Source organism: Brevibacillus sp. YAE8 (genome assembly GCF_057543335.1).
The window spans coordinates 1-57,671 of the sequence record NZ_BAAIYG010000026.1 but is presented as its reverse complement, the minus strand read 5'-3'; the positions used below and the strand labels follow the sequence as shown (position 1 = coordinate 57,671).

The window sequence follows — 57,671 nt, the reverse complement described above, 5'->3', positions numbered from 1 at the left end:
ATAGCTGGCCGAGCTGATATGTCCCGGCAAAACCATGAAGTTGACGTTCGTTTCAGGAATCTGGAATCCGTGAATGACGTCCGGACTGGTGACGTGGAAGTTGATCGTCGAGCCTGCCGCGACCTCCATCTTCGTCGGCGAGAAGCCGAAGGCAAACGCCGTCATGTAAGCGTCGTACTCCTTGTCCCCTACCTGCTTCAGCCCCGGTTTGTCAAAAGGAGGGGTTTCCATCACCTGTTCGGGGTCGATCATTTCCATACTGCTTGGCGGGGCCATCCCCATCGCAAACGCATTGACGCACAGCAACAGGACAAACAGCGCCAGTCCGCCCGCACCAAGCATCAGCCATATTTTTTCATAACGGTGCAAATGCATAAGTATCCTCCTTCTCTTCCTCTATTACGCCCGGTCCAGGAAAAGCCCGAATACACCCAGCCAACCGACGAGAATGATGCCTCCCACAATTAACACAGCGGCAAACGTTCCCTTCAGTTCCTCTTGCTCTGGCTGTGTCTTTTTTTCTTTTGATTTTTTGCCTTGTTTCAATTTGTCGATTTGCGTCTCCATCGCACTGTTCTCCTTTCTGTGTGCCGCGCAGGCGCATCATATCTTTCACGCCTTCATTCTACCCCTGGGACCAGTTGGAAGTAATTCGGGGAAATCCCCTAAAATGGTCAGGGAAACTCCTGATTCTGCCCGGTTTGTGTCACAGGTTCGACAAAAAAAGCCGATTTCTGCAAGAGCAGATCGGCTTTAACGGTTTTGGAGAGGCTTACCGGTATTTGATTTCGATCAATTTTCCAGTAGTGGCGTCGACGAAGCGGTAGCTGTCCTCCCGTTTTCGCTGATAGACCAGTTTCGGCTCAGGTGCGCGCTGATCTTCGTACTGTTCCCAGTAATACACCAGCTCCAGCTCGACTTCCTTTTGATACGTTTCTTTGGCTTCCTGGGCGCTGACCAGCTTCGTGGCAGCAGGCAAGGCGATGTCAGGGTGGATCGGGTGGAAACTCAGCCCTGTAACCGCGCCTGTCACCTGATCGATGCCAACCCGGTAAAATTCATCCGACACGGGGATTCCGTTGCGTTTCCCCTGAAAATTGAAGTAATACTCACGCGGCTCGTTCCTTTTTTCCAGCTTGCTTTTGTCCACCCAGTCCGGGATTGCTTCATCATGTCTGAACGTAAACAGCGTCAGCTCGGAAACAGCCGGATCGAGGTATGGCTGCAGCGCGGCAATCGCTTTTTTCCGCGCTTCGTCGACGCTGATTTTTTGCTTTTGCTCCTGTCTTTCCGGCAGGTACAGATGAAAGTCGATCAGGCGGTCGCTGGCAGCATCAGTCGTAAGCGTAATGGTTTCAAAAGCCTGATTGGCCTTTTCCGTGAAGTCCATCCAGTGGTACGACTCAATCGCCTGCAGTCCTTCCCGCAGATTGTCCTTGTGATCGTCGTATTCAAAAGTAGCGCCTGCAACGTCAATGCCAAACCGCGACTTCAGCCATTGCTCGGCCTCTTTTTGCGAAGCGATTTTGATGGTCTTCCCTTCTCCTTTTACCTGAACGCTCTCCTTGGCCTGCTGGTCTGGCTCGTCCAGCACCTCTCCGGTGAGGGCGTCGATTCTGTACACACCGTATGGCTGATAAACAAGCATCGGCTTCTTCTCCTCTGCCCTGCCAGGCGCGGAGTAGGAAGTCGGCTGCTCGGCTACGTATTCCAGCTCCATTTTCAGCTTATCCTGATAAATTTGCTTTGCTTTTTCCAGGGAGATCGCTTTTTGCGGGTCGGGCCATTTTACCTCGTCAGGCCGGATTTGATTGTACGCGTCAAAGCGGATGACATGCCCGGCGTGGTCGATAGAAACCGAGAGCGCGTTGCCATCGAGCGCAATCTGATTGATTAGCGTCTGGTAGTAGACGGTAGAGTTTACCCATTCGATCATGGCGCCTTTGCCGTCGCCTATCCCTGCTTTTCCTCTGCTTAGCGCTTTTGACTGCTTGAATTGGCTGGCATCCTTGCCGAGCATGCTGGCGAGAAACGCATCGGCCTTTTCGCGCGCCAGCTTTTCGTCCGGGTAGTCAGCAGACGCCCAGGCCGGATTTTTCACATCCAGGTAAAGCAGTCGCCCCGTCTGGGCATCCAGCTCGATTCTGGCCGTTGCGTAGGCAAGGCGGCTTTTCTCTGCTCCTGTTTCCGGCCGATCCGTCAGCAGCACAGTCCAGACCTGATGTGGATAGTTCCGGAAGCTCGGCTTGCCTACGGACTTTCTTTCCAGGCGTAGCGCCTTTATTTCCGGAATGGCTTCCTTCAGCTTGTCCAGCGTGTTTTGCACTTCTTGGGAAAACTCCTTTTGTTGCGGCAGTTGCTCCTGCGCGCTGCCTGCTGCTTCTGCCTGCGGCGGCATTGTCCAGATCGGCGTGGCAGCCAGCAAGCAAGCCGCGACGGCCGTCATGACAGACTGGTTGATCCTCTTCATCTCGATCCTCCTGATAACCTGTTTTGGGTATTTTTTACACGTTCACCCAATAGACGGACAAACCAGCCGTCAGGTTACATAATCTTCCAATCTCTGCCGCAATAAAAAAACACGCCCTGGCACAGCGGCAAGGGCGTGTTGAAGCGTGAGCATTGGACCTTTATTCAAAATCAAGCCAGCCTTTTTTGATGGCATACCGCACCAGATCGGGACGCGTGCGCAAATGCAGCTTTTCCATGATGTGCGCCTTGTGCGACTCGACGGTCTTCACGGAAACGGTGAGCTGCTCCGCGATTTCCTTGTTGCTGAAGCCTTTGGCGATCAGCACGAGCACTTCTTTTTCACGATCAGTCAAAATCTCGTACTTGGCCTGCTCCTCGCCGTTTTTGACCATCTGCAAAAATTCCTCTATCAGCGATTTGGTCGCTGACGGATACAAATAGGCCATGCCGTTGTTCACCGAGCGGATCGCGGCGATCAGATCGAGATCGGGAGCGCTTTTCAAAATATATCCGGCAGCTCCGGCCTGCAGTACGCGGAACAAGTATTCTTCGTCGTCGTGCATGGTCAGGACGAGCACCTGAATGTCCGGCGCCGCTTCCTTCAGTCTTGCGGTCGCGGTCAGGCCGTTCTCCCCCGGCGGCATGCTCAAATCCATCAGCACCACGTCCGGGCGAATTTCCAGGGCTTTTTCGCAAGCTTCCTTGCCATCAGCCGCATAGCCGACGACCTCCATGTCCTCCTGGGCGTTGATTAGCATGCCCAGCCCGGACCGTACAATCGCATGATCGTCAGCGATCAAGACGCGAATCGTCATCCAAAATCCCCTCCTCTGGCAACGGAATACGGACGATGACAGTCGTCCCCTCTTGGGGCGCCGAGCGAATATCGACCGTACCTCCGAGCAGTTGCGCCCGTTCCTTCATGCCGAACACGCCAAGCCCTTTGCCGAAATTCAACGTCTTCTCCACCTCAAAGCCGATACCGTCGTCCACTATCGTTACAACTACTTCTTTTTCGCGATTCTCGAACATGATCCCGAGCTGGCTCGCCTGCGCGTACTTCGCCGTATTGGTCATGGCCTCCTGAACGATCCGGTACAGCGCTGTCTCCATCGGGGCGGAATACCGCCGCTTCTCTCCCTGCACATGCAGCTCGATCTGGAGGTGGAACGTTTTTTCCAGCCGCTTCATCAACGAACGCAAGGCAGGCAAAAGGCCCAGATCGTCGAGAGCGGACGGGCGCAGCTCCAGTGCCATACGCTTGACTTCCTCCATCGCCCGCGACGTCATGTTCACCAGCTCTGTCACATGCTGCATGACGGCTTCGCCCGGATTGCCTTGCCTGACCACATTCAGTCCAACCAAAATACTGTAAAGCGCCTGCCCGATACCGTCGTGCAGCTCGCGGGCAATACGCTTGCGTTCCTCTTCCTGAGCCTGAATGGCAAAGTGGGTCAGCTTGTGCTGGTAACGCTCTTTTTCCGCACGCTGCTGAGCCGACATGTCGCGCAAAATCATCACCAGCTTGCCGCCTGATTCTTCAGGCAAGCGGGCAGAGCTGGCCGCTACGGGATAATCACGCCCGTCTTTTGTACGGAGCTTCATTTCAAAGGACGGCATTTGTACGCGTTTGAAAAAACAGTCCGTACAGCTCGTCTCCTCCATACAGGTTGCCATCCCCAAGCAAAGCTCGCAAATATGCTTTTCCCGGATCAGCTCGTCTTCGGTCCAACCCGTCATCTGCTCCAGCGCGGCGTTGGCCCTGACGATCCGGCCCTCATGGTCAATCACCAGGATGGCGTCACTGACGTTGGCAAAGATGGACTGCATCAGGGATATGGCTTCATTGGATGTCCCCAGATCTTCTCTCCACGTACTCATGCGCTCCTCCTTTGAGACAATCATCTAAATGCTATTGTAGAGTTTACATGGGCGGTTGTGTATCAGGGAATTCCCTTAACCTGCGCGGGCTGGCGCGCTGAGGGCATTGACATTTTCTTATATTAGATTATCATCTAATTAGATTGTTGTTAAATGACGAGAAAGGAGCCTTCGTATGCCACATTCTCCTGCTTTTATCCCCTCCAGCAAGCGGCTGCATTTTTCGCCAGTCACTCCCGCAGATTTTGCCGAGCTGCTTGCTGTCTATAACTCGAACCCCGACTATATGGAGTGCGCCTTCGGAAAACGCGCCGTCACTGTCCAGGAGATAGAAGCCGATCACCTGGAAAACCTCGCCCTCGAGGACTCCTACAGCATGGCGCTGCGCGAATCTGCCAACGGCAACATCATCGGGATTGCACAGTTTATTCTCTGCAATCCGCGGGACAAACAACCTTGGCTCGGGCTTATCATGCTGCACAGCGACTGTCAAGGCAAAGGCTACGCCAAAGAGTTCCTCGACTGCCTGATCGATTGGTACCGGGAAAACGGCTATACGTCCCTGCACCTTGCCGTCCTCGCCAAAAACAGCAAGGTCGTCCCGTTTTATGAAAAGTACGGCTTCACTGCCTACGAGGAACGGGAGCATGAGCGACTTGGCCGGGTCATTTGCATGGCATACGCTTTTTGAACGAAAACTGCCGGGATTGCCTCATTGCCGGGCTGTGCAGCCTGTGACCTGCCCCGAAGCAAAAAAGGCGACCCGGTCGCTGCCGTTCCGCTCTTGAGCATTCGCACAGGGCGATTGATTTTTGACAGAAAAACCGGGACAGCAAGTGCCATCCCGGTTCCTTTCTATTAGCAGGTCAGCCTGGGTGTTTTCCGGTTGACCTGTTTTATTCGGCTTCGGTGATTTCCACGACGATTTTCTCCGCCACACCGATTGGCGGCAGGCTGCGCGTCAGTTTCGGCCCGTAGAACGCGAACACATTCATGCCAGCCTTCAGGTCTTCCGGCTTGAGGGCCTTGTTGTCTTTGGCATTGACGATGCTGGTCTTGTCGTTGATAATCAGCGCTACTTTTTCCGGAGAGGTCGCTGTCAGGCCGCGGCCCTCTACTGCCATCTTGTAGGTGCCTTGCTGGTCAGGCTCGATGCTCGTTACTTTTCCGGTTGTCCCGATGACTTCCGCAGATTCCAGGCTGCTCTTGACAACGATGCTGAGCGCGCCTGTCTGCGGCGGCATGCTCATCGTCATCATTTGCTGGTGTGTCGCTTCCACTTCCATGCCCAGCTTCAAGTCTTCCGGCTTCAGCTCTTTGCCGGAAGCGTCAGTCATTTTGGTTTCCGCGCTGATGTGCAGGATGATTCCCGTCTCGTATCCATTCAAGGCAATCGAGATTTTGCCATCGTCTTTTTTGTTGATTGCCGTGATCGTGCCCGTACGCACTGGCGCTTTTTCTGCCTCTTCGTCCACAACCGTCACCGCACTGTCTGTCACATGGACTTCTGCTTGCAGGATTTCATCCACGAAAGCGACCGGAACATAGGTGCTGCCATTTACGAGAAGCGGTTTTGCTCCGAGTGTCTTGTACATTTTCGCAAACGGGTAGCGATCCTCTCCGACCTTGGCGTAGCTTGCAATCGCGCCTTTTTGCACTTCGGCTGCCTGCTGTTCGTTGTTCCAGCTTACTTTGTACCCAAGGGATTCCGCTACAGGGCGCAGCGGGACCAAAACGGTTTGTTGTTCTTTATCAAAAATTGCGGCTTGCTCAAGCGCGCTTCCGTTTACATTGACCGACAGTTCTTTTACCGGTTCGGAGGCAGCCGATACGATGTTCGTTCCCAGCACGGCCAAAGCCGCCAATGTCATCATGCCTGTACGAATTGTTTTCATGTTGTATTCCTCCAATGATTGTTTTTCACTTGTTGCGTGTTTCTATTCATTGGACGGAGGAGTTTTGGATACGTTTCAGCAAATTTTTTCGGTTAGGATTTTACACTTGGGGAAAGTGTAGGCTAGATTCTTGGATAGATTGGAAAAGAGACGGACAAGAAGTAACTCAGTCATTATAATAAGATTTTGGAAATTAGGATAACCTAGATCCCATTCATGAGACAACCTGTAAGTGAAGAGATTCAACAAATTGCGCATCAATGGGCCCGACTCATTTTTCAATAGGATAGCCGCATTAAATAACCTTTAATTTCCATTTTTACCATTTTGTAACTACCCTCTAGTCAATTACATTAAAATGTAATAGTGACAAGAAGCATGATATTGTTTTACTAGCTTTACATTTATATTTGCCAACAAAACACGTACAAAAAAAATCAAGCTTATAATTTCCGGGGATTTTATGCACTGTCGGAGACTAGACGAGCAATATTTTTATAAAAATAGCAAAATAATTGCTTTTTACAAAACATAAACTAAGTTGGTTATTTTATGCAATTATGTGTTATTATGTTATTGTCAAATAACAGGAGCAACGGTACGATTTTTTATCGACCGTAATTTGGGTCTGAAAAGGAGTATGAGAAAGTATGAAAAATTTCTCTATATTTTTCACATTATTCTTTTTAGTAGCGTTTGTATTGTACCTGATAATGCAACACGCTCCATTCCTACTGCCTTTTATTTATTACTTAGCCATATTTCTTCTAATTATATCAATCTGCTATTTAATATATTACTATTTGGGGAGTAAAAAAAGGTAGACAAATCTGAGAGTATCGGAATATAATCTTGATATAAAAAGTAATATTTTTCCAAAAGAGGTATATTAGGGTATGAAGGCATTTTTCAGTACTCTAATTGCAGGGACATTAATGCTGACAACAGTTTCTCCAACTTTTGCAAATGGCACAATTGAAGATGGAAGTAGGCAGGAAAAAATTTCAGAAATTAGATCTTATATTAATACTAGTGTCCCTGCTTTGATTCAAGAGCTTGAAGATTTGAAACATAAAGATGATGTTACTCTTGGAAAGGTTGAAAAAACGATCGATACATTTTTTTCTGAACATCCAGCGCCTGAAGCTTTTAATGACCCGACGTTATCTTTAGAGGATGTCTTTCCAGCAGAAGTAAAGAAAATTAATCAAAAATATGGAAAGAATAAACCACTTAATAATATTAATGCGTTTATGGACGAGAAGAAAAATAGCATAGAACGCTCGGATGATAAAGTTATTACTATTAAAAATGATATGAGTGAAATTAACGTTTACGTGTCTCAATTAGGAGAAATTTTTGTTCTTGAAGTAAGAACAGTTTCATCCAATGCCGAGAATCAAAGAACTAGTCTTGTCCAACCTCGCGCTCTTACGTGGGAGTACACTGATACAAAGCGTACTACTGGAATTGGTTACAATGCACAGGGGAATAAGATGTTTACATGGGGGCAGAGGGGTCTTTTAAGTATAATGGGAAGTCGGTTGAGGTAGATACTGCTGATGGTGATTATAGTCGCCATTTCTGGGGATCTACACTGGAACTTACCCCCCGTAAGCTAGGAGAGAAGAGAACTACACGCGTTGAAGGTTACACATATGCAGAAGTTTATTCTCGTCTGTATTTTGAAGCTGGATTCGGGATCAGATGGGCACAAATCACATTTAATTCAGGCAGTTGCGAAACACTAGTTGGTTCTACGGTTGATGGAAACATGTATGGTACCGCTAAAACTGTATAATGCTTCATAATTAGTGGATGTACCAGCGGTTTATTAAAACGCTGGTTAATGTGTGAAGTGCATCCTTTAGAGTAAACATTGGGAAACCCTCTACCGAAAACAGGGGCTGTGCAGAAAGTCCATCCCTGACTAAAAAGACCAAAACCTAAAACCCAAGAATGTTGATTTCATGGCATTCTTGGGTTTTGCTTTTTAAGTCATTGGGCTGAAAAAACACTTTTCGGACAGTCCTCATTTTTTGAAACTTCCGTTCCGATGATTTAACACTTACAGGCGCCCTTTTTGTTGTTATTTCTTCCTCTTCCAAGAAACGACGAAAGCTATAAAAATGCAAATACCGTGTTAAAAACCTGCTACAGCAAATATTATCAAAAGCTTGTCTTGGGGCTTACTGTTTTTTATGCATTTGACCAATAGAAAAGGGCGGCCAAATTGCCGCCCCTCTTCCATTACGGCTGGTGAATCATCTGCTCATTCCTCGGCATCGGTACATCCGGCTTCCCGGCCGGGTTGTTGTACAAGTAGCTCGGCACCTTGCCTACGATCAATGCCTCGCTGATCGGTATTTGCGTCGTGACCGTTTGCTGCTTGGTCGCAAACGGGATGACTACGCGCAAGTCGACCTCGACGTAAATATAGACGGTGACGAGCACCATGTTGATGCCAGCCTGCTTCATCTCCGTCTCCAGGCGGGTCTTCACGGCACCGATCGGCACGAACGAGACGGGAATTTCCGGGCCGAGGTGCTCCAGAAACACGTTTTTGGTAGCCAGGCCGAGCGGGATCGTCGTCTGGACGTTCTCCTGCTCCAACTCCTTCAGCCGATTTTGAATGCGGGCGGTCGTCTCCCCCACGATCCGCGAGTATTCGCGGAAGTTGAAATTGACCGCTTTGATGCTCCCTTCCTCGTCTTTTTCCATCATCACAATCTCGTTGAAATCCACGCCTTGCTGCGTCAAACGCTTCGTGACCGCATCCGTAATGGCGAGCTTTGCCACCTGATCGGCTTTGGCTTGGGCGATCAGCAGCAAGGTCGGCTCGATCCTTCTTTCCACGATGATGAACAGGATCACCAGGGATACGACAATAAACAAAAACGTTGCGAAGATGCGTCTGCCGCGCCTTTTCCAGCCTCCTTTTCGAAAACGCACAATTTCTTCCTCTCCCTCGTTTCGCCGTACGAAACCAACTCAGTTCTCAATCAGGACGTACTGTGCGCATGGAAGAACGCTTTTGCTTGCCTGCTCGTGGTCGGCCGCTGGCGAGCACGCCGCCGATCCCTGCCACGAACGTCGGGACACCGGATGTGACGAGAATCAGCGCCCAGTCGCGAATGGACAGATCGGTCGTTTTGAAAATCGGCTGGAGAGCGTCGATGTACACGACTCCGAGCACCAGCACCAGGGACGAAATAACGGCCCAGACGAGGTATTTGTTTTCAAACACGTTGCGGTGAAACACGCTGTACTGGCTGCGGCAATCGAACACGTGAATCAACTGGGCCATGACCAACGTCACGAAGGCGACGGTCTGGGCGTGGACCAGATCGTTCGGATTCTCGCGCAGCGTCAGCCAGAAAGCGAGCAGCGTCATGGCTCCGATCAAAAAGCCGCGGCTGATGATCTTCCAGCCCAAGCCCCTGCCGAAAATGTTTTCCGCCTTGTTGCGCGGGCGCTGGTACATCGTGTCGGCCTCAGCCTGATCGACCCCGAGAGCCATGGCGGGCAAGCCGTCTGTCACCAGGTTGACCCACAAAATCTGAATGGGAACGAGCGGCAACGGCAAGCCGAGCAGCATCGCAAAAAACATGACGAGAATCTCGCCTACGTTGGACGCGAGCAAATAGCGGATAAATTTGCGGATATTGTCGTATATGTTGCGCCCTTCCTCGACGGCGGCGACAATCGTGGCGAAGTTGTCGTCGCGCAGGACCAGATCGGCCGCTTCCTTCGTCACGTCTGTCCCGGTGATCCCCATGGCGATGCCGATGTCCGACGTTTTGATCGCCGGAGCGTCATTGACGCCGTCGCCTGTCATGGCGACTACGTGCCCTTTGCTTTGCAGGGCGCGCACAATCCGCAGCTTATGCTCGGGGGATACGCGGGCGTACACGGTTACCCGCTCGGCGTGGTCGGCGAGAGTCTCATCCGACATCCCGTCCAGCTCCCGGCCCTCCAGCACTTCGCCGTAGCCGCGCATCAGCCCGATCTGGCGGGCGATCGCTTCGGCCGTCACCTTGTGGTCGCCTGTAATCATGATGGTCTTGATGCCCGCCTGATGGCACAGGTTGATCGCGGAACGAACTTCCTCGCGCGGCGGGTCAATCATCCCGGCCAGCCCGACGAAGACGAGATTGTTTTCCATCGTGCCGATCGGCTGCCCAGGGCGATAGCCTTGCAGCGTTTTGTAGGCGAAGCCGAGAACCCGCAGCGCTTTGCCCGCCATCAGCTCTGTCTGCTCCAGTACCCGATGGCGCAATGAAGCGGTCAACGGCTGCAGTTCGCCGCCCCAGAGAATGTGCGTGGATCGCGCCAGCACCGCCTCTGCCGCGCCCTTGGTCAACAGGGAGTGAACGCCGTCTGCGCCTTTCTCGACGACGGACATCATTTTGCGGTCTGAATCAAAAGGCAGCTCTTCGACGCGCACCGACTGCTGTTTCGGGTTGCCCCGCTCTCCGGCATTGCCCGTTGCTTTTGCGGCCAACACCTTCAGCGCTCCCTCTGTCGGATCGCCGACGATCTGCCAATGCCGCGTGGTTTTGCCCATGCCAAGCAAGTTGCGCGTGCCTTGTTCCTCGCAGATCAGGCGCGCATTGTTGCAGCGGTCCGCGATGCGAATGATTTGCGTCAGCGCTCCGTCGCGGGCAGGGGACACCATTTTTCCTTGGTAGTGAAAAGCTCCCTCCGGCGCGTAGCCGCTTCCGGTGACTTCATAGGTGGAATCGCTGTGCCAGACATGGGTCACCGTCATTTTGTTCTGGGTGAGCGTGCCTGTCTTGTCGGAGCAGATGACCGATGCGCAGCCGAGCGTCTCTACCGACGGCAGCTTGCGCACGATCGCATTACGCCGGATCATCCGCTGTACGCCTAACGCCAGCGCGACGGTCACAATCGCTGGCAAGCCTTCCGGGATCGCCGCTACCGCGAGGCTGACTCCTGCCAAAAACATCGTGAACAGCTCATGTCCGTGCCAAACCCCGGCGACGATCACGACAATCGTCAACAGCAAAGCGACGACCACGAGAATTTTGCCCATTTGCTCCAGGCGCACTTGCAGCGGCGTCTCCGCTTCTTCCGCTGTATTCATCAGGTGGGCGATCTTCCCGATTTCCGTCTCCATCCCGGTCGCCACGACGATGCCGCTACCTGTTCCGCCCGTCACCATCGTGCCCATGAAGGCGAGGTTTTTCTGATCTCCCAGCGGAACCGTCGAGGCCTGAGCCGTGTCCAGTTTTTTGACGTTTTTTCCGACAGGGACAGACTCCCCCGTCAGCGCCGACTCTTCTACCTCCAGCCGATTGGCGGTCAAAAGCCGCATGTCTGCCGGAACCCGGTCCCCCGCTTCGAGCACCACCAGATCGCCCGGCACCAGGCGCGAAGCGGGAATCATGGAGATGTGCCCCTCGCGAATAACCCGGGCCATCGGGGATGCCAGCTCTTTTAGCGCTTGCAGGGATCGTTCAGCTTTGGCCTCCTGAATGAACCCGAGTATGCCGTTAATGATGATGATCGCAATAATCGTAATCGCATCCAGATACTCTCCCAGGAAGTAGGAAATCAGCGTGGCGATAAACAGGATGAGCACCATAAAATCCTTGAACTGGTCAAGAAAGACCGAGTAGAGAGGCTTGCGTTTGTTCTCAGCCAACTGGTTGGCACCTTGCTTAACCAGTCTCCGCTCCGCCTCCTGCTGGGTCAATCCCTGCGCCGCATCGCTATGAAGGGCTTCGGTCACGTCGGCCGCTGCCAGCGTGTACCATTTTCGAATTGGCTGTGTATCCACCTACATCTCCTCCATCCACTTCTCACTCATTGTCATGTGTATGCAGACGAGCCAGAAAATAAAACAGGGGCTGTCCAGAAAGTCAGTGTAAACTGACTGCTGGACGCCCCGTTTTTATTGAATGGTAACGCGAGCTTTTCCCTGTCGTTCCCCGAAGGCGGCTTCCTGTCTGTTACTCGTGAACCGACTCAAGCAGCTTGCCCAGTTCCTCCATCGCTTCCTCTACTTGTTCTCCGGAGATTTCCAGCGTGATTTGATCTCCCTTGGCTGCTCCCAGCGTCATCAAGCCCATGATGCTCTTGCCGTTGATTTTCTTGCTGCCTTTGACGACGTTCACTTCGCACGGAAAGGAGGTCGCTTTCTCCACAAACAATCTGGCCGGACGGGCGTGGATGCCGCTTGGATTTTGAATGGTGAATGTTTTGGTCAACATGATGCCCAACTCCTTTTTACTCTGCCATGTCTTTTTTCAGTACTTTTATCATCAGGGCCGTAACAATGACCCCCGCAACAATCGAAACGAGGTACAGCGGCCAGTTACCGACAACCGGCAGTACGAACAAACCGCCATGCGGAGCCGGCAATGTGCACCCGAACAGCATTGACAATCCGCCGGCAACGGCAGAACCGGCCATAATGGAAGGAATGATGCGGGTAGGGTCAGCCGCCGCAAACGGGATCGCCCCTTCCGTGATGAAGGAAGCGCCCAGGACGTAAGCGGTTTTTCCCGCGTGCCGCTCTTCGGCCGTAAATTTCTTTTTGAACAGGGTAGTGGCCAAGGCAATGCCGAGCGGTGGAGTCATGCCGGCAGCCATAATCGCTGCATGCGGGGCGTAATTCCCCTCGGCAATCATCGCAATCCCGAACGTAAAAGCCGCTTTGTTGACGGGGCCCCCCATGTCAAAGGCCATCATCGCGCCCAAAATGACACCAAGGATAACAGCATTTCCCGTACCCATGTTTTTCAGCAAGTTGCCAAGCGCCGTGTTGGCTGCCGCGACGGGATCGGAGACGATGTAGACCATGATAAAGCCGGTAATCAAAGTACCCAGCAGCGGGTACAATAGCATCGGCTTGATCCCTTCCAGCGATTGCGGCAGTCCAACAAACAGCTTTTTCAGCCCAAGCACAATATACCCGGCCAAAAAGCCGGCAATGATTCCTCCGAGAAAGCCGGAGCCCGATGTAGTTGCCAGCAATCCGCCCACCATACCGGGCGCAAAGCCTGGCCGATCGGCGATGCTGGAAGCGATAAACCCGGCCAGTACCGGAATCATCAGTTGAAATGCCGTTTTTCCGCCGATGTCCATCAATACTTTGGCCAGCGGATGGAAGGACGGATCGTTCGGGTCAGACGCGTTGATCCCGAACAAAAAGCTGATCGCGATGATAATCCCGCCGCCCACGACAAACGGAAGCATATTGGACACGCCATTCATCAAGTGACGATAAAAGGCTGGCTGCTTGGACTTTTTCGCGTCCTTGCCTTCCTGAATCTTTTCCTGATAATTGGTCGCGCTCCCGCGGTAGACGCTGCCCCTCTGATTGACGGCGCGCTGCAGCAGGTCTTCGGCATTGCGGATTCCTTCGGCTACCGGTACTTCGATGAGAACCTTTCCGACGAAACGCTCCATCTCCACCTGCCGGTCAGCGGCCACGATGACAGCAGCGGCTTCTTCAATATCGCTCGACGTTAGCTTGTTTTTTACTCCTCCGGAACCGTTCGTCTCCACCTTGAGCGAGATCCCTAGCTCCGCCGCCTTTTTCTTCAGTGCATCGGCAGCCATGTAGGTGTGGGCGATGCCGGTCGGGCAAGCCGTTACTGCGACCACTTTGGCGGACACGTGCTGCTGATCGGCTGCCACGTCTTCTGTAACGCTTTCATCTTCGCTCTCAAGTTCCTTTTCCTTGTTCGTGATAATCTCAAGCACCCGTTCCTTCGTCTCTGCTTTCATCAGCTCCTGGCGAAACGACTCGTCCATGAGCATCTGGGAGAGCAGTGCAAGCGTCGCCAGATGAGCCTGGTTGGCGTCTTCGGTTGCGGCGATCATAAAGAAGAGATGCGCTTTTTGTTGATCCAGGGAATCAAATTCCACGCCCTCTTTGGAAAAACCGTAGGCGATGGCAGGTGTCTTGACCGCGGCTGTCTTGGCATGCGGGATGGCTATTCCCTCGCCAATTCCCGTAGAGCCTTGAGCCTCGCGGGCGAGAATGGCCTGCTTCATGCCATCCTTGTCGTTCAGTCGTCCCGCTTTGTCGAGTTGCTCGATCAACTCATCCAGCACAGCTTCTTTTGTGGTCGCCGACAAATGAACGACAATCGTGTCTGAATTCAGCAAATCACCAATGCGAATCTTATTGTTCATGGGTAACCCCCCATCACGAAATGAAGGTAATCGTAACGTCCTGAATGAATGCTTCTATTTTTTCACGCGTGCAAAAACCTTCCGACAGGGCGGTCGTACTCCCGGCCGCTACGGCAAAACGAAACGCCGCTTCGGTATCCATCCCGCGTGTCAGACCGTAGAGAAATCCTGCTACCATCGAATCTCCGGCGCCGATCGAATTGACCGGTTTGCGCTGTGGAATCTGGGCAAGATAGGACTCATTCCGGTTGACAAAGACCGCTCCTTGTCCGGCCATCGAGACGATGACGTTTTGCGCGCCCATCTGGAGCGCTTTTCGTCCCCACTCGATCGCTTCGGCAGGAGTCGCAATCGTCACGCCGTACAATTCGCCCAGTTCATGGTGATTCGGTTTGATGAGGAACGGTTCTTCCGGCAAACCGTTTTTCAAGGCCTGCCCTTTGGCGTCAAGGAAAATGCGGACTCCCTTGCCGCGCAGCCGCTGCATAATCATCTGGTACATATCGGAGGGCAAGCTCTTGGGGACGCTTCCGGCGAGGACGAGGTAATCGCCGCTTTGCAAACGGTCGATCTGCTCAAAAAGGCGCTCAAGCGCTTCTTCAGGAACGGGGGGAGAGACCCCGCTAATATCCGTCTCGTTCTCAGCCTTTATTTTTACGTTGATCCGCGAATCGTGATTAATCTGGATAAACTGATGAGCAATGCCGGCTTGCTCGATCTGCTGCTGTATAAATACTCCCGTAAACCCTCCGACAAACCCCAGAGCCGTACTGTCTTCACCGAGGGCGCGGAGAACTTTGGAGACATTGATCCCTTTTCCGCCTGCAACCTTCCACTCTTTTTTCGCCTCGTGAATCGCTCCTTGCGACAGGGCAGACAGCCAGATGTGGTAGTCAATCGACGGATTCAGGGTTACTGTGTAAATCATGCTTTCACCACTTTAAGAGTTGTTATTCTGCTGTATACTTGTTGTTCCTCTTGGCTGATACCGCTATCCGTGATGAGCGTAATTCCGTGCAGGTCGCCCACTTTGGCAAACGTGACGCGCGAAAACTTGTCGGAGTCGCACAAGACAAAGCGTTCATCCGAAAACTGCAGCGCCAACTGCTTGACGTACGCTTCATCGGGATCCGGTGTAGTCAGACCGTGGCTTTGGTCGATCCCATTCATGCCGAGAAAACATTTATCAAAGCGATATTGGCTGAGCGACTTGATCGCGTCTCGCCCGACGAGCGACAATGTAGCCGCTTTCAATTCACCTCCCAGAAGAATCGTTCGGATGTGGCGGTTAATCAGATGGAGGGCTATATCCACCCCATTCGTCACGACCATGATGTTCTCGGGCAAGTACGGGAGCATCTGATAAGTCGTGGTGCCCGCATCGATAAAAATCGAATCGCGGTCTTGTACCAGGCTGGCAGCGTATTTGGCGATCGCCGTCTTTTCCCGCTCGCGTTTGACCGACTTTTCCAGAATCGTCGGCTCCTCGATTTTGCTCTGCAGCACAGATGCTCCACCGTGGACGCGCTTGAGCAAGCGCTGTTCTTCCAATTCGCTCAAATCCCGCCGAATCGTCGACTCGGACGCTCCTGTAGCCTCGACAAGTTCATGGATTCGCACGAAGTCTTTTTCTTTTACGAGCGCAATAATCAACTGATGACGTTCCGGAGTTAGCATCGTACCCTCCCTTCTGGCAGTGCCATCTGATTGATTTTGATTATACATGCACATTCAATCAAAAACAATCACAAATGCTCATAATCAATCAGTAATGCTGACGGAAAGTGTTCACGCCTCCGCCAAACAGCCGTTTGATTCAAATATGTCAGCAAAAAAACCACGACCAACATGCTCCACCATGGTTGATCGCGGCTTCCTTTGTAATCCCGTATGATACTTGTGTTGTACGGCCCGCTTACAGCTCGAACCGCTCGGCAATCTGGTGAATCTTCACAGATGTCTCGTGGAGTCGTCTGGCTTGGTCGGATACCTGCTCGGTTGCGTTTAGCTGGGCCTCGCCGGCTGCTGCCGCTTCCTTCGCTGATACAGAAAAGCTTTGCGAGATGTACATGACCTTGTCGATATTTTGTTCGGCCGCGTCGACATCGCGCAGCACTTCGCCCATGACTTCCGCATTGCGCGCCGTATGAGTCGCAGAGAGGGCTGATTTTTCGGACAGGACGTGCACGATTGTTTGCAGCTCCTGCACGAGCGCGAGTCCGCTTTGCACCTCCTGGCGTTCTTCCTGGACGACTTGCACGGTCTGATGGGACTTCTTAATAATCGCACCGGCGACGTCCATAATGTGGGAAGCAGCTTCGTCTGCCCGGTTCGCCAGCTTGCGCACCTCATCCGCGACGACTGCAAATCCCCGTCCTTCCGCACCCGCTCGCGCAGCTTCGATCGCTGCATTCAGCGCCAGCATGTTTGTCTGTTCGGCGATTTCCCGGATGTCGCGAATCATTTGCTCAATCCCGGCAGCCTGGCGCTTAAGCTCATACATGGAGGTCTCTGTCGTATGGCTCGCCTGCTCGATGCGCTGCATTTGCATGTGCAAGTGGCTGGTTTTCGCAATCCCCTCCCGGGCGGCCAGCTCCGCTTCCTGGGTCAGCGTACTGGTCTCTTTCAATTCGCTCCCGGCTTTGCGAATCAGTGCCGTAATCTTTTTTAATACCGCCTCTGTATCTTCAACCAGACTCGCCTGCTCCACCGCTCCGCCGTGCACCTGCTGCAGACCGGCAGAAAGCTGCTCGGAAGCGCTTAGCAGCTCCTGAACCATCGCTTCCTGCTTTGTACTGATCTCTTTGGTCGCATGCGACGTTTGCCGCAGCTCAGTCAATATGCCATGAATGCCAATTAACATTTTGTTGATTTCAAACGACATTTGCCCCCATTCGTCGCGCCGTGCAGTCTGCACTCTCGCTTTCAGCTTTCCTGAAGAAATGGCTTTCGTGACCCTCATCCAATCGCGCCAGTTGTGACGGAAATTGCGATGGGTCAACAGCCCGATACAAGCGGCGAGCATGAGAGCTATCGCTGCAACCGCTCCTTTTGTCCAGGGCGACTGAGCCAGCCACAGACCAACTGTTGCGAAACAAACGGGCATGACGAAGGCCGCCACCAGCTTCCAGCCGTAGGACAAAGCGGGTACGACCACGCCTAAGCGCAGACTGTAAGCGTTTTCTCCTCTTACCTGAACAGGTACTGATGTGTCCAGCAAAAGCTCACCGGTGTTGCGGGGGTACATTTGTGCCAACGGTTCATTGGTTCGTGCGGCACGTAAACCGACTTCATCGTTGAACAACGTGCCTTCCCGCAACCGGTTAGTGTGAATGATCCCGAGTCCCTCCCGCGTGACGAGAACAAAATATTCGTCTCCTTCCAGCATGTCATCCAGCCTTTGTCTGATTTTCGCGCTATCGTCCTGGACCGTTCCTTCCTGCAAGAGCGCTTCGATTTCTTTTGCGGCTTGCTGCACCTTTCGCAATGACCTTTGCTTCAGCTTTTGACTCGCTTTCACAAAAACCCCCACCCCATTAAGCAGAATAATACCGTATTGTTATATTTCCCCAAGTACGATCGCTCTCCTGTCTACCGCTTTGCATTTGCCCGCAAAAAATGCCATCGTGCCCATGAAGGCGAGGTTTTTCTGATCGCCCAACGGAACCGTCGAGGCTTGGGCCGTGTCCAATTTTTTGACGTTTTTGCCGAGGAACAGACTCCCCCTTCAGCGCCGACTCTTCTACCTCCAGCCGATTGGCGGTCAAAAGCCGCATCGCTATGAAGGGCTTCGGTCACGTCGGCCGCTGCCAGCGTGTACCATTTTCGAATTGGCTGTGTATCCACCTACATCTCCTCCATCCACTTCTCACACTGGGGGTTTTCGTTAGAGAACGAATAAAACAACCCGTCCTTTTTCCAGGACGGGTCCGAATTTTTGAATGGAAGTTATTTCAAACTTTTGGCCAACCCGATGCAAATGAGCAGAATCGGCGGCAGCCAGGTCAGGCGGGCAAGCCACCTCGTTTTTCCCGCACGCCGTCCAATCGCCAGCCCGACCGCAAGCAGCAGCGCGCTCATTATCGCGATGCACAACGCGACGACGAGTGGCGAGTAGCCCAAAAATGTGAGGCTGATTCCCGCGCCAAAAGCGTCCAAAGAGAGCGCCAGCCCCAGCATAACCGCCTCCCAGCCCATGATATCACCCGAACGGTCCGCATCGGCTTTGGAGGGGTCTTTCAAAATTTGAATCATGACACCGAAAATGCGAAATTGCGTTAATACTGTGCGATCCAGCTCTACCTGCGTTTCTCTGGCTGACACTGCCGCCTCGCCATTCGCGGGAGTCAGCGCGCCTGCTTGACCCGCCGGCATACCGGACTGTGCGGGCAGCAAATCCGGCTCCGTTCCCCTGCCCTGACGCGAAGAAAAAAGCCGCCAGAGAGTAAACAAGCCCATCAAAATCAAGACGGCTGCGCCGATATGCTTGCCAATCTCAGGCGTCAGCCAATCCGTCAGCGAAGCACCTACGAGCATGACACCATACACAACGGCAAAAGAACATCCCGATACGACGACCAGCGACAAAAACGGCATTTTCATGTTGCGCAAACCATACGTCAATCCTACGCTGACACTGTCCATGCTGATGGCCAGGGAAACGAGCAGGAGTGCGAGCCATCCGCTCATATGTGGTCACCTCTTTCCCATTGCCTATTAGATATACGCGAGAAGGGCTTTTCATGTGCAAACAAACAAGGGATCGGCTCATCACCGAAGCGCTCGGCGCTTCACGAAAAGTCCGTGAGTGGGCGTGCCGATGAGATCACGCCCGTTTTCGCTGCATTCCTACACACAAAAAAGCCATCGCCTGCCGTCATCCAGCAAGCAATGGCTTTCTTTCCTGTATGTGTATGCGAAATGCCTTTTACAGTTCCTCGTCAAATCCGCCAAAGTCAAAATCCATCTCTTCGCCCTCGCCGCCATCCTCTGAGGCCATTTCCTCATCCGGCGACATCAGCTCGCTAAGCAGCATGCCGCCCAAGAACCCGGCTGCCATGCCCCCGATCATGCCGCCCATGCCGCTGCCGCGATGTCCGTGGTGGCCGTGTCCGTAATGCCCCTGTTGGTAGGAAGCGAGCGACACGTACGGAATCGCTTGCGGATTGTTCGCGTATTCGCGAATTTTTTCGATCAGATAACGGGACAGCTCTTCCTCTTGTCCGTCTGCGAGCAATTGCTGCGGAACCACGATTTCGGCCTTGTACTCCTTCTCGCGGCGCAAAAAGCCTGTAGCCAGGTCCAGCTCTACCAGCATGCGCAGCTCGTCTGGCGCGGTGAAAAAGACCACTTCCAGCTCATTGAGCGGAATGCCCAGGTTGGCAGCCGGGAAAAAGGAGAACTCTTGCCCGTACGGCGTCAGCTTGCCGGAGTCTGGCTTTTGGCGCAAGTTCAGGCGGTCAAACGCACAGAGTACGCGCTCCACTGGCTCGGGCGGCAAAATCTCGACGCGGTCAAAATCGGTCGGGTCGAGGGCCATTTCCACATCGAGCTTGGTTTGCAGCGCGTACTGGATCGCTGGCGTCGACACAGCCAGTCCATGCGGCATCTCAAACGAAAACGGAATCTCCTGCACGAACGGCTTTGGCTGTACCGTAAAGTTGCGGCTGATCGGGTACACCTGCACCTGCTTGGTCACTTCCTGCCCGCGCAAATTCACTCTCATCAGCAGGACTGCGCTCAGCTCGGAAATGCGCTGCTCCACGTTGCCGCCCTCGATTCGCACGACACCGGTCATCGTCTCTCCCAGTCGGTAGCCAGGGGCGTCCAGCTTGAGATCAACCGTTGCCGCTCCTACACCGAATTTTGCCATCAGCTTTTTGAACATCGGCTTCTCCTCCATATATAAGCAATTACTTATATTTATAGTGTAGCAGAAAAAGAGCCTTTAACGCGAGTGGCTAATGCGCGAGCGAGCAATTCCACCAGTCTGGCGGCCTGCTCCCCGGTCGTATCCCGCAGCGCGGAAAACTCCGTCACTTCCATGGCGACGACACGCTCGTCACCGAGCACTGCGGCGAGCAAGGCTTCCGCTTCCTGCAAAGACAGCCCCGTCTCGCTTGGCGCATAGGCGGCTGCCATCGCTTCCTTGTGCATGACATCCACATCAAAATGAACGAGAATCCGGGCATCGGACGGAATCGCCTGCAAGATGCGGGCGATGGAACCAACCACGCCGTCCTTTTGCAGTTGCTCCAACGTCGTCACGTCGATCCCGTATGCTTCGGCAGGCTGCTGCTGACAGCCCACGAGCCGGATTCGCTCTGCCTCCCAGCCGCTGCGCTCGATCCACTGTCCCTGATCCTGGAGCAAAAACCACAAGCCCATCCCTGCCGCGCCAATGCACCGCGAAGCCGAGGGAACTACGGCGTCGAGATGGCCGTCGATGACCAGCAAAAACGCCTTTTCTTTATGTCGCGCCTGGTGAGCCAAAGCCGTGCCCACAATCAGGCCGCAGTCTCCGCCCAGCATCAGCACAAACTCGTCAGACGCAAACCAGTTCTGCGCCTCTTTGCCCAGCAAGTCCCACAGCATGCGCGGAGCTGGCCAGTTGCGAACTGGCGGAATATTGTGACGGGGCAAGTAATCAGGGAGCCGCACATTCCCGATGTCCTCGACGCCAAGACCTGCTTGCTGCAATTGCCCGATGAGTCCTGCTTTGCGTAGCGCATCCGGGGAGAGCTCCGTGCCGGAGACGTACGCTCCCGTGAAATGCGGAATACCAGCCACTTTTACGTTAATAGACAGTCCCTCCATTGCTTTTGAACTAGGAATCATCACCAGTATAGCACAGCCTGGACTGAATATATTGCACAAGCTCGCTGACGGAAGGCGCAAGCCAGCCGTCCGGCATGAGGGCGCGCTCGCCTCGCAGCAGGTGGCAGGCAAACGCATTCGGATGGACGCCCGGACTCAAAAAATACACTTGCTGAAACGGAGCCGGAATCGCGTCCATCGCTGCCACGCATTTGCTGACATACGTTTGCAGCGCCTCCTGATAGCGCGGAGCGGTCAGCGCCGTCCCGCAGCGGACTTCGATTCCGGTCAATTCCTTGGCGTGCGCGGCATCCAGGCTTTTGGCGAGCGAGCAGACCACAAACAGCAGCTTGTCGGGCGAAAGCTTGTAACGTTTCTGATACTGCTTGGCAAAACGGGCCAGGGTAGCGTTCCAGGAAGGAGTGTCGTAGCTGCCCAGATCGGGAATGCACTTGAGCGCCGCGACCAACTGGTCCTTGCTCCAAAGAAACAGCAGACCGTCCATCACCTGAAAAGACAATCCGGCAAGTCGCCCCGCCAAAAACTCCCCGACCCGCTCATGCATGACGCGCGAGATGCGCTGGGACGACTTGCGCTTGAGCTTTTGCCGAACACGAATTTCCTCTTCCTCCACATAAATCCGCACAAGCGTCAAAAACAGCAAGGCTTCTGCCCTCCGCTGGCGCTCGTCCTCCTGCCCCTGCCGGGCGCACGCTTCGGTCAGGCACTCCAAACGGCTGTAGGCGTCCCGGAGGCTTTTCGCCCAGCGTCCTGCTTTTTCTGTGCCCATGCTACTCCTCCTCTAGCTCTTGTCAGATGCCTGATCGGCTACGACCAACACATCCATGTGCCGCGCCTCCCGCAGCAACCGCTGAACGACCGAGCCTTCGCAGATTTCCTTCCACCTCGTCCGCGCCGATTGCCCGATGATGACCTGTGTCGTGCCTTTTTCGTTCATGTGGAAGATGAGCTGGGTAAAAACTTTGCGCCGCCCCGCTGCCTTGTATTGCTCGAAGCGTCCTCCCAGCCGCTCGGTCAGGCCGCGCAGCTTGGCCAGTTGCCCCGCTTCCTCTTCCGTCAGCGGCTCGTGATCTTGGACATACGCCACATGCCAGACAGCCTTCAGCCGATAGGCGATACGGAAGCCTCGGCGAATCAACCGCTCGCTGTCCGCCCGCAGATTGACGCAGACAAAAATGACTTCCCGTTGCCGCCAGGGACCGCGCAGCGTTCGCCGCTCCCACGCTTCGAGCCGTTCGTCGACATCGTCCGCCACCTCGCGCAAGGCCAGCTCCCGCAAGGCAATCAGGTTTCCCGTCCGAAAAAAATTCGCCAGCGCCTGCTCTACCTTTTCCCGCGCGTAAATGTTGCCCTCGCGCATCCGCTGCCGCAGCGCCTTGGGGGAAATGTCGATCAGCTCCACTTCGTCCGCTTGGTGCAAAATATGATCGGGAACCGTCTCCCGCACGCGGATGCCCGTGATTTGCTCAACGCTGTCATTCAAGCTCTCCAGGTGTTGAATGTTCATCGTGGCAATCACCGAGATGCCTGCCGCAAGAAGTGTTTCTACATCCTGGTACCTTTTTTCGCGCTCGCTGCCTGGTGCGTTGGTATGAGCCAGCTCATCCACCAGCACGACCTCCGGATTGCGCCGGATAATCTCGTCCGTGTCCATCTCTTCCAGCGTCACGTTTTTGTAGGGGATGCGTTTGCGCGGAATCAGGGGAAGGGCGCCGATCTGCTCGCTGGTTTCTTTTCGCCCGTGGGTTTCCAACAGCCCGATCACCACATCAATGCCGCTTTTGGCCAACTCGTTTCCTTCGCGCAGCATCGTGTACGTCTTGCCGACGCCAGGAGCTGCTCCGACGTACACCTTCAAAGTGCCGCGCCTGATTTTTCCGATCTGTTGCTCCAGCTCTGCCTGCGACAGACGGCGGTACGGGTTGGCGGCTTCCGCAGCTTTTCGCCTGGCTGGCAAAACCCGCTCCCCGTTGCGCTCCGAGCGGTCGGCCACGATCAAAATATCAATGTTTTTGGTCTGCCTGAGAATTTTATGGACAATCGAGCCGCGCCAGATTTCTTCCCAGCGCGTTCGCTTGGACTGCCCCATGACGATGCGGGTCACATTGCGGGCCATCGCGTAGGCGACCAGCTCGCTCGCCACGTCCTTTTCCCGCTGCAACGGCGCTTCCGCAAACGTCCCGCCCACTTTATCGACGAGCTTGACGATCGCTCTGCGAAAAGTCGCTTCCTCCTTGGTCAGCTTTTTATGCAACGGGCGAAAACAGACGACCAAAAGTTCTCCGCCGAGTCGTTTGGCAACCTGTTGTCCGCGCCGGACCAGAATCGAGCCGTTCCAATGATACTGGGCCGAGACGAGGATTCGCTCCGTCGCCCCAGAAGCGCCGACCATGCCGTGCTTCTCGCGGTAGTCCTCCAAATCTTCATTTACGCCTGTGGCGACGAAGCGCAGAGCCAGCTCCCGCAGCACGTGCAGATTGTCCCTGCGAAACAGCGGATGGTTGCTACGGGTGGCCGCTCCGTCCTCCTGAAGCCGTTTCAGAATCGCTTCCGGGGTCACATCCAACAGCTTCACCTCGTCCGCGAGAGCGAGCGTATCTTCCGGCACGCACTGGTCGATCTGCACCTGCGTCCGGGTCAACCGCTCCGCCAGCTCCTTCATGCCCGCCAGCTCGTAAATATTGACGGTCGCCATCACGCTGATCTGATGGTCGAGCAAATAGCGGACGTCATCGAGTCGCGTCGGACGGGGCGCATCGGGACGATTGCGGTGGGCCAGCCCGTCGACCAGCACGACCTCGGGATCGCGCTCCACGATTTTCTCCACATCGAGATCGTGCCTCGCCTCCCCTTGCAAAAGCCAGACGTGAGAAGGGATTTGCTCCAGCCCTTCCCGCATCTGGGCGAGCTTGGGCGAGGCATCCCCTCCGGTAGCGGCGATCACGACATCAATCCCTTTTTTCCGCAGGCTCTGCCCTTCCATCAGCAAATGGTACGTCTTGCCCGAACCGCTCGCGGCCCCCAAAATGATTTTCAGTCGGCCCCGGTGCATCCTGGAGATGGACCGCAAAATTTCCTCCGGGGACTTTCGGCGAAACTGCTCAACCATCTGGCAGCCCTCCTGCTATTTCAACTGGTCCAGAGCGATATTCAGCTTCAACACGTTCACCCGCGGCTCGCCGAATACGCCGAGGCTTCTCCCTTCCGTATGCGCCGCAACCAACGCCTGCACCTTCTCCGGGTCAAGCTGGCGCGCTTTCGCGACGCGCTGCACCTGAATGGCAGCCGCCTGCGGCGAGATATGCGGATCCAGACCGGAACCGGAGTTAGTCAGCAGGTCGGCCGGAATGTCTTCCTGCCTGACGCTGGGGTTGGCTGCCAGAAAAGCGGCGATGTCTTTTTGCACGCGCTCGATCAAGGCTGGATGGGACGGCGCATAGTTGTTCGAGCCGGAGCCTGCCGCATTGTTGTCGATGGAAGAAATGCGGCCCCAGAAATACTTCGGATCGGTGAAGGTTTGCCCGATCAGCTCGGAGCCGATCACGGTGCCGTTCGCATCGGCAATCAGGCTGCCGTTCGCCTTGGCTGGCATGACGACCTGCGCGATTGCCGTCATCGCCAGCGGGTAGGCCAGGCCGCAAATGAGCAGCAACACGAGAGACAAGCGGAGATTTTTCCAGACCATACAGATTCACCTTTGCTTTCTTTTTTCAATGGGTTTACACAAGGTTCAGTCCGACGAGCAGCAGGTCGATCAGCTTGATGCCGATAAACGGGACGAGGATGCCGCCTCCCCCATAGATGACGAGATTGCGGCTGAGCAGCTTCGACGCGCTCATCGGCGTGTACTTCACGCCTTTGATCGCCAGCGGAATCAGAAGCGGGATGATGAGCGCGTTGAAAATCAGCGCGGACAAAATGGCGCTTTGCGGCGTAGCCAGCCCCATGATGTTGAGGGCGTTCATCTGCGGGATCGCCAGCATGAACATCGCCGGAATGATCGCAAAGTATTTCGCCACGTCGTTTGCGATACTGAACGTCGTCAAGGCGCCGCGCGTCATCAAAAGCTGCTTGCCGATCGCCACGACTTCGATAATTTTCGTCGGGTCGGAGTCGAGATCGACCATGTTCGCCGCTTCCTTCGCCGCGGCGGTTCCGCTGTTCATCGCCAGTCCGACATCCGCCTGGGCGAGCGCAGGCGCGTCATTCGTTCCGTCGCCTGTCATGGCGACCAGTTTACCTTCTGCCTGTTCTTTGCGGATCAGTGCGATCTTGTCCTCCGGCTTCGCTTCCGCCACAAAGTCGTCGACGCCTGCTTCGCGGGCAATCGTCGCTGCCGTCAGCGGGTTATCGCCCGTGCACATCACGGTGCGAATCCCCATCCGTCTCAGCTCTTCAAAACGTTCGCGCATACCCGGCTTCACCGTATCCTTCAAGTAAATCAACCCGAGAATCACGTTGCCCTCCGCCACTGCCAGCGGCGTTCCGCCTGCGGTTGCGATCCGGCTTGCCTTTTCGTCCAGATCGGCAGGAATCTCCCCGCCTTGCTCCTTCACGTATGCTTTGATCGCATCGACAGCGCCTTTGCGGATGAGCACGCCGTTTGCCAGATTGGTGCCGCTCATGCGCGTCTCCGCCCGGAATTCCACCCCCAGAGACCCCGGCAGCTCCAGCTCGCTTGCTGACAGCCCCTGCTTTTTCGCCAGCTCCACGATCGAGCGGCCTTCCGGTGTTTCATCGTGTACCGAGCTTTGCGCTGCCGCCCGGTTCAGCTCCGCGGCCGTACCTGCACCTACCGGGACAAACTCTGCTGCCATGCGGTTTCCGTACGTAATCGTCCCGGTTTTGTCCAAGATGATCGTATTGATGTCGCCTGACGCCTCGACCGCTTTTCCGGACATCGCAATGACGTTGAACTGCGTGACCCGGTCCATGCCGGCAATCCCGATGGCCGACAGCAGGCCGCCTATTGTGGTCGGAATCAGGCACACCAGCAAAGCGACCAGGGTAGCGACGGGAAGCGCCGCATTCACGTAGCTGGCAATCGGCTGCAACGTCGTGCAGACGATCAGGAAAATCAGCGTCAGGCTGACCAGCAACGTATGCAGCGCCATTTCGTTGGGTGTCTTCTGCCGTTTTGCCCCTTCGACCAGCGAAATCATCCGATCGAGGAACGACTCGCCGGGATCAGCCGTCACCCGAACGCGAATGCTATCACTCACAACACGCGTCCCGCCTGTAACCGAGTTGAAGTCGCCGCCCGCCTCCTTCATCACGGGAGCCGATTCACCCGTAATCGCTGATTCATCGACGGAAGCGATGCCCGCCACGATTTCGCCGTCAGCAGGAATCAACTCGCCTGCCTCCACCAACACCAGATCTCCCTTCCGCAGCTCTGTGGCGCTGACAATCTGAATCGTGCCGTCTTTGGCGAGCCTTCTCGCTTTCGTGTCCTGCTTCGTTTTTTTCAGACTCTCGGCCTGTGCTTTGCCGCGCCCTTCCGCCAATGCTTCCGCGAAGTTGGCAAACAGGATGGTCACGAACAAAATCAGGCTGACGACGCCGTTGTAGAGCCGATCCGATGCCCCGCCGAACAGGTCGGGAAAAATCGTCAACAGCAGCGTCAGGAAAAATCCGACTTCGACGACAAACATGACCGGATTTTTCAGCATGACCCGCGGGTCCAGCTTTTTCACGGACTCGACAAAGGCCCGCTGGTACAAATCTTTGGGAAGCGCAGTCGTGCGCGTTTTGCTCATGGGAATATCTCCTTCGTCTTCTCTGTATTAGCGGATGGTCAGCCACTCGGCAACCGGACCGAGAGCGAGCACGGGCAAAAACGTCAACGCCCCCACGATCACAACCGTCGCCAGCAACATCAGCAGAAAGACGCTGTTGTCCGTGCGCAACGTTCCCATCGTCTCGGGCACAGGCGTTTTCGCGAGCAGGGAACCCGCTACCGCCAGCATCACAATGATGGTGACGTAGCGGCCAACCAGCATGACCAGGGCAGTAGAGAGGTTCCAGAATGGAGTGTTGTCGCCCAATCCCTCCAAGCCCGAGCCGTTGTTGGCTGCCGAAGAGGCAAACTCGTACAGCACCTGAGATACGCCGTGGAAGCCGGGATTGGAGATGCCTGCTGTGCCCATGTCTGTCGCGAGCGCAACTGCCGTCGGCGCCAAAACAATCAACGGATGAACGAGAATCGCAATCGCGATCAGCTTCATCTCTTGGCCTTCGATTTTTCGCCCGAGAAATTCCGGTGTGCGGCCAACCATCAAGCCTGCGATAAACACAGCCAAAATCGCGTACATCAAGATGTTGACCGTCCCGACGCCATCTCCGCCGAACACGCAGTTCAGCATCATTTCCCCAAGCGGCACGAGGCCGCCCAGCGGGGTCAATGTATCGTGCATGTTGTTGACCGCCCCTGTCGTAGCTGCCGTCGTCACCGCTGTATACAGGGCGCTTTGCGCGATGCCGAAGCGCACTTCTTTTCCTTCCATGCTGCCCATCGCCTGCGACAAGCCAGCCCGCTCCAGCGCCGGGTTGCCGTTGGCCTCGCTTGTGTAGGCGAGCGTCAAAAATGCCAGAAACATCAGGCCCATTGCGCCGAAGATCATCCAGCCCTGCTTGCGGTTTTTCGCCAGGAAGCCAAACGTAAACGGCAAGGCCGCCGGAATCAGGAACATCGCGAGAATTTCCATCACGTTTGTCAACGGCGTCGGATTTTCAAACGGATGCGCGGAGTTGACCCCGAAGAACCCGCCGCCGTTCGTGCCCAGATGCTTGATCGCTACCAACGAAGCGACCGGGCCGCGCGCAATTTGCTGCTCGGCGCCGCTCAGTGTCGTCGCTGTCGCCGTCGGTTCCAGCGTCTGCGGCACGCCTTGCGCCACCAGGAGCAGCGTCACCACCACCGCCAGCGGAAGCAACAGCCGCGTATGCGCCCGCACGAGGTCCACGTAAAAGTTGCCGATGCTGCGCTGCCCGGTCAGCCCGCGCATGAACGCCATGACGACGGCAATCCCCGTGGCAGGAGTCGTAAACATCAGGTACATAATCACCGTCATCTGCGACAGGTAGGACAGACCGCTTTCCCCGCTGTAGTGCTGCAGATTGGTATTGGTCAAAAAGCTGACAGCCGTATTGAACGAAAGCAACGGGTCCATAGCCGCTACCCCGCCCGGATTGCCCGGCAGCACCCCTTGCAGCCGCAAAAGCACATAGGCAATGGCACCCATCGCGAGATTGCTGACCAAAACCGCTCCCGCGTACTGTTTCCAGGTCATGTCTGCGGCGCGAATCCCTGACAGCCTGTAAATCCCTTTTTCCACCCCGCCAAACAGACGGTCCAATCGAGTCTCTTCCAGCGAAAAGGCTCGCGCCAGATAGCGCCCCGTCGGAACAGCCAGTACGAGCAGCACCGCCAAAACGAGCGAGATTTGTATAAAGTCCACGGACAATTCCTCCTACTTCCTCTATGAAATGAATCGTTCGACCTTTTCGCCTAATACTTTTCCGGGTAGAGCAATGCGTGACCCAAATAGAGGGAGAGTCCAGCCACAATCAGCAGCAACACGATCATTTCCCCTTCCCTCCCTGCTCTCTCACCACGGCGTCACAAAACTGGATGAGTGCAAAAAACGCACTGAATGCAAGCCCCAAGAGCAATATCGAAACCAAGTCCATTCGAAGCCCCTCCTTTTTTCATCTGCTGCCTGTCGTTTCTTTCGCGCCATCCTCTTTTTCTGGCCCCTGCCTCCGCCTGCCCACGAACAAAATCGAACCGGATCGCCTCTTTCGCTCCCCCTTTTGGAACAAGCTTTCTCGCCTGAAAAAACCTGCCAATCGGGTAAAAAAATAGACCAATGCTTACCCATTCCCCGACACGCAGATCGTCACGACAGGCCGGCAGAGATGGACAGACGGGCAAACCCCGCCCGCATCCAGCGGCATGAAAATGAAAAACGATCGCTACTTCGGAGAAAAAGTACTCATTGGTCTACCTAACGCCCAGCCGACTTGATTTGCCTTCTTTGCGTTTTGTCTCCCGTTTCCTTTTTCAAAAAAACAGCGTATGCTTTTTTTGGGCAAAACGAAAAGACCTGCGGATTACGTTTCGAGCAAGTCCTTCTCGCCGTCCCGACGGACAACAAAAAAGGCCTCCTCAAACAGGCGGTCTTTTGACCTCCCTCGCTTTAGCCGACGAAGTTAGCTGACGGGTAGGATGGCGAAAGAGTCTCTCATCCCTTCCACGAAACCGTGGAATTAACCCCAGAAGATTGGGTCCTCCGTTCCCGAGTGCCTCGGGATTAGGCCAGATTTGCAATTGTTGGTTACGAGTCTCATTATACGTCTGGCATAATCGGTTGTTAATGTCTTGTTTTTCGCTTTTTGGCACGCTTTGCGCATTCTTTATCGATGTAAGCGCTTTAGCTGCATCAAGCCTCAGCCGCGCGCTATATTTCATCCGTTCTCTCCTATTTTCGCGAAAAATCATCCGGCTCGCTCTCCGCCTTGTCGATCCAAAGTTTTGCTTTGTTGACAGGCTTCCGTCCGTCTCAGTAAGATTAAGCTCAACGAAGCAATCTTGGGAGGAATCTCGTTTGGCCATCTCGATCAAAAAGAAGCTGGAGGCCGAAATCAGCGAAGCCTTTATCAAATTTCAACGCGACCTGATCGGACGGGGGCCGCAGGAGGCCAAGACATATATCGTCTCTGACATGGTGATCGCTCGCTTCAAAGGCGTCCTCACCGTCGAGGAAAAGCATCTGTCCAGCCACGAAAAAGGCAGGCGGATCGTCAAGGAAATGCGCGAGATTTTGCGCGAAATGTACAGCGAGGAATCGGAACAAATCGTCGAGAAGCTGACCGGGTGCAAAGTGCTGTCCAGCCACAGCGACATCAGCACGAAGATGGGCGAGCGGATCGAGGTTTACGTCCTGGATAAAGATTTGGAAAAACAGCTTGGCTCGTAACCGGATAAACAAGCAGAAGGCTTCGCCTGCGCGTGCAGTGCGAAGCCTCGCTTTTTTACAAGCACACCTCAACCTGCACCGGCTCGTCATACGCAAAACGCTCGCTGATATCGGTGACGACCTCCCATTCTTCCTCCCCGACGCGGATCGAATAAATCAGCTCGCGCCCCTGAAACTGAACGTGAACGACCTTCCCGACAATCCCGTCCGCGCCTGGCTGCCAGGCGGAGAGCTTGAGCTGGTCTGGGCGCACAGGCAATACTTGCTGGGCATAAAAAGCGGAGAAGTCGCGGGAAACGGTGATCGGCAGCGCTGGCGCCCCGTGCTTTTCCAGCAAAAACGTGCCCGGAGCGGCCCAGCTTCCTTTTAAAAAGTTGGCCCTGCCGACAAACTTGGCGACAAACGGCGACTCGGGCGCGTAGTAAATATCGTGCGGCGTGCCCGCCTGTTCGACTCTGCCGCTCTTCATCACGACGATCTGATCCGCCATTGCCAGCGCCTCTGACTGATCGTGCGTCACGTAAACAATCGACGTTCCCAGCTCGCGGTGGATGAACTGGATTTCTTTGCGCATCTGCATGCGCAGCTCTGCGTCGAGGCTACTCAGCGGCTCGTCCATCAGCAAAAGCGTCGGGTTAAACACGATGGCCCGCGCCAGGGCGACACGCTGCTTTTGCCCGCCGGAAAGCTGGCTCGGAAAGCGCTCCTCCATTCCCCCCAGCCCGACCATCTCCAGCATCTGCGCTACGCGCGCCTTCGGGTTTTGCCTGAACGCCTCCGGCACCTGCTGTTGATGCTGCAAAGGAAACGCCACGTTTTCGTACACCGTCAAATGCGGCCAGAGCGCGAACGACTGAAACACCATGCCGATCCGCCGCTCCTCTGGCGGCTTGCGCTTGCTGGCATCGGCTACACACTCGTTGTTGATCCAGATGTCACCGCTCGTCGGCGATTCAAATCCGGCCAACAGCCGCAAGAGCGTCGTTTTGCCGCAGCCGCTCGGCCCGAGCAGGGCGACAAATTCGCCTTGGCCGATCTGCAAATCGAGCTGGTGCAGCGCCGTCACACCGCCGAATTTTTTCGATACCCCTACTACACGCGCACTGTTCATCGTTCGATCCTCCGTTGCCAGTATCGTTTCCACAGGCTGCCCGCTGCCAGCGCCAGCAGAATAGCCACTACAATCACGGTAGAGAGGGCCGTGCTGTAGGTAGTGGAGCCCGCCTGCTCAAAGCTGAAAATGACGACGCCGATCGTTTCCGAACCGGACGTCCACAAGAGCGACGATATCGTCAGTTCCGTAAAGGCGGTGAGAAAGACCAAAAACAAACCAGTCGCCATCCCCGGCGCATAGAGCGGCAGCAAAATTCGCCGCCACCTCGTCCAGAAACGCCCGCCGTTGATGCGCGCCGCTTCCTCCACTTCCTTGCCTACCTGCATGATCGAGACGGTGCTGCTTTTCACCTGCAGAATGAGAAAGCGCGTCACATAAGCGATCAGTATGAGCCAGACGGTTCCGTACACCCCTGGCTGCCAACCGGGAATCGGCTCGATCCAGGTCAAAATCATCGCCAGCCCCAGCACCATGCCCGGCAACGCATACGGCAGCGCCACGACGCCTTCCATCGCTTTGCCCGCCGCAGACGGTTTATGGATGCGCCAATAGGCGAACAGCGTACCGGTCACAACGCACAAGACACCTGCCATGCTGGCGAGCATCAGGCTGTTGCCGATCGCCCCCCGCGTGCCCGCGTGGTCGAACAGCACGAAGGCAAAATGCTTCCAGGTCAAATTTTCCGGGACAAACGGCAAGCCGTACGTTTTGACGAAGGCGTTTGCCGCCATGGACAACAGCGGCAGCACGCTCGTCACGAGCAAAAAGCCGCCGACGGCAATCTCCACTGCCAACCGATGTTTGCCCAGCGAACGCCGGATCGACTTGTCCTCGGCACTGGTCTGGTCGACGCGGCTTTTTCGCAGCAACACCCACTGTAGCCCTGTCCCCGCAAGCGCGATTACGCCGAGCAGGACAGACAGGACAGCCGCCCGCGCAAAAGCGCTCGGCCCAAATCCGATGACTTCTTCGTAAATGAGCGTGCTGAGCACCGCGATGTTTTCCGGGATGCCCAAAAATGCCGGAATGCCGAAGTTGTCCAGCCCAGAGATAAAGGCCAAAAGCCCTCCCCCGGCGATGCCCGGCAAGGCGAGCGGCAGCGTCACCCGGGCAAATACCGTTCGCGCACTCGCGCCGGAGGAATGCGCCGCCCATTCCAGCTCCTTTGGAATCCGGTACAGCACGGACAGCGTCAACATGTACACCAGCGGATAGTGAGTCAGCCCCATCACGACGACGATGCCGTCAAGCCCGTAGACGTTCCACAACTCGACTGGCCCTCCCGCAAGCCAGCTCGCTGCCCGGTTCAGCACGCCCTGCGGCCCTGCCAACTGCGTCCAGGCCAACGTCATCACGTAGGAGGGAATGAGCAGCGGCAACAGAGCGAGGGCGTGAATAGCGGCCTTCCCGCGTATGTCCGTATAGGCGCACAGCCAGGCCAGCGACACGCCCAACCCAATGGAGATGAGCGTGGAGAGGCCAGCCGCCGTAATCGTATGTCCGACCGCCTCCCACGTCCGGGCATTGGCGAGCACTTCTGCAAAATACCGCAGCCCCAGCCCTGCTTCTGTTTGTACACTCAGCGCAATCAGCTTCCACAACGGATAGACAAAAAAGAAGGCGACCGGCACCAGCACGATCCACGTAGCCGCCTTGTCCAACGACAGGGAGGCGGCGAATTTGCGCCGCTCCCCCATCTGCCTCTCGCTCACCGCCGTCTGCCAGTTAGTTGCCACCCATCATCTCTCCAAATTTCTTTTTGTCCGCTTCTCTCGCTGCTTCCAGCTCGTCAATATTCGCAGAAAGCGCCTTGATCTGGTCTTGCGCGCGCAAGCCTTCCGGTGCCTCGACGCCTTTGCGGATCGGCGTGTAGCCAAGGCTGCTGGCGAGCTTTTGTCCTTCTTCCGAGAGGACGTAATCGACGAACGCTTTTGCCGCAGCCTCGTTTTTCGTCGCCTTCATGATGCCAATCGGCTCGGTGATGACAGGCACGCCCTCGTTCGGGTACACCAGTTCGACTGGCGAGCCTTCTTTTTTCGCGCGAGCCACAAGGTAATCGACGACCATGCCGTAGTCTTTTTCGCCGCCCGCTACGCTTTTGAGCACGGCGCCGTTCCCTTTTGTGACGGTCATCTGGTTTGTCTTCAGCCCGGCAATGTAGTCCCAGCCAAAATCGTTTTGCCGCGTCAGTACGCCTACGTTGTACGCCGCCGCTCCCGAGTAGAGCGGGCTTGGCATGATCGCTTTGCCTGCCGCCTCCGGGCTGGTCAGCACCTTCCAGCTATCCGGGAGCGTCTTGACTTTGCTGCTGTTGACCGCGAGCACAGTCGCCATCACTTTTGTTCCGGTGTACGCGCCGTCCGCGTCCTTCCACTCTGCCGGAATGTCCGCCGCCTCAGGCGATGCGTATGGCAGGAGCAAATCTTGTTTTTTCAGGCTGGCAAAGGTCGGCGCATCCGCGACCAATAGCACGTCCGCCTTGACTTGTCCCGCCTGTGCCTCCGCCTGCAAGCGGCTGATGACCTCCTCTGTCCCCGAGCGGAACAGCTCTACTTTTACGTCAGGATACTTTTTGGAAAAACCGTCGATCAAAGCAGCCGCGTCGGCATCCGGCTGGGACGTGTAAAAGCTCAGCGTCCCCGCTACTTTGGCCGAAGCAGGCTCCGCTGGCGCGGCCGTTGGAGCCGATTGCGGCGCTGGCTGCGACGGTGTCGACGAAGAAGGCTGGGAACCGCAAGCGGCAAGTCCGAAGACCGATGCGGCTGCGAACAAGGAAAGAGTCCATTTTTGCAACAGAACACGTTTCATTTTTCATTCCTCCTGATTCAAGTAGGCGTGCTTCGTTAAGAGCTTTGCTTCGCGGTTTGAAACCATTTTCCGATCTTGGCCTTCATGGCGGTGTTCGTCATGTTCAATTGCAGCGGTGTAATCGTGATAAATCCGTCACGCAGCTTGTAGTAATCCGATTCCTCGTCCTCGAAGTGCAACTCGCTCAAATGGTCGGACAGCCAGTAGCACAAGTAGCCTTGCGGGTCGTTCAACCCGACGTACTGGTAGCGCAGCACGTCCATCGCGAGCGGCGTGACGGCCACGCCTTTTACCATCTCCTTGGACAAATACGGCAAATTGATGTTCAGCACCGCTTCCGGGCTGAGCTTGTGCCGCAGCAGCGTCTCAAACACGTCGTAGGCCAGCGGCTCGACGATGGAAAAGTTCGGGCTTGGCTTGAGCGTGGCGAGCGACACGGCAATGGAAGGAATCTGATACATCGCTCCTTCAATCGCCGCCGAGATCGTGCCGGAGTAAAACACATCCCGTCCCAGGTTCGGGCCGCGGTTGATTCCGGATACGATCACGTCCGGCTTGTCCTTGAGAATCACCTCGACTGCCATTTTCACGCAGTCAGCCGGAGTGCCGTTGACCGCCCAGGCTTCGAGCGACGTATCGAAAAAGTTCACTTTGTTCGCTTTTACAGGGGATTTCAACGTGATCGCATGGCTGATCGCGCTGCGCTCCTGGTCCGGGCAGACGATGGAGACGTTGCCGAACGGCTGCAAGGCTTGCGCCAGGCACAGCACGCCGCTTGCAAAAATGCCATCGTCATTCGTTACAAGAATATTCAAAACAATACAGACCTCCTATCCAAATGAGACACAGTTTCCTTGCTGCAAATACAGCAGGTTTTGCTTGAGCTGGGACAAATTCCGCGCATCGTCGAAGCCTTCGACGACCAGAGGCTTGTCTGCGGCAAGCAGCAACGGCCAGATCGTTTCCAGATCAATTTCCCCTGTTCCGAGCGGCACGTGCAGCTTCGTCGCCGTCGCGTCGCTCACGTGAATTTTATCGACTCCCTCCAGTTCCCGGAAAAATTGCGGCAGGAAACAGGTCAGAGGTACGTGCGCAATGTCAAAGGTGGCTGCCGTCGGGTAATCGAGCGCGGCGCGCAGCCTGTTCAAGTCTTGCGGCGTCACGATCAGTTCCTTGGGCAGCGGCTCGATATGCTCGATCGAGAGCACGCGGCCCTGTCTCATCGCCTCTTGCGCCAGCTCGTTCAGGCTCTCGACGAGAACGGCCTCGTGCCATTCCCGGTTTTTGTGCGTCAAGGTCACACGGCCCGGATGGATCGTGACGCTTTTCGCCCCGATCTCGCCCGCAAGCGCCAAAGAACGCTTGATTTCCTCGACAGACTGCTTGCGAATGCCGCTGTTCAGCGAGCACAGGTTCAAATCCCAGCTCGCCGCATGCAAGGTCAGCTTCATGCCCACACGCCTGGCTGCCTGCTGGATTTCTCGCGGGTGGCTTTGGTGGAACCAGACGTGCTCGGCCCAGACTTCCATCCCGGCAAAGCCGTATTGCCGGGCGATGAGGATCGCTGCCTCTACCGGGTACGCCCACATCAATGTTGATGAAACATACAGCATTTCCACCACTCCTTTACTTCAGCCGGGATGGGCACGCTGCCGACCGGATACGGGTTGCGCGACTGGTGCCCGTGAAAGTCGCTGCCTCCCGAGCAGATCAGGTGATTCGCTTTGGCCTGCCGCTCCCAAAATGCCGTCTGCGCCGCCGAATGTTTCGGATAATACACCTCGATGCCGTCGAGGCCATAGGCGAGCAGCGCCTCCAGCTTCACTTCAAAGGAGTAGATACCCGGATGAGCCAAGACCGCAATCCCGCCTACCTCGTGCGTAAGTTCGATCGCTTCGCGTGCGGAAAAAGAAGGCCGGGGCACGTACGCCGCGCACCCTTTGCGCAAATACGTCTCGAACGCAGCCTGCGGCGTGGGACTGTAGCCGCGCTCGGCGATTGCTTCTGCCACGTGCGTGCGCACCATCACGCCGCCTTTTGCCCGCGCTGCACATTCTTCCATGGTGATCGCCACGCCCAAGCGGTTACAGCGCTCGATCATCTCGGCGATCCACTCGATCCGCTCCCGCTGCCGCCTGTCCATGACGTGCAAAAGCCGCGGGTCGGCCATGTCGAAGCCGTAGCCCAAAATGTGCAGCTCGTCTTCCGGGCCGTCCGTATTCCACTCGATTCCCGGCAGGAGCGCCAGGCCGAGCCGTGCGGCGTCTTCGCGAGCCAGCAGATATCCATCGACGGTATCATGGTCTGTAATGGCTAGATGAGTCACGCCCCGCTGCTTGGCCCAGACGAGCAGGTCTGCGGGAGCGAGCTTCCCGTCAGAAGCGGTGGTGTGCATGTGCAAGTCCATCATCTGACCATTCCTCCTGTTCTTGTCCGACTTGTTTGCTTTCGTTTGATTTCATTGTAACTGCCGTTTTTGAAGGTCGTATAAAGCGGGCGACAAGGTTTGATAAAGGAGAGGCGCGTGTTTATGCGGGTTTTCAGTTGTTCGGTTGGCGGAATATTGAGGTTGTGTTAACGATTTACGAAGTCTTTACAAAAAGAAAAAGCCCCCGCCCGAACTCGTAGTCCAGGCAGAGGCTTAGCGTGCTGACAGCTATTAAACGACGTCGTATCCTTGCTCTTCGATAGCTTCCTTGATCGCTTCCAGCGTCAGAGTGCTTTCGTTATAAGAAACCTCGACTGTTTTGGCTGCGAGGTTGACTTTTCCCTCTGCGCCAAGCTCCTTCAACGTTTTTTCCACAGCGTTTACGCAATGGTTGCAAGACATGCCTTCTACGTTCAATGTGACGTTTTTCATTCTCAATCTCTCCTTTGGTTTTATGTGTATAGGGATGCGGACAATGCCGCTTGTTGCTGTTTTTTGGCTTACAGCTTCACTCGCTGCAGTCGCAGGGCGTTGAGCACGACGGAGACGGAACTGAAGGCCATTGCCGCTCCGGCGAGCCACGGGGCGAGGAAGCCCAGGGCGGCAAACGGAATGCCCAATGTGTTGTAGGCGAAAGCCCAGAACAAGTTTTGCTTGATGTTGCGAATGGTGCGCTTGCTCATTTCGATGGCGTCGGCGACACTGGTCAGCTCGCCGCGCATGAGCGTGATATCGGCCGCTTCCATCGCCACGTCCGTCCCGGTTCCGATTGCCATGCCGATGTCAGCGGTGGCAAGCGCCGGGGCGTCGTTGATTCCGTCGCCGACCATGGCGACCTTTTTGCCTTGGGCTTGCAGCTTTTTCACTTCGGCGGCCTTGCCTTCGGGCAGGACTTCGGCGATGACGCGCTCGATTCCTGCCTCGCGGGCGATCGCCTCCGCAGTTTGGCGGTTGTCGCCGGTCATCATGATGACCGTCAAGCCCATTGCTTTCAGCCGCGCGATCGCTTGCTTCGAGGTCGGCTTGATCGTATCGGCCACGGCGATCAACCCGGCCAGCTTGCCGTCCACGACAGCCAGCATCGCCGTTTTTCCCGCCTGCTCCAGCGAGAGCATGGCATCTGCCACCGACTGGTACGACACGTGATGCTGCTCGAGCAGACGGCGGGTGCCGACCAGCACGTCCTTGCCCTCAACTGTGGCCCGAATGCCAAAGCCGGGGATCGCTTCAAACGAGCTGGTTTCGGAGAGCGCCACGCCTTTTTCCGCGATGCCTCGAACGATCGCCTGGGCCAGCGGATGCTCGGAGTTTTTCTCCGCCGCCCCCACCAGTGCCAGCAATTCCTGTTCGGCAAAATCAACGGGGATTACATCTGTCAGCTCAGGCTCCCCTTTGGTGACGGTCCCCGTCTTGTCGAGGACGATCGTGTCCAGATGGTGCGCAGTTTCCAAATGCTCTCCGCCTTTGAACAGAATGCCTAGCTCGGCGGCGCGTCCGGAGCCAGCCATGATCGAGGTCGGGGTAGCCAGACCAAGTGCGCACGGGCAAGCGATCACCAGTACGGCAATCGCCTTTTCCAGCGCCTCGGCGAAGTTGCCGGGAATCACGGCGAAATACCAGATGAGAAAAGTAACAACAGCAATCCCGACGACGATGGGAACGAAAATCCCGGAAATGCTGTCAGCCAGCCGCTGAATCGGCGCCTTTGTTCCTTGCGCCTCTTCCACGACCTTGATGATTTGCGCAAGAGCCGTTTCTTTGCCGACTTTGGTCGCGGTGACCTTCAGGAAGCCGTTTTTGTTCAAGGTGGCCCCGATGACCGTATCGCCAGCCGCTTTGTCTACCGGGATGCTCTCTCCCGTCAGCATGGATTCATCCACCGCAGACTGGCCTTCCAGCACGATGCCGTCGACAGGCACTTTGTCGCCAGGCTTCACATACACGACGTCACCCGGCCGCACATCCTCGACGGAGATCGTCATTTCTACGCCATCGCGAATGACTACCGCCGTTTTGGCTTGCAGGCCCATCAGCTTGCGGATCGCTTCCGAGGAACGTCCCTTTGCCTTCGCCTCAAACAGTTTGCCCAACAGGATCAACGTAATCAGCACCGCGCTTGTTTCAAAATACAGCTCCAGCATGTGCGCGTGGGAACCGATGGAAGAAATCGCCACGTACAGGCTGTAAAAGTAGGCAGCCGAAGTGCCCAGCGCGACAAGCACATCCATGTTGGCGCTTTTGTTGCGCAGCGCTTTGTACGCCCCGACGTAAAACTGCGCCCCGATGATGAACTGCACAGGCGTCGCCAAAGCGAGCTGCACCCACGGATTCATCAAAAAGTCCGGCAGCCAGATGAACGAGGTGAAGGAAAAGTGACTGACCATCGACCAGAGCAGCGGCAGCGAAAAGATCAGTGAAATCCAGAACTTTTGCGTCTGCCGCCTGATCTCTGCCATCCGGCGATCGACCTGTTCCTCTTCTTTGCCTTCTTCCTTGCGGGCCGCCTGATACCCGAGCTTTTCCACCTGGCGAACCAGATCGCCCACGCCCACCTGCGCCGAATCGTATTCAATCGTGGCCGTTTCCATGGCGAGATTCACGTTCGCCTTCAGGACGCCGGGCATTTTATTCAAGCCTTTCTCGATGCGGGTCGAGCAGGCTGCACACGTCATGCCTGTGATGTTCAGCTCTACCTTGTCTGCGGCCACGCCGTAGCCAAGTGCTTCAATTTTCGAGCGAATATCGTCGAGGCTCGTTTTCGCCGGATCGAAGACGACCGTCGATTTTTCCAACGCCAGATTCACATTGGCTGTCTCGACGCCATCCAGCTTCTGCAAGCCTTTTTCAATACGAAGCGCGCAGGCCGCACACGTCATCCCGGAAATCGGAACTGTAGCTTCTGCCGTTTTGACACTCATACCAATTCCTCCACATACCCACACGGGGTATAATTTATCGTATTGTTTCCCTGAGGCTTATTTTTTATCACACCTTCACTATACAATACCCCCATAGGGTATATCAAGTAGTTTGGCACAAATTTTTCCCGCCCCTCGATTGTGCCCCGAAACCAACGCAAAAACCCCCGATGGATACCACCGGGGGCTTGTCTGTTCTTCGCTTATTTTCCTTCGTTCACTGCTTGCTGGTACGCTACTGCCACTTTCGCCGCTACCTCCGCATTGTGGCGCACCAGCGCGATGTTGGTCTGCAAGCTTTTGCCTGCGGTCAACTGCTTCACTTTGTCGAGCAAGAATGGCGTTACTTTTTTGCCCGCAATGTTGTTTTCCTTCGCTTCGTTGAGCGCTTGCAAGATCACGCCCTCGATTTGCTTGTGGTCAAGCGCATCCGCTTCCGGCACCGGGTTGGCGATAATCAGGCCGCCGTTCAGACCGAGGTTCCATTTGGTGTTCATCAGGGTCCCTACTTCTTCCGGCGTATCCAGGCGGAAGTCTACGCCAAATCCGCTTTCGCGGGCGAAGAAGGACGGGAACTCGGAAGTGCGGTAGCCGACTACCGGAACCCCTTGTGTCTCCAGGTATTCCAGTGTGCGGCCGATGTCGAGGATAGACTTCGCCCCCGCGCACACAACCGCGACATTCGTTTGCGCCAGCTCTGTCAGGTCTGCGGATACGTCCCAGGTGATTTCGCCTTCACGGTGTACCCCGCCGATGCCGCCAGTCGCGAACATGCGGATGCCCGCCAGGTCTGCTGCGATCATCGTAGCCGCTACAGTCGTCGCGCCGATTTTGCCGCTAGCCAAAATGTAAGGGAAGTCGCGGCGGCTCACTTTTTCTACCGACTTGTTGGTCGCGAACTCTTCCAGCTCGCTCTCGGTCAAGCCGATCTTGATTTTGCCGTTCATGATCCCGATGGTCGCAGGTACCGCACCGTTGTCGCGGATAATTTGCTCGACTTCTTTTGCCATCTCGATGTTTTGCGGATACGGCATGCCGTGGGAGATAATCGTCGTCTCCAGGGCAACGACCGGCAAATTGTTCTCCAGGGCGTGGCGTACTTCCTCTGTAAAGGTCAAGTATTGTTTCATCATTTATCGCTCCTTTTCGTATTGTTCAACGGTCAGTTGCAGTTGTTCCGGTTTTAATAAGGGAGAAACGGATTGCTCTGTTTGCAGGGTCAAGGCCGAGGCAGCCAGTCCGAGACGGCAAGCTGTCTGGAACGACTCTCCATTCACGATTCCATACAGCAGGCCGGATGCAAACGCATCTCCCGCCCCTGTCACATCTACCACTTCAGTCGGATACGGCGCCATGTGCTCCGATACGTCCTCCGACTGATAGTAAATGCCCGCTTCGCCCATGGTCACGATGACGTGCTTGACGCCTCGCTCCCTGATTTTGCGGCACGCCTCTTCGCAATCCTCAATCGAGCGGATCGCCATGCCAGCCAGCAGCTCCGCTTCTTCCCGATTGGGCAGGATCGCTTCTACTCCGTCCAATTGCTGTGGGAGCTTTTTCGCTTTTGCAGAAGAGACCGGGTCAACGAAAAGTCGAATGTTCTCCTCCCGGCACCGGCCGATAATGTAGGCCAAGCAATCCCCCGGTATGTTCGTATCAATAAAAATCGCGTGGGCTGCGGCAAGGTGGGACCATTTCTCCGCGAACATTTCCGGCGTGAGCGCGTCGTAAATATCCATGTTGGCCAACGATACGACCATTTCTCCATCTATATCGAGCAGCGCGGTGTACGTCCCTGTGCGCTGCATCGGCAGACGCCACACCTGGCTGATGTCTACGCCGTGCTTTTTCGTCTCCTGCAAAATCCACTCGCCTTCCTTGTCCTCACCGACACTGGTGAAAAGTGACGTATTGCATCCGAGCCTGCCGAGATTCTCCGCAATGTTGCGCGCCACCCCGCCGCACGACTCCATGATCGTGACCGGATTGGAAGAGTGCAGCCGCACCGCTTGCTTGCTGCGCGCTTTCCGGTCGAGGTTCGCTCCGCCGATGCAGGCAATCATGCCTTCGTCGCGCAATATATACGCTCTGCCTTTGATCTCGCCACGCTTGGTCAACTGGGCAATGTACCCGGCAACAGCCGAACGCGAAATCCCGATCAAGTCAGCCAGCTCCTGCTGGGAGATGAACGGATTTTGCCGGATGTGGTGAAGGATCAACATGTCTTTTTCCACGGTCATCCTCCTTTCTTCTGATTAGCATTCACAGCTTCGTTCACAAACAAAAGTCTATCACAAAAACTTTTGTTTTGCAAAGGGATGATTTTCGCCATTTGACAAAGGCAAACGAGATCATGTAGGATTGTCTTAAATTCAAGATATTGAAATTTCGATGGAAAGGAGGGCTTTTTCATGGAGCGAAACAATGCCCTCGACCTGTTTGTCGTCTTGTCGCGATCGTATAACTGGGTGACCGCCCATTCCAATCGTCACATCCGCCAGCACGGTTTGAACCCGACAGAGTTCGGCGTCCTGGAAGTACTCTACCATAAAGGCCCGCAGCCTTTGCAGCAAATTGGCGAAAAGATCCTGATCTCCAGCGGAAATATCACGTACGTTGTGGACAAGCTAGAAAAGAAGCAACTGCTGATTCGCAAGCCCTGTTCGGCCGACCGCCGCGTCATTTACGCCGAGCTGACCGAGAAAGGACACGCCTTTTTGGCAGAGATTTTCCCTCCCCACCAGCAGGCGATTGAAAAAGCGGTCGCAGGACTCACTCCCGAAGAACAGCAGCAAGCCATCGGTTTGTTAAAAAAGTTGGGACGTGCTGCTCAGGATACGTATTAGACTGAGCAGCACCCAACAGGTGCAAAAAAAGTGTTGACAAAACGTTCAGCACATAATAATCTTGAAATCAAGATTTATGCATTTGAAGTTAGATGCTTACGAAAAGAAAGGGGAATAAATTTCTCATGAGTAAAGTACTTTTCATTAAAGCAAATGATCGCCCTGTTGAACAGGCTGTGAGTGTAAAGCTGTACGAGGCTTTCGTCCAATCGTATAAAGAAAACCATCCAAACGACGAAATCGCCGAGCTGGACCTGTTCGCAGAAAACCTTCCTTACTACGGAAACGATCTGCTCACGGCTATGTTCAAGGCAGGCCGCGGCATGGAGCTGACTGCCGAAGAGAAAAAAGGCGCAGAGCTGGTCAACAAATATTTGAACCAATTCGCTGACGCTGACAAAGTGATGATCGCGTTCCCAATGTGGAACTTCACCGTTCCGGCTGTGCTGCACACCTATGTGGACTACCTGTCTCAAGCAGGCAAAACATTCAAATACACCGCGGAAGGCCCTGTAGGACTGATGGGCGACAAAAAAGTGGCGCTGTTGAGCGCACGCGGCGGCGTTTACTCCGAAGGCCCAATGGCAGAAATCGAGCTGGCTAACCGCTACGTTCGCACGGTGCTTGGCTTCTGGGGAATCAGCAATATTACCGAAGTGATCGTAGAAGGTCACAACCAATTCCCTGACAAAGCAGAAGAAATCGTAGCAGCAGGCATAGAAAAAGCAGCAAAACTGGCGGAAACCTTCTAAGGCCCGCCAGCCTTTCTTGTCCAAATATCTCAAATTTAAAATACTATAATTTAAAACAATTAAGGAGAGATGAAAAAATGATGGATCTTGGTTTGCTGATTATTCGTTTGGTTGTTGGGTTGTCGTTCGCAGGTCACGGTGCGCAAAAGCTGTTTGGCTGGTTTGGCGGTTACGGTCTGAAAGGCACAGGCGGCTGGCTGGAGTCTATCGGGGTGAAGCCTGGTGTGACCATGGCGCTGCTTGCCGGATTGGCTGAACTCGTCGGCGGCTTGCTGTTCGCGGCAGGTGTCGGCACATGGGTTGGCGCTCTGCTCATCGTCTTCACAATGCTTGTTGCGATTGTGAAGGTTCACGGTCAAAATGGATATTGGGTAACGCAAAACGGCTATGAGTACAATCTGACCTTGATCGCGGTCGCTATCGGTGTCGCTTTGATCGGTCCAGGCGCATACGTTTTGTTTTAAGCAACCGCTCGTAAATCCGTACCCGTAAGCCAGCATTCCACCAAGGGAGGACACAACAGATGAAAATCCGCGTCTACACACAAAACGAACAAGCAAAAGGACATTTTGGCGACGGTGAAATCGTAGAAAACAAACCGATTGGCTTCCCTCATGAAGGCTCCGTTGTAAAACGGGTTGGACCGCTTTTTTACTGGGCGTGGGCAAAATCTCTCAAAACGTTCGAGATTCCCCTGCACCCGCATTCCGGCTTTGAAATTTTGTCTTACGTCCTGCAAGGTACAGTCGGCCACCGGGACACGCTGGGCAATTTGCAGCAGGTCACTACGGGCGGTGCGCAGATCATGCAAACAGGCTCAGGCGCTTACCATGCCGAAGAGCTGGGCAAGGATACCGAGATGTTCCAGATCTGGTTTGAGCCGCACCTCGCCAAAACGACCAAAAACCCGCCGACGTACAACCAGTACGACCACGAGCAGTTTCCGACCGAGACGGCGGATGGCGTACGGGTGAAAAACATCATCGGTCCCGCTGCCCCCATCTCGCTCGTGACCGATTCGCTCATGAAAGATATTGCGATTCCCGCAGGCAAAGCTTACTCGCTGCAACTTCCGGCCGGCTACGCCCACGCTGTCGTCGTCGTGGAAGGAAGCGGAAGCGTTGGCGGGCACAGCGAAGCGGGCGAGCCGCCGACCGTCGCACACAAAGGAGATTTTGTCGTAATCTCTGCGGAAGCAGAAACAGCAAGCGTCACTTACCAGGCGCAAGCAGATGCGCCGTTGCGGATCGTGCTCATTCAAGTTCCGCTGGAAGTAGACTACCCGCTCTACCGCAAGTAACCTTGTCTGAAAAACCGCCCTTATGCATGGATAAACCTTGGACCGTCACCTTGTCGTGACGGTCCTTTTCGCCTTTTCTGCCGCCTTCAAAAAATCTTCTCTTCCTCCATCATCATTTTTTGCTCAAACGGCGCCGTCAGCACGATCAGCGTATAGGAATAGCCTGCTGCTCCATGCGGTCGTCCTGCTTTTTTTGCCGATGTCGACAAAGCTGTTGGCAGGCGCAATCGTCGCCGTCATGCTCTGGGTAGCTGCCGTGCAAACGACCGTCCCTGCCCAGCAGTATTACTTGATCTCGTTGCCCCCGCACTCTTCGCAAGTGGCGCTCAGCATCAATACATCCGTTTTTCAGCTCGGGCTGGCGCTGGGCGCGGGAATTGGCGGCGTCATCGTCAACCATGCGGCAATCTGGCACATAAGCTGGGTCGGCGGTCTGTTCGTGCTCGCGGGCTTCGGCTTTGCCCTGGCTTCGTTTGCCCAGCCAAAAGAGGCGCGAAAGGCTAAAAGCGCGTAAGCAGGTCTGGCAACCGCAGACGCGAAAAAACAGAAATCACTTGCGTTACTCACAACACCCGCTAGAGCAGCAACTGCTCGCGTTCTGGCGGGCGCGCCCGCTTTTTTCAAAGCAAAACCCGCCCAGGCAGCAGCGCCCGAGCGGGTTTGTTTCTATGATACGGTTCGATACAACTTACACCAGCGCCGGCTTTTGCTCCAGCATGGTTCCTTCCTCGGCGTAGCGCACGTGCCAGGAAAATGCTTTTTCCAGTACGTGCGGAGTGTGCCCGCCGCGAGTGAGCGCTTCTTCGTAGTACGCTTTAAGCTGCTCACGGTACATTGGATGCGCGCAGTTTTCGATGATTTTCAAGGCGCGCTCGCGTGGTGCCAGCCCGCGCAAATCAGCCAGCCCTTGCTCGGTGACGATGATGTCGACGTCGTGCTCCGTATGATCGACATGGGAGGCAAACGGCACGATGCTGGAGATTTTTCCGCCTTTGGCGATCGACTTGGTTACGAAAATGCCCAGACGCGCATTGCGGGCAAAGTCGCCAGATCCGCCGATCCCGTTCATCATCTTGCTGCCCGAAACGTTCGTCGAGTTGACGTTGCCGTAGATGTCCACCTCAATCGCCGTATTGATGGCGATCAGCCCCAGGCGGCGAATGATTTCCGGATGGTTGGTGATCTCCTGCGGACGCAGCAGCAGCTTGTCGCGGTATTTGGCAAAATGTTCGGTGACGTACTGCATTTTGTCAGCCGTCAGCGTGATCGAACAACCGGAAGCAAACGAGATTTTCTCCGCGTCGATCAGGTCAAAGACCGCGTCCTGCAGCACTTCCGAGTAAACGGTCAGATCGGTGAACTCGGAGTCGAGAAAACCGTTGAACACGGCATTGGCGACAGACCCGATACCCGATTGCAGCGGCGCGAGATTTTCCGGCAGCCGTCCCGCCTTGACTTCCTCGCGCAAAAACGCGATCAGATGAGCGGCGATTTCAGCCGTCTCCGCGTCCGGCTCGACGATTGTCGACGGCGAATCCAACTGGTTCGTCAGCACAATGCCTTTGATTTTTTCGGGATCGACCACAATGCCCGCTGTTCCTATCCGTTGGTCTACCGCCGTGAGCGGAATCGGCTCGCGCGCTCCCTGGCTCGCTGGCGTGTAAATATCGTGAATGCCCTCCAACTCAGCGGACTGGGCGAGATTCAATTCAATGATGACATGCTTCGCGTAATCGACGAAAATGTTCGAGTTGCCGACAGAAGTGGCGGGAATAATCATGCCGTCCCCTGTGATTGCAACCGCTTCCACAATCGCGTAATCAATCGCACTCATCGCTCCTTGGCGAATCAGCTCGGCGGTGTGGGACAAATGCTGGTCCACGAACATCATGCTGCCGTCGTTAATTTTTTTGCGCATGACCGGATCGGCTTGAAAAGGCAGCCGCTTGTTGACAATGCCCGCCTCCGCCATGACAGCGTCCACGTCTGATCCGAGCGAAGCTCCTGTATATACATTCACGCCAAAAGGCTTGTTGTCTTGTTTGACTCGCTCTGCCAATGCGAGCGGTACAACCTTGGCATCCCCTGCACGAGTGAAACCACTTAACCCGATTGTCATGCCATCCTCGATCCAACTCGCTGCTTCCTCAGCCGTCACGATTTTATCTGCCAATCTTTTATCGCGTAAGCGCTCCCACATCATTGTGACCCCCTATGCCATCTTTTCTTGTTCATACACTAGCACAAGAATTCTGAGCGGGCACTCGATTTTCAACAAAGCAGAATATTTGAGCAGCGAGTTAGCAAAAAAGACAGCGAACCATTCTCACTGGCAAGGGGCCTGCAAAAGCTAGAAGCCGAGCAGTTGCCGGAACGTGCTGGCATACGTCTGGCTCACGGGAACTCTCGTCTTCTGCTTGTCCTTCATCTCCAGCATGAAAGTCGAATGGAAATGCGGATGGATAAAGCCGATGGACTCCAGATTGACAAAATAAGAGCGATGGCAACGCGCGAACCGCTCAGGCGGAAGCATGTATTCCAGCTCGGACATGCTGTATTTGTTCGGGTACGACCCGCTTGCCGAATGCAGCAGCGTCTTGCCCTCGTGCGAGCTGATGTAAACAATCTCGTGCAGCGGAATCGGCAGCCAGCCATCTTCCCCTTTTCCAATCAAAAACGACAGCCTAGGCTGCGGATTAGCCAGCGGAACGCTTTGCAAAGGATAGATGGCGGTAATACAGCCCATGACCTCTCCCCCGCGGAACAGCGGCAGCGACAAACCGTAGTACGGCACGCCAAAAATGCGGCTCTCCACCTGATGTCCGACTTTTCCTCTCTCCATCAGCGCCTTGTGCGTGGCAGAGCCAATCGGGACCTGGTCGCCCGGGGAGATTTTCAGATCAATGTTTGAGCTTGGCTGATAATACAAGTATTGGGTGCCGTCCGAGATCGCAATCGACACTTCTTCCGGCACAGCTTGGCCAATCATCTGCAGCATTTCTGGAACAATCTTGTTCTCCATGCTGAATCCTCCTGCTCCTCTTCACTCTTTTTCTTTTTTCTCTTTCTTCTATTAAACCACACTTCCCTCCCGGCAGATCAATCCTTGTCTTTCCTGCGCAGACAAGGGAATCCATCCGTTGCGGGACAGCCGTTGTGCTATCATGGTATCAACAGTTTTTTGCGAAAACTTGGCAGCGCCAAGCCATTGGCGAAAGCTTTAGTCTGTACAAAAAAAGGCGGTGCACCATGGACCACACCATTGTCTTGATTGCAAAAGGAACCGACACGCTCGCTTTTCTGCTCAAGGAGCTGCGAGCGTATTTTGAGCCTTATTGCAAGGTCATCGGCTTTGCCAGCCACGAACAAATCCCTGACCTCTCCGGGGTGTCCCACGTCTTCATTACGACCAGGGCGCCTGAGTTGTACACGATCGCCCGTCAGGCCGTCCCCGAAACGGTCCCGATTACCGTGCTGAACCGTTTTTTTGAACTGCGCAAAATAAAGGCGCTGATGCAAATCCCGCCCGGAACGACCGTGCCTGTCATGAACAACTCGCCGGTCACAGCCCAGGAGGTCATCCAAAACTTGCTGGAAGTCAAGATTGACCACCTGAATTACGTCCCTTTTCACCCAGGCAGTACGTTCGAGGAGCGCTTTCGGTATGCGATCATTATGAGCATTCCCGATGTGCCGCTGCCCCCTCACGTGGAAGTCATCGACCTCGGCTTTCGCAAAATCAGCATTCACGATCTGATTGATACCGGGCGCAAGGTGGGCGTCCCGATTGAATGGGAGCGGCAATACCTCTCCGCCTTCATCGTGGAAATGTCCGAGCTGGCCAAAATGCTCGGCACTTCCTACGCCGAAGTGCAAAAGCTCAACAGCCAGCTTCAATCCACCTTTCAGGCGGTGAAGGATCCGGTCATCGCCTGTAATGAGGACGGTCTAATCACGTTCATTAACGATGTCGCCGTCGAGCTGTTCTGTCCGCACGAATCGGTCGTTATCGGCAAGCCTTATACGATCCTCAAGGAACACGGCCTGCTCGCCCCCTTTTTTGAACAGGAGGGGCAGGAGGATGCGCTCATCGCCATCGACCAGCGGCAATTCATCGTCAGCAGCCACAGCATTCGCCGCAGCCATGAGCATCTCGGCTTCGTCTGTACGCTGAAAGACGTGACGGAAATCCAGCGCCTGCGCACCCAGCTCGCCCTGCGCGGCCACACCGCTACCTACTCGTTTGCTGATATAAAAGGCAGCAGCCAGCCGCTCCTGCACGCCATCGAGCTTAGCAAAAAGATGGCGAAAAACAACCAGACGATCCTGCTCACGGGTGAAAACGGGACGGGCAAAGAGCTGTTCGCCCACGCGATCCACCAGCATTCACTGCGCAAAAACGGCCCGTTTGTCGCGATCAACTGCGCCTCCCTGCCGGAAAACTTGCTGGAGAGCGAGCTGTTCGGCTACGAGGACGGAGCCTTCACAGGCGCGCGCAAAGGAGGCAAGCCCGGACTGTTCGAGCAGGCGGATGGCGGCACGATTTTTCTCGACGAGATTGGCGATATCTCCCCCGCGATCCAGGTCAAGCTGCTGCGCGTCCTGCAGGAAAAGCAAGTGATCCGCGTCGGCGGCACAGGGATTTTGTCCGTAGACTGCCGGGTGATCGCTGCCACCAACCGCAATCTGGAGGATGCCGTCCGGGATGGCGCTTTTCGCGAAGACTTGTTTTACCGGCTGGCCGTCCTGCCCATCGAAATCCCGGCGCTGCGCGAGCGAACGAGCGACATTCCGCTGCTGATTGACGATCACTTGAAGCAGCAAGGGATTCGCAAAAGCTGGTCGCCGGAAGTCATGGAGCTGTTGCTCGCCCACGACTGGCGAGGCAACATTCGCGAGCTGAAAAACGTCGTGGACTACGCCATTACGGTAAGCGAGCATCCTGTCATCGGCATTGCCGACCTGCCCAAGCGTTTGACCGAGCGGATATTTCAAAAGCAATCCGCAGCGGCGGCCGTGCCTCTCGAGGATGAGCGGAATCTGGATATTTTGCTCGGACTGTATCAATATTACCTCGCCAACAAACCAGTGGGGCGCTACCAACTGGCGCACACCCCCGTCCTGCAGGCGAACGGCTGGACGGAAAGCGCGCTACGCAACCGCTTGAAACAGCTTGAGCAGCTTGGACTGGTGCGCTCAGGCACAACCCGTCAAGGAACCTCGATCACCCGTGACGGCATCGAAATGTTGAGGAAATATGGAAAAATATAGTGCAAGGCAAATGAATATTAGGTTGTATTAGGACGAATAAATCCTAATAAACATTCCTAAAGAGTGCGTTTTCGTTTGGACGCTGCCACCCTCCGTCCAATGAAAACGCCTTTTTTCGCGAAATTTCGACAGTTGGCACGCCACTTGCTTATAGAAAAGGCAAAAAAGCGAGGTGACCTCATGGCTACAAAACATTCTTCTCCAGCAGCGCCAGCCAAAAAACGTTTTTCCGTCCCGCACACTTATGCCATTCTCTTTATCATCATCATTTTGGCAGCGCTTGCTTCCTACGTGCTTCCGACAGGCGAGTTCGAACGCATCAAGGACGACGCCTCGGGCAGAACCATCGTGGTAAACGGCAGCTATCACGCTGTCGAGAGCAGCCCTGTCGGCTTTTTCGACATGTTCAAAGCAATTCCTGAAGGGATGCAAAAAGGCTCGCAAATCATCTTTTACATCTTCATCGTCAGCGGCGTTTTCGGAATCATCCGCCAGACGGGGGCCATTGAGGCGGGCATCAACAAAGGCGTCCGCTATCTGGAAGGCAGGGAAAAGCTCCTGATCCCCGCATCCATGTTCCTCTTCTCCATCGGCGGCTTCACGATGGGGATGGCGGAAGAAAGCATTATTTTCGTGCCAATCGGCATCGCTCTCGCCCGCGCAATGGGCTTTGACGCCGTAACAGGTACCGCCATGATTACGATGGGGGCAGCGGCCGGCTTCATGGGCGGCATGCTCAATCCGTTCACGGTAGGGGTCGCCCAGTCTTTGGCGCAGTTGCCGCTCTTCTCCGGTCTGACCTTCCGCGCTATCGTGTACGTCTTTGTCCTCGGCTTTGCCATCTGGTACGTCATGCGCTACGCCTACCGGGTGAAGGCAGACCCGACCAAGAGCGTCATTTACGCGATCGAGCAAAAGGAAAGCGACGAACAAGTCGCCGTCGAAATTCCCGATCTCAACGGACGCCACAAGCTGGTCTTTCTGGTCATGGTCTGTGGACTCTCCTTCAACGTCTACGGCGTGTTCGAGTACGAATGGTTCCTGACCGAGCTTACCGCTTCCTTTTTAATCATGGGACTGGTTGCCGGGCTTGTCGGCGGGCTGAATGTAAACAAGCTGTTTGACTCCTTTGTCGCTGGCGCCAAAGCCGTTACCTTCGGCGCCCTGATCGTCGGCTTCGCCCGGGCGATCACCGTCGTGCTGGAAGAAGGAAAAATTATCGACACGATGATTTACGCGCTGACTTCCGCCATCGGCCATTTGCCGGATGCCATCAACGTGCTGGCCATGTTCCTGATTCAAGCGGTGTTGAACCTGTTCATTTCGTCCGGCAGCGGCCAAGCGGCGACAACGATGCCGATCATGGTGCCAATCGCCGACCTGCTGGGCATTTCCCGTCAGGTCGCCGTCCTTGCCTTCCAGTACGGGGATGCGGTGACGAACTCGATCATTCCGACTTCTTCTGCCTTGATGGGCTATCTGGCTGTCGCTGGCATTCCGTATGAAAAATGGGTCAAGTTCATTTGGAAGCTGCTTCTCGGCTGGGCCGTCATCGCCGCCATCGCCCTGATCGTCGCTGTAACCATCGGCGTTTCCTAGAGCTAAAGACGACGCACACCTTTTTCAAAACAAGCTGGCTTGCGTCGCATGCACCCCGCTGTGGCGCAGCCCCAGCCGCAAACCTGTGGAGGAACCATGCGCACAACAATCAAACAATTGCAGCCCGCCATTTTTTCTCTGTACGAGCATTTGCATCGACATCCGGAGGTTAGCTGGCAGGAAGTAGAAACGACCGCTTATATCGCCCGTTTTTTGCAGGAGCGTCATTGCCGGGTCACGACGTTTGACGACGTAACCGGAGTGGTGGCGGAATGGGGAGACTTGACCCCGGGAGGATTGACGGTCGGCGTGCGGGCAGATATGGATGCGCTCTGGCAGGAGGTAAACGGCGTCTTCCAGGCGAACCACTCTTGCGGGCACGATGCCCATATGACGATGGTGCTGGGCGTCCTCATGGTGTTGCAGGCGCAAAACATCCAGCTCCCCGGCCGCCTCAAGCTGATTTTCCAGCCGGCGGAGGAAAGCGGAAACGGCGCTTTGGCTATGGTAAAAAAACAAGTGGTCGACGACATCGACTATTTGTACGGCGTCCATCTGCGCCCGGTTCAGGAGATTCCGCGCGGCACGGCTGCCTCTGCCATCATGCACGGCGCGGCAGGCACCATTTTCGGGCAAATCAAGGGAGACGATGCCCACGGGGCGCGCCCGCACCTTGGCGTCAATGCCATCGAGGTGGCAGCGGCGATCGTCGAGCAACTCAAAGGGATTCACCTCGATCCGCTCGTCCCTTATTCCGTGAAAATGACGCAGCTTTCTGCGGGCAGCAAGAGCAGCAACATCATTCCCGGCTCGGCCCAGTTCCACCTGGACTTGCGCGCCCAGACGAACCTTGTCATCGACGCGCTGTTTTCCAGAGTCGAGCACATTTTGCAGCACGTCGCCCAGCTTTATGAGGTAGACTTGTCCTATGACATCACCGAGCGGGTGTACGCCGCCGAAGTCCACGAAGAGGCGCGGCAAATCATGGCCGAGGCGATTGTGCACACGCTCGGCGCAGACCGTCTGGAAGCGCCGATTCAGACGCCAGGCGCGGAAGATTTTCACTATTACACCAAGGAGCGCCCTCACCTGCGCGCGACGATGCTGGGACTGGGCTGCGGCCTCGCACCCGGCCTGCACCATCCGCAGATGACATTTGACAAAGAAGCGCTGCTGGATGGGATCGAGATTTTGGCCCGTACAGTACTCACCACGTTTGAGCGGCACGCTGGCAAGTAAATCCGCCTGTGCGCCGCCATCGCTCATACGAATCCCAAGTCTGAGGAGAGATGGTCATGAAAATCGAACGCGTCGATCTGCAAAGAATCAAAATCCCGTTGACAGCCCCTTTTGTCACCAGCATGGGCTTGGAGACGCACAAGGAATGTATTCTCGTCCGCGCCTACAGCGGAACACATGTCGGCTTCGGCGAGAGCGTCGCGATGGACGTTCCGGTCTACAACGAGGAGGATGTCGATACAGTCTGGTATATGCTGGAAAAATATTTGATTCCACAACTTTTTTCCCGTGAAATCGAGCACCCTGATGAAGTATCGCAAATCTTTTCCTGGATGCGCCGCAACCAGATGGCGAAGTCGGCGTTGGAAGGCGCGGTTTGGGACCTGTATGCGAAAATGAACGGCATGTCCCTCTCCCGGGCACTTGGCGGAACCCGGACGACGATTGACGTAGGGGTCAGCATCGGCATCGAGCCGACGATCGAGAAGCTGCTTGCGCGCGTAGACAGCTTTATCCGCGACGGCTACAAAAAAATCAAGGTCAAGATCAAACCGGGCTTTGACGTAGAGCCGATCCGGGCGATCCGTCACACCTTTGGTCCGGACGTTCCGCTGATGGCCGATGCCAACTCCGCCTATACGCTGGCAGACATCGACATGCTGAAGCAACTGGACGACTTCGGGCTGATTATGATCGAGCAGCCGTTGGGGCACGACGACATCATCGACCATGCGACATTGCAAAGAGAACTGAAAACGCCGATCTGCCTCGACGAGTCGATCCATACGGTGGAGGATGCGCGCAAAGCGATTGAACTGGGAAGCTGCCGCATCATCAACATCAAGATCGGGCGTGTCGGCGGCCTGACCGATGCCAGGAAGCTCCATGACCTGTGCGCGGCAAAAGGCGTTCCCGTCTGGTGCGGCGGCATGCAGGAAGTCGGCATCGGCCGCGCGCACAACATCGCCATCGCTTCGCTGTCCAATTTCACCATCCCGGGCGACACGTCCCCTTCGCACCGCTATTTTACAGAGGATGTAGTGACGCCGATGATCGATTTCGTTTCGCCGGGCGTACTGGCCGTTCCAACCGGAGCCGGCATTGGTTATACAATCAATGAAGCCGCCATTCTCCGCGCACTCGTTCAGCACAAGAGCTACTTTGCGAATCAAGAATCTACCACTACCGTCATTCCGAACTGGTAGGCCACATAGCCACAGGCAAAACAGGGAGCGCTACAGCAGCCTCCCTGTTTTTTTAACGCCCGTCTGCTCGTCTGTCTACTCCATCGTCGTCAACAGCTTGCACAGATTGCGTTCGGCATCCGGCCGCTCCCCGGCAGGCAGTCTTCCGAGCAGATCAAGCGCCGCATAAGGAAGCTTCAGCGCATGCGGGTCGCTGTACGTTTTTTCCCAGTATGCAGGCGAAAAAATGTACGCAAACGCAGGCTCCTTCACCTCATCCGCCAAAACAAACTCCGGCATCTGCCGATTGAGGTAAGTCTGAATCCGGTGGTTCACGATGCCTGCCTGCACCAACTCCCCGTATCCGAAGCGCTCCAGGTCCGTCAAAGCTTGCGCGTGCGTCACGCTGTGGACGACCTCGCCTGCAAAGTGGTAGCGCTGCCCGTCGATCACTCGCCCCGGCACGACGGTATGCAGCTCGGCAAACGTCCTTCGCGCCATCTCCTCGGTTGTGTCGTACGGAGCCACTTCCTCCGCCACATCCGCAGTTGTGACGGCAAAATAGCTGTCGATGCCCCAATAGCGCGTCGGTCTGTCTTCTGTCGTCTTTTTCAGCATTTCGACCAATCCGGCGACCACGCTCGGCCGAACCAGATCGGGCCGATCCCGCAACGCCTTCAATGCCAGCACGCCCAATGCCAGTCCATGCCCGGATGTCCGCAGTTGCTTCACATTTTGCGTCAGTCCGTCAACGACCTGCTGCAGCAAAGCCGGATCAGCCTGTTCCTCTTGACCCAGCGGCGCAAACCATTCCGGCTGCAAGCGCCGAAACGCCTCACAGGTTCGCTCAATTCCTGCTTTTACATGCTCAGGCAGCTCATGCTCGCGATCCATGTAGTAGCCCGCCAACAAAGCCGCACCGTAATGCCCTCCAAACCAGCCTGCCTGCGCGGCCCGCGCCATTCCCACTACGCCAAGCTCCAAATACGAATCGAGTAACCGCATGCTCCATCCTCCTTTTTCCAATCGGGTATAGATTCATAATATAATAAATATTTTTGTTTGTTAAGTATAAAAATAAAATGACTCCTGCCTCGGGAGTCATTTCGGTATCGTTTGTATCAGATTGAGCGATTCGCTGCTTGCTCACGCTTCATCCAGTTTGAAATCCACTTCATCCGTCGCCGGTCGGTAGTCGACGATCAGTCCATTTCCATTCATATACCACAGCTCATCCTGCTCCATGTAAAAGGTAATGCCGTCTACTACCGCAGAAAGCCCGACTTCGTTCGGCTGCTCTTTGGCAATCCCCATGGAAAACGAATCCTGCACCGTGCTCACGCCTCCATAGCGGACAAAAAAGCGGACGCTGTCGCCTTCCTTGCATCCCCACTCTTCCTTGAACCACGCTACCGCCGGGGCCGTTACTGTCAGTTTAATCGCTCGTCACTCCTCTCTTCCCTTGTAGTTTACCTGACTTTCTAAATATGTAAAGCAAAAAAGTATATTATTCGCACTCGCCCCATGCGGCGGAACGGAAAAGAAAGACCGCTTTCCTTTTCGGAAAAGCGGTCTTCTTCTGTTACTTCAATGGAAGTGTAACCAAAAAACTCGTTCCTATGCCTTCTTCGCTGCTTACCGTAATTTTGCCGTGATGGGCGTCCACGATCCACTTGGCGATGGACAGGCCGAGCCCAGTTCCTTCCGTCGCACGCGAACGCATTTTGTCCACCCGGAAAAAACGATCAAACAGGAATGGAATGTTCTCCTTGGAAATGCCGATCCCGCTGTCCTTCACCAGAATGGCGACGCGGTTTCCTTCTTTTTTGCACGAAACAAAAATGGTGCCGCCTTTGTTCGTGTACTTGAGAGCGTTGTCCAGCAAAATGACCATGAGCTGGTGCAGGCGCTCCTCGTCCCCGACGATCTCCAGCGGCTCCTCAATCGCTGTCTCCAGGCTGATTTCCTTCACGATGGCGAGCTGGGAAAATACTTGCGTGCATTTCTGCACCATCTCATCCAGCCGAAATTTTCTGCTCATAATCTGCAGTTCATTGGAGTCGCTGCGGGCGAGCGTCAACAGGTCGGCTACCAGCTTGCTCAACCGCTTCGCCTCCTGCATGCCGATCATGATTTTTTCGCTTTCCTGCTCGATGGTATGATCGGGATGGCGGAACAGCCGCTCCAGATTGACCATGATCGCTGTCAACGGCGTGCGCAACTCGTGCGAGGCATCTGCAATAAACTGCTGCTGCTTTTCCCACGATACCTGGATCGGGATGAGGGCGCGTCTCGCCAAAAACCAGCCGACGATGATCGCAATGACAATGCTCACTATATCGCCAATGACCACGACGTACAACAGGCTGCTCAGCATGTTCTGCTCGGGCGCCAGATTGTAAATCAACTGAAACTGGTAGGCTACTTGCAAGTGATCGCCCACGACGACTTTTTTCGGCACGGTGACCGTCTGTACCCGATATACCTGTCCTTTGATCGTCACGGTTTCGATGCCGTCCGGCTTGCCGATATGGAAAAAGTTCGGCAACTCCTCCGGCTCCAGACGCTCGCCAAAAGCCGTTCCGATCACCCGGCCAAAGCTATCCCAGACCAGCAGGGCGTACCTGCGATCGAGATCCATGTACTTTTTTCGCTCCAGGCGATTGTAAGGAAAAGGATCATCGTTAATCCGCTGCAAGCGAGGCAGAGGGTCTACCGTAAGCCGCTGACTCACCTTCTCCAGCTCGCGGTCTACTTGCGAGTACAGCCGATACTTCATCGTATAGTAAACGGCACTCCCCAACGCATTGAGCAGCAGAAATACCACGATGACATTCAGTGTCACCAGGCGAATCCGCGTTTTTCGAAACATTACCGTTCTTCCTTTTTCAAAATGTAGCCCACGTTGCGGATCGTGCGAATGTAGCTTTCGTAAGCTCCCAGCTTTTTGCGCAAATAATGGACGTACAGATCGACTACTCCGTAATTCGCCTCTGAGTCGATGCCCCATACGCGGTCAAAAATTTGCTGGCGCGTCAGGATTTGCTCCCGATTTTGCAGAAAATATTTGAGCAGCTCGTATTCCTTCGTGGTCAGCTTCATCGGCTCGTCATCCACAAAGCCGTCGTATTCATTTACCTTTAACGAAATCGGGCCGTATGCCATTTCGCCTTCTGTGCCGGTCTTTCCGTTGCGCCGCAGCAAGGCTCGCACTCTCGCCGTCAACTCTTCTGCGGCAAAAGGCTTGACCAGATAATCATCGGCTCCCGCATCCAGTCCCTCGACTCTCGCCTTGACGCTGTCCTTTGCCGTCAAGAACAGAACAGGGGTCATCATTCCTTTGGCACGAAGCGTTTTAACCAGAGTCAGGCCATCCATGCCCGGCATCATGATGTCGAGTACAAGCAAATCATAAATGCCTCGCTGCGCCAGCAGCAAGCCATCATCTCCCCGATCAGCCGTATCCACTTGATAGCCTTCATCGCTCAAAACGCCAGCAATAGTCTGTAGCAGGGCTTGTTCATCTTCGACTGCAAGAATCAGCATGTATATCCCCTTTCATCTATAACAGCTAGCTGTTGTTGTTCATATGCTTCTTCTTTTCCAGCATGAATCGTTATTTCATCCAGCATAGCATAAACGACCGGAATCACAATGCTTGCGAGTAGACAGACACTTTCATTAGAGCATTCGTTCTTTTGAATGAGATTTGAGAGCCAAAAGCAGAGCGTCGTTGTCTTGTTGCCTGATCTATGCAAAAAAGCTGTATTCCCGATTACTTTTGTGAGTAATGGAGAATACAGCTTTTTTCTCATTCCTTCAAAACTGAATACGCATGTTTGCTAAGAGATGTGTGGATAAGTCCTCGACCGATTAGTATTCGTCAGCTCCACGCGTTGCCGCGCTTCCACACCGAACCTATCAACCTCATCGTCTATGAGGGGTCTTACCAGCTTAACGCTGTGGGAAATCTCATC

50 protein-coding genes, 1 rRNA gene and 1 riboswitch (1 of these 52 running past the window's edge) are annotated in these 57,671 nt (G+C 55.1%); of the genes, 12 read left to right on the top strand and 39 right to left on the bottom strand.

Features of this window, described 5'->3' with window-relative positions; translation table 11 throughout:
* The 5 genes from AC27IT_RS22210 to AC27IT_RS22190 all read right to left on the bottom strand — a co-directional run.
* Positions 1-375, bottom strand: partial view of a cytochrome c oxidase subunit II gene (locus tag AC27IT_RS22210; protein ID WP_005833289.1) — the 5' portion only. Its footprint begins 93 nt before the window's first position; 375 of the gene's 468 nt are visible here — the first part of the coding sequence; the start codon lies at positions 373-375; its stop codon lies beyond the left edge, outside the window.
* A gap of 24 nt (positions 376-399) precedes the next feature.
* Positions 400-567, bottom strand: coding sequence for a cytochrome c oxidase subunit 2A (locus AC27IT_RS22205; RefSeq protein ID WP_005833287.1), 168 nt, complete (start codon positions 565-567; stop codon positions 400-402).
* A 205-nt stretch (positions 568-772) separates the two neighbouring features.
* Entirely contained in the window at positions 773-2,470 is a 1,698-nt protein-coding gene (locus AC27IT_RS22200) for a YcdB/YcdC domain-containing protein (protein WP_283858583.1), read from the bottom strand.
* Positions 2,471-2,630: 160 nt separating this feature from the next.
* Positions 2,631-3,287, bottom strand: coding sequence for a response regulator (locus AC27IT_RS22195; RefSeq protein WP_005833283.1), 657 nt, complete (start codon positions 3,285-3,287; stop codon positions 2,631-2,633).
* On the bottom strand, positions 3,262-4,353 hold the full coding sequence (locus tag AC27IT_RS22190) for a PAS domain-containing sensor histidine kinase (protein WP_283858582.1): 1,092 nt from the start codon (positions 4,351-4,353) through the stop codon (positions 3,262-3,264). Before AC27IT_RS22190 ends, AC27IT_RS22195 begins: the two co-directional genes overlap by 26 nt.
* A gap of 175 nt (positions 4,354-4,528) precedes the next feature.
* Between AC27IT_RS22190 and AC27IT_RS22185 the strand changes: the two genes are divergently transcribed.
* Positions 4,529-5,044, top strand: coding sequence for a GNAT family N-acetyltransferase (locus AC27IT_RS22185; protein WP_122903218.1), 516 nt, complete (start codon positions 4,529-4,531; stop codon positions 5,042-5,044).
* A 205-nt stretch (positions 5,045-5,249) separates the two neighbouring features.
* Here AC27IT_RS22185 and AC27IT_RS22180 read toward each other — a convergent pair whose 3' ends face one another.
* Complete coding sequence (locus AC27IT_RS22180; protein WP_025845797.1) at positions 5,250-6,248, bottom strand: copper amine oxidase N-terminal domain-containing protein; 999 nt, start codon at positions 6,246-6,248, stop codon at positions 5,250-5,252.
* Positions 6,249-7,144: 896 nt separating this feature from the next.
* Here AC27IT_RS22180 and AC27IT_RS22175 point away from each other — a divergent pair.
* A complete protein-coding gene (locus AC27IT_RS22175) occupies positions 7,145-7,801 on the top strand; it encodes a hypothetical protein (protein WP_487092103.1) in 657 nt (218 codons plus the stop codon).
* A gap of 697 nt (positions 7,802-8,498) precedes the next feature.
* Here the strand turns inward: AC27IT_RS22175 and yunB are convergent.
* From yunB to AC27IT_RS22095, 16 genes are all read right to left on the bottom strand, one after another.
* Positions 8,499-9,200, bottom strand: a complete 702-nt coding sequence (gene yunB, locus AC27IT_RS22170) for a sporulation protein YunB (RefSeq protein WP_197186726.1) — start codon at positions 9,198-9,200, stop codon at positions 8,499-8,501.
* Positions 9,201-9,246: 46 nt separating this feature from the next.
* A complete protein-coding gene (locus tag AC27IT_RS22165) occupies positions 9,247-12,051 on the bottom strand; it encodes a calcium-translocating P-type ATPase, SERCA-type (RefSeq protein ID WP_026558303.1) in 2,805 nt (934 codons plus the stop codon).
* Between the two features lie 172 nt (positions 12,052-12,223).
* Positions 12,224-12,484 carry an HPr family phosphocarrier protein gene (locus AC27IT_RS22160; RefSeq protein ID WP_005835578.1) on the bottom strand — a complete coding sequence of 87 codons (261 nt, stop codon included), beginning with the start codon at positions 12,482-12,484 and terminating at the stop codon, positions 12,224-12,226.
* Positions 12,485-12,500: 16 nt separating this feature from the next.
* Positions 12,501-14,417, bottom strand: coding sequence for a PTS fructose transporter subunit IIABC (locus AC27IT_RS22155; RefSeq protein ID WP_026558304.1), 1,917 nt, complete (start codon positions 14,415-14,417; stop codon positions 12,501-12,503).
* Positions 14,418-14,430: 13 nt separating this feature from the next.
* Positions 14,431-15,345, bottom strand: a complete 915-nt coding sequence (gene pfkB, locus AC27IT_RS22150) for a 1-phosphofructokinase (protein WP_005835575.1) — start codon at positions 15,343-15,345, stop codon at positions 14,431-14,433.
* Positions 15,342-16,094 (bottom strand): DeoR/GlpR family DNA-binding transcription regulator, encoded by a 753-nt coding sequence (locus AC27IT_RS22145; RefSeq protein ID WP_007782597.1) that lies wholly within the window; start codon positions 16,092-16,094, stop codon positions 15,342-15,344. Before AC27IT_RS22145 ends, pfkB begins: the two co-directional genes overlap by 4 nt.
* 238 nt (positions 16,095-16,332) lie before the next feature.
* Positions 16,333-17,937 carry a methyl-accepting chemotaxis protein gene (locus tag AC27IT_RS22140; RefSeq protein ID WP_005835572.1) on the bottom strand — a complete coding sequence of 535 codons (1,605 nt, stop codon included), beginning with the start codon at positions 17,935-17,937 and terminating at the stop codon, positions 16,333-16,335.
* A gap of 428 nt (positions 17,938-18,365) precedes the next feature.
* Positions 18,366-19,106, bottom strand: a complete 741-nt coding sequence (locus AC27IT_RS22135; protein WP_487092101.1) for an MntP/YtaF family protein — start codon at positions 19,104-19,106, stop codon at positions 18,366-18,368.
* A 238-nt stretch (positions 19,107-19,344) separates the two neighbouring features.
* Positions 19,345-20,304 carry a sporulation protein gene (locus tag AC27IT_RS22130; protein ID WP_005832237.1) on the bottom strand — a complete coding sequence of 320 codons (960 nt, stop codon included), beginning with the start codon at positions 20,302-20,304 and terminating at the stop codon, positions 19,345-19,347.
* Positions 20,305-20,339: 35 nt separating this feature from the next.
* Positions 20,340-21,254, bottom strand: a complete 915-nt coding sequence (locus AC27IT_RS22125; protein WP_286086040.1) for an arginase family protein — start codon at positions 21,252-21,254, stop codon at positions 20,340-20,342.
* Complete coding sequence (locus tag AC27IT_RS22120) at positions 21,244-22,023, bottom strand: hypothetical protein (protein ID WP_005832234.1); 780 nt, start codon at positions 22,021-22,023, stop codon at positions 21,244-21,246. Before AC27IT_RS22120 ends, AC27IT_RS22125 begins: the two co-directional genes overlap by 11 nt.
* Positions 22,024-22,035: 12 nt before the next feature.
* Positions 22,036-24,363, bottom strand: a complete 2,328-nt coding sequence (locus AC27IT_RS22115; RefSeq protein ID WP_025845808.1) for a universal stress protein — start codon at positions 24,361-24,363, stop codon at positions 22,036-22,038.
* A 15-nt stretch (positions 24,364-24,378) separates the two neighbouring features.
* A complete protein-coding gene (kdpC, locus tag AC27IT_RS22110) occupies positions 24,379-24,939 on the bottom strand; it encodes a potassium-transporting ATPase subunit KdpC (protein ID WP_025845810.1) in 561 nt (186 codons plus the stop codon).
* A gap of 34 nt (positions 24,940-24,973) precedes the next feature.
* Positions 24,974-27,013: a potassium-transporting ATPase subunit KdpB gene (kdpB, locus tag AC27IT_RS22105; protein WP_327920149.1), complete on the bottom strand. Its 2,040-nt coding sequence runs from the start codon at positions 27,011-27,013 to the stop codon at positions 24,974-24,976.
* 27 nt (positions 27,014-27,040) lie between these two features.
* Entirely contained in the window at positions 27,041-28,714 is a 1,674-nt protein-coding gene (kdpA, locus tag AC27IT_RS22100) for a potassium-transporting ATPase subunit KdpA (protein WP_025845814.1), read from the bottom strand.
* A gap of 50 nt (positions 28,715-28,764) precedes the next feature.
* On the bottom strand, positions 28,765-28,821 hold the full coding sequence (locus AC27IT_RS22095) for a potassium-transporting ATPase subunit F (RefSeq protein WP_353505650.1): 57 nt from the start codon (positions 28,819-28,821) through the stop codon (positions 28,765-28,767).
* 621 nt (positions 28,822-29,442) lie between these two features.
* Positions 29,443-29,586, bottom strand: a riboswitch (cyclic di-AMP (ydaO/yuaA leader).
* Positions 29,587-29,863: 277 nt separating this feature from the next.
* Here AC27IT_RS22095 and AC27IT_RS22090 point away from each other — a divergent pair.
* Positions 29,864-30,235 carry a Na-translocating system protein MpsC family protein gene (locus tag AC27IT_RS22090; protein WP_005832223.1) on the top strand — a complete coding sequence of 124 codons (372 nt, stop codon included), beginning with the start codon at positions 29,864-29,866 and terminating at the stop codon, positions 30,233-30,235.
* 55 nt (positions 30,236-30,290) lie between these two features.
* Here AC27IT_RS22090 and AC27IT_RS22085 read toward each other — a convergent pair whose 3' ends face one another.
* From AC27IT_RS22085 to AC27IT_RS22040, 10 genes are all read right to left on the bottom strand, one after another.
* Positions 30,291-31,346 carry an ABC transporter ATP-binding protein gene (locus tag AC27IT_RS22085; RefSeq protein ID WP_025845819.1) on the bottom strand — a complete coding sequence of 352 codons (1,056 nt, stop codon included), beginning with the start codon at positions 31,344-31,346 and terminating at the stop codon, positions 30,291-30,293.
* On the bottom strand, positions 31,343-33,085 hold the full coding sequence (locus AC27IT_RS22080; protein WP_487092100.1) for an ABC transporter permease: 1,743 nt from the start codon (positions 33,083-33,085) through the stop codon (positions 31,343-31,345). Before AC27IT_RS22080 ends, AC27IT_RS22085 begins: the two co-directional genes overlap by 4 nt.
* Complete coding sequence (locus AC27IT_RS22075; protein WP_327953442.1) at positions 33,075-34,157, bottom strand: ABC transporter substrate-binding protein; 1,083 nt, start codon at positions 34,155-34,157, stop codon at positions 33,075-33,077. Before AC27IT_RS22075 ends, AC27IT_RS22080 begins: the two co-directional genes overlap by 11 nt.
* A 35-nt stretch (positions 34,158-34,192) precedes the next feature.
* Complete coding sequence (gene surE / locus AC27IT_RS22070; protein WP_005832217.1) at positions 34,193-34,972, bottom strand: 5'/3'-nucleotidase SurE; 780 nt, start codon at positions 34,970-34,972, stop codon at positions 34,193-34,195.
* Between the two features lie 15 nt (positions 34,973-34,987).
* Complete coding sequence (locus AC27IT_RS22065; RefSeq protein WP_197186732.1) at positions 34,988-35,770, bottom strand: sugar phosphate isomerase/epimerase family protein; 783 nt, start codon at positions 35,768-35,770, stop codon at positions 34,988-34,990.
* Positions 35,746-36,567, bottom strand: coding sequence for a PHP domain-containing protein (locus AC27IT_RS22060; protein ID WP_005832214.1), 822 nt, complete (start codon positions 36,565-36,567; stop codon positions 35,746-35,748). The genes AC27IT_RS22065 and AC27IT_RS22060 overlap by 25 nt, the downstream gene beginning before the upstream one ends.
* A 249-nt stretch (positions 36,568-36,816) precedes the next feature.
* Positions 36,817-37,017 carry a copper ion binding protein gene (locus tag AC27IT_RS22055; protein WP_005832212.1) on the bottom strand — a complete coding sequence of 67 codons (201 nt, stop codon included), beginning with the start codon at positions 37,015-37,017 and terminating at the stop codon, positions 36,817-36,819.
* A 68-nt stretch (positions 37,018-37,085) separates the two neighbouring features.
* The gene (locus AC27IT_RS22050; protein WP_005832210.1) at positions 37,086-39,503 is read right to left on the bottom strand and encodes a heavy metal translocating P-type ATPase; all 2,418 of its coding nucleotides are present in this window, start codon (positions 39,501-39,503) and stop codon (positions 37,086-37,088) included.
* Positions 39,504-39,706: 203 nt separating this feature from the next.
* Positions 39,707-40,633, bottom strand: a complete 927-nt coding sequence (locus AC27IT_RS22045) for a pseudouridine-5'-phosphate glycosidase (protein ID WP_005832208.1) — start codon at positions 40,631-40,633, stop codon at positions 39,707-39,709.
* A gap of 3 nt (positions 40,634-40,636) precedes the next feature.
* The gene (locus AC27IT_RS22040; RefSeq protein WP_487092099.1) at positions 40,637-41,737 is read right to left on the bottom strand and encodes a carbohydrate kinase; all 1,101 of its coding nucleotides are present in this window, start codon (positions 41,735-41,737) and stop codon (positions 40,637-40,639) included.
* Between the two features lie 177 nt (positions 41,738-41,914).
* On the opposite strand from AC27IT_RS22040, the gene AC27IT_RS22035 reads away from it, so the two are divergent.
* The 5 genes from AC27IT_RS22035 (at position 41,915) to AC27IT_RS22015 (ending at position 44,915) form a co-directional block, all read left to right on the top strand.
* Positions 41,915-42,349, top strand: a complete 435-nt coding sequence (locus AC27IT_RS22035) for a MarR family winged helix-turn-helix transcriptional regulator (protein WP_005832205.1) — start codon at positions 41,915-41,917, stop codon at positions 42,347-42,349.
* 125 nt (positions 42,350-42,474) lie between these two features.
* On the top strand, positions 42,475-43,101 hold the full coding sequence (locus tag AC27IT_RS22030) for an FMN-dependent NADH-azoreductase (protein ID WP_122952518.1): 627 nt from the start codon (positions 42,475-42,477) through the stop codon (positions 43,099-43,101).
* A 77-nt stretch (positions 43,102-43,178) separates the two neighbouring features.
* Positions 43,179-43,565: a DoxX family protein gene (locus tag AC27IT_RS22025; RefSeq protein WP_005832202.1), complete on the top strand. Its 387-nt coding sequence runs from the start codon at positions 43,179-43,181 to the stop codon at positions 43,563-43,565.
* 59 nt (positions 43,566-43,624) lie between these two features.
* A complete protein-coding gene (locus tag AC27IT_RS22020) occupies positions 43,625-44,401 on the top strand; it encodes a pirin family protein (protein ID WP_005832200.1) in 777 nt (258 codons plus the stop codon).
* Between the two features lie 199 nt (positions 44,402-44,600).
* Entirely contained in the window at positions 44,601-44,915 is a 315-nt protein-coding gene (locus AC27IT_RS22015; RefSeq protein ID WP_340673520.1) for an MFS transporter, read from the top strand.
* Positions 44,916-45,089: 174 nt separating this feature from the next.
* Here AC27IT_RS22015 and scpC read toward each other — a convergent pair whose 3' ends face one another.
* Both scpC and AC27IT_RS22005 read right to left on the bottom strand, forming a co-directional pair.
* Positions 45,090-46,601, bottom strand: a complete 1,512-nt coding sequence (scpC, locus tag AC27IT_RS22010) for a succinyl-CoA:acetate CoA-transferase ScpC (protein ID WP_340673493.1) — start codon at positions 46,599-46,601, stop codon at positions 45,090-45,092.
* Positions 46,602-46,751: 150 nt separating this feature from the next.
* Positions 46,752-47,423, bottom strand: a complete 672-nt coding sequence (locus AC27IT_RS22005; protein ID WP_005832196.1) for a LytTR family DNA-binding domain-containing protein — start codon at positions 47,421-47,423, stop codon at positions 46,752-46,754.
* Positions 47,424-47,650: 227 nt separating this feature from the next.
* Between AC27IT_RS22005 and AC27IT_RS22000 the strand changes: the two genes are divergently transcribed.
* From AC27IT_RS22000 to menC, 4 genes are all read left to right on the top strand, one after another.
* On the top strand, positions 47,651-49,672 hold the full coding sequence (locus tag AC27IT_RS22000; RefSeq protein WP_005832195.1) for a sigma-54 interaction domain-containing protein: 2,022 nt from the start codon (positions 47,651-47,653) through the stop codon (positions 49,670-49,672).
* A 180-nt stretch (positions 49,673-49,852) separates the two neighbouring features.
* Positions 49,853-51,271, top strand: coding sequence for a YfcC family protein (locus tag AC27IT_RS21995; protein ID WP_005832193.1), 1,419 nt, complete (start codon positions 49,853-49,855; stop codon positions 51,269-51,271).
* 96 nt (positions 51,272-51,367) lie between these two features.
* A complete protein-coding gene (locus AC27IT_RS21990; protein ID WP_487092098.1) occupies positions 51,368-52,510 on the top strand; it encodes a M20 peptidase aminoacylase family protein in 1,143 nt (380 codons plus the stop codon).
* A gap of 56 nt (positions 52,511-52,566) precedes the next feature.
* Positions 52,567-53,715 carry an o-succinylbenzoate synthase gene (gene menC, locus AC27IT_RS21985; protein ID WP_005832191.1) on the top strand — a complete coding sequence of 383 codons (1,149 nt, stop codon included), beginning with the start codon at positions 52,567-52,569 and terminating at the stop codon, positions 53,713-53,715.
* Positions 53,716-53,790: 75 nt separating this feature from the next.
* On the opposite strand, the gene AC27IT_RS21980 is transcribed toward menC, so the two are convergent.
* From AC27IT_RS21980 to AC27IT_RS21960, 5 genes are all read right to left on the bottom strand, one after another.
* Positions 53,791-54,699: a hypothetical protein gene (locus tag AC27IT_RS21980; RefSeq protein ID WP_025845284.1), complete on the bottom strand. Its 909-nt coding sequence runs from the start codon at positions 54,697-54,699 to the stop codon at positions 53,791-53,793.
* 141 nt (positions 54,700-54,840) lie between these two features.
* Entirely contained in the window at positions 54,841-55,134 is a 294-nt protein-coding gene (locus AC27IT_RS21975) for a HesB/YadR/YfhF family protein (protein WP_005832187.1), read from the bottom strand.
* Between the two features lie 142 nt (positions 55,135-55,276).
* Positions 55,277-56,566, bottom strand: a complete 1,290-nt coding sequence (locus AC27IT_RS21970) for a sensor histidine kinase (protein WP_005832186.1) — start codon at positions 56,564-56,566, stop codon at positions 55,277-55,279.
* On the bottom strand, positions 56,566-57,240 hold the full coding sequence (locus AC27IT_RS21965) for a response regulator transcription factor (protein WP_005832185.1): 675 nt from the start codon (positions 57,238-57,240) through the stop codon (positions 56,566-56,568). Before AC27IT_RS21965 ends, AC27IT_RS21970 begins: the two co-directional genes overlap by 1 nt.
* A gap of 307 nt (positions 57,241-57,547) precedes the next feature.
* Positions 57,548-57,671 (bottom strand): 23S ribosomal RNA (locus AC27IT_RS21960); the annotation flags it as partial.

Bases quoted from the DNA above. Each gene is read 5' to 3' on its own strand.
- AC27IT_RS22175 (WP_487092103.1), top strand. From the start codon at position 7,145: ATGAAGGCATTTTTCAGTACTCTAATTGCAGGGACATTAATGCTGACA.
- AC27IT_RS22025 (WP_005832202.1), top strand. From the start codon at position 43,179: ATGATGGATCTTGGTTTGCTGATTATTCGTTTGGTTGTTGGGTTGTCG.
- AC27IT_RS22065 (WP_197186732.1), bottom strand. From the start codon at position 35,770: ATGCTGTATGTTTCATCAACATTGATGTGGGCGTACCCGGTAGAGGCA.
- AC27IT_RS21995 (WP_005832193.1), top strand. From the start codon at position 49,853: ATGGCTACAAAACATTCTTCTCCAGCAGCGCCAGCCAAAAAACGTTTT.
- AC27IT_RS22060 (WP_005832214.1), bottom strand. From the start codon at position 36,567: ATGATGGACTTGCACATGCACACCACCGCTTCTGACGGGAAGCTCGCT.
- AC27IT_RS21970 (WP_005832186.1), bottom strand. From the start codon at position 56,566: ATGTTTCGAAAAACGCGGATTCGCCTGGTGACACTGAATGTCATCGTG.
- AC27IT_RS22125 (WP_286086040.1), bottom strand. From the start codon at position 21,254: ATGATTCCTAGTTCAAAAGCAATGGAGGGACTGTCTATTAACGTAAAA.
- AC27IT_RS22160 (WP_005835578.1), bottom strand. From the start codon at position 12,484: ATGTTGACCAAAACATTCACCATTCAAAATCCAAGCGGCATCCACGCC.
- AC27IT_RS22135 (WP_487092101.1), bottom strand. From the start codon at position 19,106: ATGAGCGGATGGCTCGCACTCCTGCTCGTTTCCCTGGCCATCAGCATG.
- AC27IT_RS22115 (WP_025845808.1), bottom strand. From the start codon at position 24,363: ATGGTTGAGCAGTTTCGCCGAAAGTCCCCGGAGGAAATTTTGCGGTCC.
- AC27IT_RS22180 (WP_025845797.1), bottom strand. From the start codon at position 6,248: ATGAAAACAATTCGTACAGGCATGATGACATTGGCGGCTTTGGCCGTG.
- AC27IT_RS22020 (WP_005832200.1), top strand. From the start codon at position 43,625: ATGAAAATCCGCGTCTACACACAAAACGAACAAGCAAAAGGACATTTT.
- AC27IT_RS22120 (WP_005832234.1), bottom strand. From the start codon at position 22,023: ATGGGCACAGAAAAAGCAGGACGCTGGGCGAAAAGCCTCCGGGACGCC.
- kdpB (WP_327920149.1), bottom strand. From the start codon at position 27,013: ATGAGCAAAACGCGCACGACTGCGCTTCCCAAAGATTTGTACCAGCGG.
- AC27IT_RS22155 (WP_026558304.1), bottom strand. From the start codon at position 14,417: ATGAACAATAAGATTCGCATTGGTGATTTGCTGAATTCAGACACGATT.
- AC27IT_RS22005 (WP_005832196.1), bottom strand. From the start codon at position 47,423: ATGGAGAACAAGATTGTTCCAGAAATGCTGCAGATGATTGGCCAAGCT.
- AC27IT_RS22130 (WP_005832237.1), bottom strand. From the start codon at position 20,304: ATGTTCAAAAAGCTGATGGCAAAATTCGGTGTAGGAGCGGCAACGGTT.
- AC27IT_RS21965 (WP_005832185.1), bottom strand. From the start codon at position 57,240: ATGCTGATTCTTGCAGTCGAAGATGAACAAGCCCTGCTACAGACTATT.
- AC27IT_RS21980 (WP_025845284.1), bottom strand. From the start codon at position 54,699: ATGCGGTTACTCGATTCGTATTTGGAGCTTGGCGTAGTGGGAATGGCG.
- scpC (WP_340673493.1), bottom strand. From the start codon at position 46,601: ATGTGGGAGCGCTTACGCGATAAAAGATTGGCAGATAAAATCGTGACG.
- AC27IT_RS22195 (WP_005833283.1), bottom strand. From the start codon at position 3,287: ATGACGATTCGCGTCTTGATCGCTGACGATCATGCGATTGTACGGTCC.
- AC27IT_RS22030 (WP_122952518.1), top strand. From the start codon at position 42,475: ATGAGTAAAGTACTTTTCATTAAAGCAAATGATCGCCCTGTTGAACAG.
- kdpC (WP_025845810.1), bottom strand. From the start codon at position 24,939: ATGGTCTGGAAAAATCTCCGCTTGTCTCTCGTGTTGCTGCTCATTTGC.
- AC27IT_RS22000 (WP_005832195.1), top strand. From the start codon at position 47,651: ATGGACCACACCATTGTCTTGATTGCAAAAGGAACCGACACGCTCGCT.
- menC (WP_005832191.1), top strand. From the start codon at position 52,567: ATGAAAATCGAACGCGTCGATCTGCAAAGAATCAAAATCCCGTTGACA.
- AC27IT_RS22055 (WP_005832212.1), bottom strand. From the start codon at position 37,017: ATGAAAAACGTCACATTGAACGTAGAAGGCATGTCTTGCAACCATTGC.
- AC27IT_RS22035 (WP_005832205.1), top strand. From the start codon at position 41,915: ATGGAGCGAAACAATGCCCTCGACCTGTTTGTCGTCTTGTCGCGATCG.
- AC27IT_RS22075 (WP_327953442.1), bottom strand. From the start codon at position 34,157: ATGAAACGTGTTCTGTTGCAAAAATGGACTCTTTCCTTGTTCGCAGCC.
- AC27IT_RS22050 (WP_005832210.1), bottom strand. From the start codon at position 39,503: ATGAGTGTCAAAACGGCAGAAGCTACAGTTCCGATTTCCGGGATGACG.
- AC27IT_RS21990 (WP_487092098.1), top strand. From the start codon at position 51,368: ATGCGCACAACAATCAAACAATTGCAGCCCGCCATTTTTTCTCTGTAC.
- AC27IT_RS22205 (WP_005833287.1), bottom strand. From the start codon at position 567: ATGGAGACGCAAATCGACAAATTGAAACAAGGCAAAAAATCAAAAGAA.
- AC27IT_RS22200 (WP_283858583.1), bottom strand. From the start codon at position 2,470: ATGAAGAGGATCAACCAGTCTGTCATGACGGCCGTCGCGGCTTGCTTG.
- AC27IT_RS22085 (WP_025845819.1), bottom strand. From the start codon at position 31,346: ATGAACAGTGCGCGTGTAGTAGGGGTATCGAAAAAATTCGGCGGTGTG.
- AC27IT_RS22015 (WP_340673520.1), top strand. From the start codon at position 44,601: ATGTCGACAAAGCTGTTGGCAGGCGCAATCGTCGCCGTCATGCTCTGG.
- AC27IT_RS22045 (WP_005832208.1), bottom strand. From the start codon at position 40,633: ATGAAACAATACTTGACCTTTACAGAGGAAGTACGCCACGCCCTGGAG.
- AC27IT_RS22185 (WP_122903218.1), top strand. From the start codon at position 4,529: ATGCCACATTCTCCTGCTTTTATCCCCTCCAGCAAGCGGCTGCATTTT.
- AC27IT_RS22145 (WP_007782597.1), bottom strand. From the start codon at position 16,094: ATGCTAACTCCGGAACGTCATCAGTTGATTATTGCGCTCGTAAAAGAA.
- pfkB (WP_005835575.1), bottom strand. From the start codon at position 15,345: ATGATTTACACAGTAACCCTGAATCCGTCGATTGACTACCACATCTGG.
- AC27IT_RS22190 (WP_283858582.1), bottom strand. From the start codon at position 4,353: ATGAGTACGTGGAGAGAAGATCTGGGGACATCCAATGAAGCCATATCC.